General features: G+C 60.4%; 51 protein-coding genes and 1 riboswitch (2 of these 52 only partly in view). Of the genes, 24 read left to right on the top strand and 27 right to left on the bottom strand.

The window, feature by feature from the left end; translation table 11 throughout:
- Nucleotides 1-1,134 carry the 3' end of an NAD-glutamate dehydrogenase domain-containing protein gene (locus tag GMET_RS08700; protein WP_004513375.1) on the top strand. Its footprint begins 1,845 nt before the window's first position, so 1,134 of the gene's 2,979 nt are visible here — the last part of the coding sequence; its start codon lies beyond the left edge, outside the window; its stop codon occupies nucleotides 1,132-1,134.
- Between the two features lie 50 nt (nucleotides 1,135-1,184).
- On the opposite strand, the gene GMET_RS08695 is transcribed toward GMET_RS08700, so the two are convergent.
- From GMET_RS08695 to GMET_RS08680, 4 genes are all read right to left on the bottom strand, one after another.
- A complete protein-coding gene (locus GMET_RS08695; RefSeq protein ID WP_004513376.1) occupies nucleotides 1,185-2,135 on the bottom strand; it encodes an aldo/keto reductase in 951 nt (316 codons plus the stop codon).
- Between the two features lie 26 nt (nucleotides 2,136-2,161).
- Nucleotides 2,162-2,707: a YaeQ family protein gene (locus GMET_RS08690; protein WP_004513377.1), complete on the bottom strand. Its 546-nt coding sequence runs from the start codon at nucleotides 2,705-2,707 to the stop codon at nucleotides 2,162-2,164.
- 17 nt (nucleotides 2,708-2,724) lie between these two features.
- Complete coding sequence (locus GMET_RS08685) at nucleotides 2,725-3,192, bottom strand: YaiI/YqxD family protein (RefSeq protein WP_004513378.1); 468 nt, start codon at nucleotides 3,190-3,192, stop codon at nucleotides 2,725-2,727.
- A 142-nt stretch (nucleotides 3,193-3,334) separates the two neighbouring features.
- The gene (locus GMET_RS08680) at nucleotides 3,335-3,739 is read right to left on the bottom strand and encodes a MerR family transcriptional regulator (protein ID WP_004513379.1); all 405 of its coding nucleotides are present in this window, start codon (nucleotides 3,737-3,739) and stop codon (nucleotides 3,335-3,337) included.
- A gap of 339 nt (nucleotides 3,740-4,078) precedes the next feature.
- Here GMET_RS08680 and GMET_RS08675 point away from each other — a divergent pair, with 339 nt between their 5' ends.
- From GMET_RS08675 to GMET_RS08650, 5 genes are all read left to right on the top strand, one after another.
- The gene (locus GMET_RS08675; RefSeq protein WP_004513380.1) at nucleotides 4,079-4,654 is read left to right on the top strand and encodes a DUF6125 family protein; all 576 of its coding nucleotides are present in this window, start codon (nucleotides 4,079-4,081) and stop codon (nucleotides 4,652-4,654) included.
- Nucleotides 4,655-4,670: 16 nt separating this feature from the next.
- Nucleotides 4,671-7,919, top strand: a complete 3,249-nt coding sequence (icmF, locus tag GMET_RS08670) for a fused isobutyryl-CoA mutase/GTPase IcmF (RefSeq protein ID WP_004513381.1) — start codon at nucleotides 4,671-4,673, stop codon at nucleotides 7,917-7,919.
- A gap of 240 nt (nucleotides 7,920-8,159) precedes the next feature.
- Entirely contained in the window at nucleotides 8,160-9,203 is a 1,044-nt protein-coding gene (locus tag GMET_RS08660) for a hotdog domain-containing protein (protein WP_004513382.1), read from the top strand.
- A gap of 31 nt (nucleotides 9,204-9,234) precedes the next feature.
- Nucleotides 9,235-10,404, top strand: coding sequence for a M24 family metallopeptidase (locus tag GMET_RS08655; RefSeq protein WP_004513383.1), 1,170 nt, complete (start codon nucleotides 9,235-9,237; stop codon nucleotides 10,402-10,404).
- 330 nt (nucleotides 10,405-10,734) lie between these two features.
- Nucleotides 10,735-11,910 carry a thiolase family protein gene (locus GMET_RS08650; RefSeq protein ID WP_004513384.1) on the top strand — a complete coding sequence of 392 codons (1,176 nt, stop codon included), beginning with the start codon at nucleotides 10,735-10,737 and terminating at the stop codon, nucleotides 11,908-11,910.
- Nucleotides 11,911-11,954: 44 nt separating this feature from the next.
- Here the strand turns inward: GMET_RS08650 and GMET_RS08645 are convergent, their stop codons facing one another.
- Nucleotides 11,955-12,911: an IS110-like element ISGme8 family transposase gene (locus GMET_RS08645; protein ID WP_004513407.1), complete on the bottom strand. Its 957-nt coding sequence runs from the start codon at nucleotides 12,909-12,911 to the stop codon at nucleotides 11,955-11,957.
- 282 nt (nucleotides 12,912-13,193) lie between these two features.
- Here GMET_RS08645 and GMET_RS08640 point away from each other — a divergent pair, with 282 nt between their 5' ends.
- From GMET_RS08640 to GMET_RS08595, 10 genes are all read left to right on the top strand, one after another.
- Entirely contained in the window at nucleotides 13,194-14,042 is an 849-nt protein-coding gene (locus GMET_RS08640; protein WP_420794820.1) for a 3-hydroxybutyryl-CoA dehydrogenase, read from the top strand.
- Nucleotides 14,043-14,202: 160 nt separating this feature from the next.
- Nucleotides 14,203-14,985, top strand: a complete 783-nt coding sequence (locus GMET_RS08635; RefSeq protein ID WP_004514138.1) for an enoyl-CoA hydratase/isomerase family protein — start codon at nucleotides 14,203-14,205, stop codon at nucleotides 14,983-14,985.
- 28 nt (nucleotides 14,986-15,013) lie between these two features.
- Nucleotides 15,014-16,153, top strand: coding sequence for an acyl-CoA dehydrogenase (locus GMET_RS08630; RefSeq protein ID WP_004514139.1), 1,140 nt, complete (start codon nucleotides 15,014-15,016; stop codon nucleotides 16,151-16,153).
- Between the two features lie 48 nt (nucleotides 16,154-16,201).
- Nucleotides 16,202-18,217 carry a heterodisulfide reductase-related iron-sulfur binding cluster gene (locus GMET_RS08625; RefSeq protein ID WP_004514140.1) on the top strand — a complete coding sequence of 672 codons (2,016 nt, stop codon included), beginning with the start codon at nucleotides 16,202-16,204 and terminating at the stop codon, nucleotides 18,215-18,217.
- Between the two features lie 110 nt (nucleotides 18,218-18,327).
- On the top strand, nucleotides 18,328-19,104 hold the full coding sequence (locus GMET_RS08620) for an electron transfer flavoprotein subunit beta/FixA family protein (protein WP_004514141.1): 777 nt from the start codon (nucleotides 18,328-18,330) through the stop codon (nucleotides 19,102-19,104).
- Nucleotides 19,105-19,117: 13 nt separating this feature from the next.
- A complete protein-coding gene (locus tag GMET_RS08615; protein WP_004514142.1) occupies nucleotides 19,118-20,032 on the top strand; it encodes an electron transfer flavoprotein subunit alpha/FixB family protein in 915 nt (304 codons plus the stop codon).
- Nucleotides 20,033-20,055: 23 nt separating this feature from the next.
- Nucleotides 20,056-20,901, top strand: a complete 846-nt coding sequence (locus GMET_RS08610; RefSeq protein WP_004514143.1) for a CoA transferase — start codon at nucleotides 20,056-20,058, stop codon at nucleotides 20,899-20,901.
- Nucleotides 20,886-22,046 (top strand): acyl-CoA dehydrogenase family protein, encoded by a 1,161-nt coding sequence (locus tag GMET_RS08605; protein WP_004514144.1) that lies wholly within the window; start codon nucleotides 20,886-20,888, stop codon nucleotides 22,044-22,046. The genes GMET_RS08610 and GMET_RS08605 overlap by 16 nt, the downstream gene beginning before the upstream one ends.
- A 24-nt stretch (nucleotides 22,047-22,070) precedes the next feature.
- On the top strand, nucleotides 22,071-23,036 hold the full coding sequence (locus GMET_RS08600) for a CoA transferase subunit A (RefSeq protein WP_004514145.1): 966 nt from the start codon (nucleotides 22,071-22,073) through the stop codon (nucleotides 23,034-23,036).
- 1 nt (nucleotide 23,037) lies between these two features.
- The gene (locus tag GMET_RS08595; protein ID WP_004514146.1) at nucleotides 23,038-23,859 is read left to right on the top strand and encodes a CoA-transferase subunit beta; all 822 of its coding nucleotides are present in this window, start codon (nucleotides 23,038-23,040) and stop codon (nucleotides 23,857-23,859) included.
- A gap of 83 nt (nucleotides 23,860-23,942) precedes the next feature.
- On the opposite strand, the gene GMET_RS08590 is transcribed toward GMET_RS08595, so the two are convergent.
- Together GMET_RS08590 and GMET_RS08585 are read right to left on the bottom strand one after the other, a co-directional pair.
- Nucleotides 23,943-27,884 carry a PAS domain-containing hybrid sensor histidine kinase/response regulator gene (locus GMET_RS08590; RefSeq protein WP_004514147.1) on the bottom strand — a complete coding sequence of 1,314 codons (3,942 nt, stop codon included), beginning with the start codon at nucleotides 27,882-27,884 and terminating at the stop codon, nucleotides 23,943-23,945.
- Nucleotides 27,881-28,855 (bottom strand): GGDEF domain-containing response regulator, encoded by a 975-nt coding sequence (locus tag GMET_RS08585; protein WP_004514148.1) that lies wholly within the window; start codon nucleotides 28,853-28,855, stop codon nucleotides 27,881-27,883. Before GMET_RS08585 ends, GMET_RS08590 begins: the two co-directional genes overlap by 4 nt.
- A 244-nt stretch (nucleotides 28,856-29,099) precedes the next feature.
- Here GMET_RS08585 and GMET_RS08580 point away from each other — a divergent pair, with 244 nt between their 5' ends.
- Nucleotides 29,100-30,518: a B12-binding domain-containing radical SAM protein gene (locus GMET_RS08580; RefSeq protein ID WP_004514149.1), complete on the top strand. Its 1,419-nt coding sequence runs from the start codon at nucleotides 29,100-29,102 to the stop codon at nucleotides 30,516-30,518.
- 52 nt (nucleotides 30,519-30,570) lie between these two features.
- Entirely contained in the window at nucleotides 30,571-31,173 is a 603-nt protein-coding gene (locus GMET_RS08575; protein WP_004514150.1) for an acyloxyacyl hydrolase, read from the top strand.
- 130 nt (nucleotides 31,174-31,303) lie between these two features.
- On the opposite strand, the gene GMET_RS08570 is transcribed toward GMET_RS08575, so the two are convergent.
- On the bottom strand, nucleotides 31,304-32,767 hold the full coding sequence (locus GMET_RS08570) for a hypothetical protein (protein ID WP_004514151.1): 1,464 nt from the start codon (nucleotides 32,765-32,767) through the stop codon (nucleotides 31,304-31,306).
- Nucleotides 32,768-32,825: 58 nt separating this feature from the next.
- Nucleotides 32,826-32,902, bottom strand: a riboswitch (cyclic di-GMP riboswitch).
- 310 nt (nucleotides 32,903-33,212) lie between these two features.
- On the opposite strand from GMET_RS08570, the gene GMET_RS08565 reads away from it, so the two are divergent.
- The gene (locus GMET_RS08565; RefSeq protein ID WP_004514152.1) at nucleotides 33,213-33,815 is read left to right on the top strand and encodes a hypothetical protein; all 603 of its coding nucleotides are present in this window, start codon (nucleotides 33,213-33,215) and stop codon (nucleotides 33,813-33,815) included.
- 169 nt (nucleotides 33,816-33,984) lie between these two features.
- Here GMET_RS08565 and GMET_RS08560 read toward each other — a convergent pair whose 3' ends face one another.
- The 19 genes from GMET_RS08560 to GMET_RS08470 form a co-directional block, all read right to left on the bottom strand.
- Nucleotides 33,985-35,394, bottom strand: a complete 1,410-nt coding sequence (locus tag GMET_RS08560; RefSeq protein WP_004514153.1) for a B12-binding domain-containing radical SAM protein — start codon at nucleotides 35,392-35,394, stop codon at nucleotides 33,985-33,987.
- A complete protein-coding gene (locus GMET_RS08555) occupies nucleotides 35,391-36,695 on the bottom strand; it encodes a B12-binding domain-containing radical SAM protein (protein ID WP_004514154.1) in 1,305 nt (434 codons plus the stop codon). The genes GMET_RS08560 and GMET_RS08555 overlap by 4 nt, the downstream gene beginning before the upstream one ends.
- Entirely contained in the window at nucleotides 36,692-39,235 is a 2,544-nt protein-coding gene (locus tag GMET_RS08550) for an MMPL family transporter (protein WP_004514155.1), read from the bottom strand. Before GMET_RS08550 ends, GMET_RS08555 begins: the two co-directional genes overlap by 4 nt.
- A 31-nt stretch (nucleotides 39,236-39,266) precedes the next feature.
- Nucleotides 39,267-39,887 (bottom strand): LolA family protein, encoded by a 621-nt coding sequence (locus GMET_RS08545; RefSeq protein WP_004514156.1) that lies wholly within the window; start codon nucleotides 39,885-39,887, stop codon nucleotides 39,267-39,269.
- Entirely contained in the window at nucleotides 39,888-40,301 is a 414-nt protein-coding gene (locus GMET_RS08540; protein WP_004514157.1) for a 3-hydroxyacyl-ACP dehydratase FabZ family protein, read from the bottom strand.
- Complete coding sequence (locus GMET_RS08535) at nucleotides 40,267-41,307, bottom strand: beta-ketoacyl synthase N-terminal-like domain-containing protein (RefSeq protein ID WP_004514158.1); 1,041 nt, start codon at nucleotides 41,305-41,307, stop codon at nucleotides 40,267-40,269. Before GMET_RS08535 ends, GMET_RS08540 begins: the two co-directional genes overlap by 35 nt.
- Nucleotides 41,304-42,509 (bottom strand): beta-ketoacyl-[acyl-carrier-protein] synthase family protein, encoded by a 1,206-nt coding sequence (locus GMET_RS08530; RefSeq protein WP_004514159.1) that lies wholly within the window; start codon nucleotides 42,507-42,509, stop codon nucleotides 41,304-41,306. The genes GMET_RS08535 and GMET_RS08530 overlap by 4 nt, the downstream gene beginning before the upstream one ends.
- Nucleotides 42,506-43,243 carry a 3-oxoacyl-ACP reductase FabG gene (gene fabG / locus GMET_RS08525; protein WP_004514160.1) on the bottom strand — a complete coding sequence of 246 codons (738 nt, stop codon included), beginning with the start codon at nucleotides 43,241-43,243 and terminating at the stop codon, nucleotides 42,506-42,508. The genes GMET_RS08530 and fabG overlap by 4 nt, the downstream gene beginning before the upstream one ends.
- An 83-nt stretch (nucleotides 43,244-43,326) precedes the next feature.
- Entirely contained in the window at nucleotides 43,327-44,730 is a 1,404-nt protein-coding gene (locus tag GMET_RS08520) for a lipid biosynthesis B12-binding/radical SAM protein (protein WP_004514161.1), read from the bottom strand.
- A complete protein-coding gene (locus GMET_RS08515) occupies nucleotides 44,727-45,149 on the bottom strand; it encodes an acyl-CoA thioesterase (RefSeq protein WP_011365860.1) in 423 nt (140 codons plus the stop codon). Before GMET_RS08515 ends, GMET_RS08520 begins: the two co-directional genes overlap by 4 nt.
- Nucleotides 45,150-45,154: 5 nt before the next feature.
- The gene (locus GMET_RS08510) at nucleotides 45,155-45,997 is read right to left on the bottom strand and encodes an ACP S-malonyltransferase (RefSeq protein ID WP_004514163.1); all 843 of its coding nucleotides are present in this window, start codon (nucleotides 45,995-45,997) and stop codon (nucleotides 45,155-45,157) included.
- Nucleotides 45,994-47,280, bottom strand: coding sequence for a B12-binding domain-containing radical SAM protein (locus GMET_RS08505; RefSeq protein ID WP_004514164.1), 1,287 nt, complete (start codon nucleotides 47,278-47,280; stop codon nucleotides 45,994-45,996). The genes GMET_RS08510 and GMET_RS08505 overlap by 4 nt, the downstream gene beginning before the upstream one ends.
- Nucleotides 47,277-47,534 carry a phosphopantetheine-binding protein gene (locus GMET_RS08500; protein ID WP_004514165.1) on the bottom strand — a complete coding sequence of 86 codons (258 nt, stop codon included), beginning with the start codon at nucleotides 47,532-47,534 and terminating at the stop codon, nucleotides 47,277-47,279. The genes GMET_RS08505 and GMET_RS08500 overlap by 4 nt, the downstream gene beginning before the upstream one ends.
- A gap of 3 nt (nucleotides 47,535-47,537) precedes the next feature.
- A complete protein-coding gene (locus GMET_RS08495) occupies nucleotides 47,538-48,431 on the bottom strand; it encodes a lysophospholipid acyltransferase family protein (RefSeq protein ID WP_004514166.1) in 894 nt (297 codons plus the stop codon).
- Nucleotides 48,428-49,810, bottom strand: a complete 1,383-nt coding sequence (locus GMET_RS08490; protein WP_004514167.1) for a radical SAM protein — start codon at nucleotides 49,808-49,810, stop codon at nucleotides 48,428-48,430. The genes GMET_RS08495 and GMET_RS08490 overlap by 4 nt, the downstream gene beginning before the upstream one ends.
- A gap of 12 nt (nucleotides 49,811-49,822) precedes the next feature.
- A complete protein-coding gene (locus GMET_RS08485) occupies nucleotides 49,823-50,446 on the bottom strand; it encodes a glycosyltransferase family 2 protein (protein ID WP_238379004.1) in 624 nt (207 codons plus the stop codon).
- 23 nt (nucleotides 50,447-50,469) lie between these two features.
- On the bottom strand, nucleotides 50,470-51,291 hold the full coding sequence (locus GMET_RS08480; protein ID WP_004514169.1) for a polysaccharide deacetylase family protein: 822 nt from the start codon (nucleotides 51,289-51,291) through the stop codon (nucleotides 50,470-50,472).
- Between the two features lie 219 nt (nucleotides 51,292-51,510).
- Nucleotides 51,511-52,395 carry a LysR family transcriptional regulator gene (locus tag GMET_RS08475; protein ID WP_011365859.1) on the bottom strand — a complete coding sequence of 295 codons (885 nt, stop codon included), beginning with the start codon at nucleotides 52,393-52,395 and terminating at the stop codon, nucleotides 51,511-51,513.
- Between the two features lie 70 nt (nucleotides 52,396-52,465).
- Complete coding sequence (locus tag GMET_RS08470) at nucleotides 52,466-53,635, bottom strand: IS4-like element ISGme2 family transposase (protein ID WP_004514806.1); 1,170 nt, start codon at nucleotides 53,633-53,635, stop codon at nucleotides 52,466-52,468.
- A gap of 260 nt (nucleotides 53,636-53,895) precedes the next feature.
- On the opposite strand from GMET_RS08470, the gene GMET_RS08465 reads away from it, so the two are divergent.
- The 5 genes from GMET_RS08465 to GMET_RS08445 form a co-directional block, all read left to right on the top strand.
- On the top strand, nucleotides 53,896-55,140 hold the full coding sequence (locus GMET_RS08465; RefSeq protein WP_004511382.1) for a multidrug effflux MFS transporter: 1,245 nt from the start codon (nucleotides 53,896-53,898) through the stop codon (nucleotides 55,138-55,140).
- Between the two features lie 272 nt (nucleotides 55,141-55,412).
- The gene (locus GMET_RS08460; RefSeq protein WP_004511383.1) at nucleotides 55,413-56,138 is read left to right on the top strand and encodes a M23 family metallopeptidase; all 726 of its coding nucleotides are present in this window, start codon (nucleotides 55,413-55,415) and stop codon (nucleotides 56,136-56,138) included.
- A 69-nt stretch (nucleotides 56,139-56,207) separates the two neighbouring features.
- Nucleotides 56,208-56,507, top strand: a complete 300-nt coding sequence (locus GMET_RS08455) for a hypothetical protein (protein ID WP_004511384.1) — start codon at nucleotides 56,208-56,210, stop codon at nucleotides 56,505-56,507.
- 174 nt (nucleotides 56,508-56,681) lie between these two features.
- Nucleotides 56,682-57,374, top strand: coding sequence for a peptidoglycan-binding protein (locus GMET_RS08450; RefSeq protein ID WP_004511385.1), 693 nt, complete (start codon nucleotides 56,682-56,684; stop codon nucleotides 57,372-57,374).
- On the top strand, nucleotides 57,371-57,671 hold the start of the coding sequence (locus GMET_RS08445) for a hypothetical protein (RefSeq protein ID WP_004511386.1). Its footprint extends 503 nt past the window's final position; only the first 301 of its 804 coding nucleotides appear in the window; its start codon is at nucleotides 57,371-57,373; its stop codon lies off the right edge, out of view. Before GMET_RS08450 ends, GMET_RS08445 begins: the two co-directional genes overlap by 4 nt.

Genomic DNA, 57,671 nt, shown 5'->3' with positions numbered 1-57,671 from the left:
AACCACAAGGAATACGGGGTCACCTCCACGGGGGTCGTGAAGTTCGCCGAGATTACCATGAAGGAGCTGGGGATCGACATCCGCAAAGACCCGTTCACCCTCAAGCTCACCGGTGGACCCAACGGCGACGTGGCCGGCAATGCCCTGCGGATTCTTCTGAAGCGCTCGCCGAAGGTGAACATCGCCCTCATCCTTGACGGCACCGCAGCGGTCTGCGATCCGGCAGGCGCCGATCACGGGGAGTTGGGGCGCATCCTCCTGAAGCAGGATCTGGACGGCTTCGACCCGGCGGCGCTTCATTCCGGCGGGTTCATGCTTTTCCGGACCGGAAGCCGCCGCGAAGGGCTGAGGGAACTTTTTCGCCGGGTGACGAAAACCGACGGGGGGGTGGTTGAGGAGTGGATCTCCCTGGATGAGTTCTCCAAGGAGTACGGGGATCTGGTCTTCACGGTCCCGGCTGATCTTTTCATCCCTGCCGGCGGCCGTCCCGAGACCATTGACAAGGACAACTGGGAGCGCTTCTTACTCCCCGATGGAACACCTTCAGCCCGGGCCATCGTGGAGGGGGCCAACTCCTTCATCACCCCGGCGGCCCGGATCGAGCTCCAGAAGAAGGGGATCATCGTCATGCGCGACGCCTCGGCCAACAAGTGCGGCGTCATCTCCTCCTCCTACGAAATCATCGCCAACCTGCTCCTCTCGGAGAAGGAGTTTCTGGAGCACAAGGAGCGCTACGTAGCCGATGTGCTCCAGATCCTTGAAAAGCGTGCCGGCGACGAGGCGCGGCTCATCCTCAGGCGCCGCCGCGAGCAGCCGGGGCTTCTCTGCACAGAGATATCCGATTCACTCAGCACCGAGATCAATGCCAACTACGCGCGTCTCTTCAGATTCTTCCAGGGGCGCCCCGGGCTCGCGCTCCAGCCCCTCTTCCGCCGTGCGGTACTGACGCACCTGCCGAGGATCATCGCCGATGAGCCCCGGTTCCGCCGGCGCCTTGCCCGGCTTCCCCAGAAGTACCTCTCGGCCATTCTCGCCGCCGAGATCGGATCGTCAATGGTCTACAAGGGTGACCGGGAGGCGGAGTTCGAGGATATGATACGGCTCCACCTGACGCGGAATTTCCCGTCAGCATAACCGCCGCGCACCAGCAAGGACCGGACAGACATGAGCAAACGAGGCGACTGTCAGACCACCCGGATGATGAATTCGGGACAGGAAGCGGCGCAGTAACCGCAGAGAATGCAGGCGGCTTCGTCGAGGACCGCTTTGCCGTTGACCACCGTGAGTGCGCCGCTGGCACAGGCCTCGACGCACCCGCCGCACCCCTTGCAGAAGTTTTCCATGATCCGCAGCTTCCGGCGGCGGCTTTCGAGCTGCCGCCATACTTCGTCCTCGGGGGCGTTGCCGGAAAAGAGGGCGATGTTCGCCTCCACCTCCGCCTCGGAGAGCATGCCGATGGCCACCCCGTGGACCCCTTCAAGACCCCGCACGTACGCGAGGCTTGCGCGAGCCTCGGCAATCAGGTTCCCTCCCGCCAGCGCCTTCATGGCGTAGACCCCCTTCCCTGCCCTGGCGCACGCGGCAATGGCCTCCGCCATCTCCGCCGCGCTGCCGTCGAGGATTCCCATGCCGGTCCGGTTGATGAGAGGATGGACCACCTCAATCTCCGGATGGTCAGCCGCCTTTAGAATGGCACAGATGTAGTGGGAGGAAAGCCCCACATGACCGATCTTCCCCTCATCCTTCATCCGCAGCAGTTCCGCCAGCACGTCGGCCCTGTCGCTAAACGGATCGGCCACCCGGGCGCCATGGAGGTGGACGATGTCGAGCCGCTCCCGCCCCAACTCCCGCAGCCCCTTCTCCACATGGGCCCTAGCCGTGGGTCCGTCGTTGGCGTGAGTCTTGGTGACGATCGTGACGTCCCCCTGCCAGCCAGCGATTCCTTCCCGCACATGGGGATAGGTATCGTAGAGCGTCGCGGTGTCGATCATGGTAACCCCGTGCTCCAGGGCATGGCGGATGAGGCGGCCCCCTTCAGACGGGGAGAGCCCAGCCTGGAGAGGGCCCAGGGGAAGCGTGCCAAACACGAGCGGAAAGATCGAGATATTGGTGGTACCGAGCATTATGTGATTCATGGAATCCTCTTTCTCAGACGACTACCCTACAGTAAGACCCCTGTTTTGATCCGGATGCCGGTTTCGTGGGTAACGCCGTCAACTTCCAGATACACCGTTCCCTCGGTGATGGTCACTGACCAGGTGATCGAGCGTTCCAGCCGCGCTGCCAGTGTAGTGATGAACGCCTGATCCAGGCTGACAACCGTAAGGTTGGGAAGCCCCGTCAACCGGGGAAGGTGCTGCTGGTCCCAGTTGGCAAGCGCCCTGCCGCACGCAAGCAGAGCTACCTTTTCCGCGTGGCGGCTCGCCTTGATGATGCGGTCGGATTCCGGTAGCCCCACCTCGACCCAGAAGCGGACCCGCCCATCGGGCCCTTTCACCCAGAGATCCGGCTCCTCACCCACACAGAGCCCCCTCGTGAAACTCAACTCCGGTTCGTGGAAGATGGCCCACGCCAGCAATCTCGCCACTAGCCGCTCGTCGGTCTCCGACGGGTGCTTGGCAACCGTTGCCTGCAGTGATTCATAAACGCCGCGGTCAATGTCCGAAAGCTGAATGGACGTTTTGTAGATTGTCGATGGCAGTGCCATTGGGAAAAGATGCCTCTCTATGATACTGGCCGCATCTCTCTGATCAGCCGGGTAAGCAGGCGATCAAGAGATGAAGCAAACCGTTGGCGGTCAGTCAGGCTGAACTGGGAAGGCCCCCCTTGCACAAGGCCTCCCTCCCGAAGTTCCATCATCAGATCCCGCATGGAGAGCCGCTCTCCCACGTTCTCCTCGGTGTAGAGTTCCCCCCGGGGATCCAATGCTACTCCTCCGATGGCGACGATTCGGGCAGCCAGCGGTATGTCCGCGGTAATCACCAGGTCTTCGGGGGCAGCATGATCTGCTATGTAGTCGTCGGCAACATCGAACCCCTCCCCAACAACAATGGATTCGACCAGGTGTGTTGCGTGCTTGGCGAGATTCTTGTTGGCCACCAGACAGACTGGAATCCTGAGCCGTTCCGATGCCCTGAAAACGATCTCCTTGATAACCCTCGGGCATGCATCCGCATCAATCCATATCTTCATGAACACCCCGGGTCGACACGATAACCTGTAGATTCATCGCGACGAAACGTTTGGATGGAGGTGCAGAACATGGCGAGAGTGTTCATACCACCCTGGTTCGCAAGACTTTCAAGGAGTACATTAAGGACTATGCCGCAAGAGGTCATTTTTTGCTAAAATTGAACTTCTCGATCATACGATGACGATAATCAACAATATCCTTACGAAGGGAAGCAAGATTCGCCATCTTTTCATCGACCTTGTTGATATGACTGTCCAGTATTTCGACCAGGCGCGGTATCATGTTTTCCGTCTTCCTTGCCTCGCCGTACGCCGCGCCGAGTTCCTGCATCTCCTTGATCGTCAGGCCTAACTCCTTGAGCTTGATGATGAACTTCATCCGTCGGACCATGTACGGCGTATAGAGACGGTTTCCTCCCTCAGAACGGTGTGAGGCCTCGACGACCCCCATCTCCTCCCAGTACCTGAGGGTCCTGGTGGTCAAATCCAGCATTCTTGCCACTTCACCAATCGTAATCAACTGCTCGGCTTCTTGTTCGGGAGCCATAGTTTCTCCCCTTTACGTGAATTATTAACCATTCAATACGCCAATTACCCCTGCCTGTCAATTCCCGCGAATCCGACTAATATACATATTACCGTACAAACCGCGCACTCAAGCCACTTCATGTGATTATATAAAAGTGTTTTAAATAATGTTGACATGAACGTAAAGCGGATGTATGTTTCAAAAAAATTCAGAAATAAATCTGCTCGTTTCGTGGCAAGATTACCGGCCTCGGCATAGCTAAGGCTTCGGATCACTAGGCTGTCCACCCCCGCGCTCTGGCGCGGGGTTTTTCCGACCCACAATAAACATCGTACGTAAACGTAAGGAGGTGTTCAAATGAGCTCAGAGACTGACTTTAAACGATACAGCGTGGCACCCATCGGTGCCGGCGACGAGGGAATACAGCTCCTGCAGGGGCTGAGCAAGGAAGAGCTGATACGGATCATCGTCGATGACGCCAAGAACTGGCTCGCCCACGACGGCCTCTGGTTCCAGGCGGTGGAAAAGCGCTACGGGATCGACGTGGCCATCGATGCGGATACCGAAGCATGGCGCTACTTCACGGTCATCGAGGCGAAGCGGATCATGGAACGCCTCGGGATTCAGCCCGGCGGCGGCATCCCGGCCCTGGTGGAGTGCCTCAAGCACCGCCTGTACGCGCGGCTCAACTTGCAGGATGTCATCGAGCAGAGCGACGATCGGGTCGCCTTCAGGATGCTCGACTGCCGGGTCCAGTCGGCCCGCAGGCGCAAGGGGTTGCCGGATTTCCCCTGCAAGAGCGTCGGCCTCGTTGAGTACGCCGAATTCGCAAGAACCGTTGACCCGCGCATCAGGACATCCTGCATCGCCTGTCCGCCAGATGCACACCCCGACGCCTTCTGGTGCGCCTGGGAGTTTGTGGTCGAAAAATAAACTGGGAGGTCTATCCATGCATACCGCCGCCGCAGCACCCTACAAAACCACCCACAAGGTCCGCTTCGTCACCGCCACGAGCCTCTTCGACGGTCACGACGCCTCCACCAACATCATCCGTCGTATTCTGCAGGCCTCTGGGGCCGAGGTTATCCACCTGGGGCACAACCGCTCCGTGGACGAGATCGTCACCGCCGCCATCCAGGAGGATGCCCAAGGAATTGCCGTCTCCTGCTACCAGGGAGGGCACCTGGAGTTCTTCAAGTACATCAAGGACCAGCTGCGGGAGCGAGGTGCGGAGCAGGTGCGGATATTCGGCGGCGGCGGCGGGGTCATCATCCCGGACGAGATCCGGGAGCTGGAGTCCTACGGCATCTCCAAGATTTTTTCCCCCGAAGACGGCAGGCGCATGGGGCTCCAGGGGATGATCAACTTCATGCTCAAGGAGTGCGATTTTGCCCCCCAGCGGAACATCGACGAAGAGATCAACAAGCTCCAGCACCAGGATATCCGGGCCGTCAACACCCTCATCACCCTGGCGGAGCAGGATGTCCATGACCATTCCGGCGGCTACGGCCCCCTGCGGGAGAGGATCAGGACCATGGCCCGCCCCGCGCCGGTAGTGGGGGTCACCGGTACGGGCGGTGCCGGCAAGAGCTCCCTCACCGACGAGCTGGTGCGCCGGTTCCTGCGGGATTTCCCGGAGAAGAGCGTCGCCATTCTGGCGGTGGACCCGAGTCGCCAACGGACCGGTGGCGCACTCCTGGGGGACCGGATCCGGATGAACGCCATCAACACCAGCAAGGTCTACATGCGCTCCCTGGCCACCCGCGATTCCCACTCGGAGCTGTCTGCAGCCATCAACGATGCCATTGATGTGGTGAAGGCCGCCGGTTTCGATCTCGTCATCGTGGAGACGAGCGGCATCGGTCAGGGGGATGCCCGGGTTGTGGAGATCGCCGATGTCTCCCTCTACGTCATGACCTGCGAGTTCGGCGCTCCGACCCAACTGGAGAAGATCGACATGCTCGACTTCGCCGATCTCATCGCCCTCAACAAGTTCGAGCGGAAAGGGGCCGAGGATGCCCTGCGCAACGTGCGCAAACAGTACCGGCGTAACCGCAACCTCTTCGAGGCGGCCGACGAAGAGCTGCCGGTGTTCGGCACCATCGCGGCCCAGTTCAACGACCCCGGCACCAACGTCCTCTACCGGGCCCTCATGGAAACCCTGAACACCAAAACGGGCTCGGGATTCCAGTCGAACCTGGTCATCACCGAGAAGGAGAGCCTCAAGCAGTACATCATCCCGCCGGACCGGATCCACTACCTGGGAGAGATCGTGCAGACGGTGCGCGGCTACCGGAAACGGGTGCAGGAGCAGGCCGGCGTTGCCCGGCGGCTCTTCCAACTGCAGGGGGCGAAGGAAGTGGTGGGCGATTCGCCGGCCACGGGGGAACTGGAGAGGCAGATCGCCCTCCATGAGGCAAAACTCCACGAAGAGCCGAAAAAGATCCTCGCCGACTGGCCCTGCCTGAAGGAAACCTACCGCCAGGATCAGCTGGTGACGAAGGTACGGGACAAGGAGATCCGCAGCGACCTCTACACCACCACCCTCTCCGGCACCCGGATTCCCAAGGTCTGCCTCCCCGACTTCGCCGATTACGGGGAGATCGTCCGCTGGTCCATGCTGGAGAACGTGCCGGGGCTCTTCCCCTACACCGCCGGGGTCTTCCCCTTCAAGCGGGCCGAGGAGGACCCGAAGCGCCAGTTCGCCGGCGAGGGGTCGCCGGAGCGGACCAACCGCCGCTTCCACTATCTCTGCAAGGACGACGACGCCAAGCGGCTCTCCACCGCCTTCGACAGCGTCACCCTCTACGGCGAGGACCCGGACTATCCCCCCGACATCTACGGCAAGGTGGGCGAGAGCGGGGTCTCCATCTGCACCGTTGAGGACATGCAGAAGCTCTATGCCGGCTTCGACCTCTGCGCCCCCAACACCAGTGTCTCCATCACCATCAACGGCCCGGCCCCCATGATGCTCGCCTTCTTCTTCAACGCCGCCATCGAGCAGCAGGTGGCCGCGTTCCGGGAGAAGAACGGCCGTGCGCCCAGCGGCGCCGAGTACGCCGAGATCAGGAGCTGTACCCTCCAGACGGTGCGCGGCACCGTGCAGGCCGACATCCTCAAGGAGGACCAGGGGCAGAACACCTGCATCTTCTCCACCGAGTTCGCCCTCCGGATGATGGGTGACATCCAGCAGTACTTCATCGAGCAGAAGGTGCGGAACTACTACTCGGTCTCCATCAGCGGCTACCACATTGCCGAGGCGGGGGCTAACCCCATCTCCCAGCTGGCCTTCACCCTCTCCAACGGCTTCACCTACGTGGAGTACTACCTCTCCCGCGGCATGAAGATCGACGACTTCGCCCCGAACCTCTCCTACTTCTTCAGTAACGGCCTCGACCCGGAGTACACGGTCATCGGCCGGGTGGCGCGGCGCATCTGGGCCGTGGTGATGCGGGAGAAGTACGGCGCCAACGACCGGAGCCAGAAGCTCAAGTACCACATCCAGACCAGCGGCCGCTCCCTCCACGCCCAGGAGATGGATTTCAACGACATCCGCACGACGCTTCAGGCCCTCATGGCTATTTACGACAACTGCAACTCCCTCCACACCAACGCCTACGACGAGGCGGTCACTACCCCAACCGAGGAGTCGGTGCGCCGGGCCATGGCGATCCAGATGATTATCACCCGGGAGTTCGGCCTGGCGAAGAACGAGAACTCCTGCCAGGGCTCCTTCATCATCGAGGAGCTGACCGACCTGGTGGAAGAGGCGGTGATGTGTGAATTCGAGCGGATCGACCAGCGGGGGGGCGTCCTGGGGGCAATGGAGACCCAGTACCAGCGGAGCAAGATCCAGGATGAATCCATGCTCTACGAGCACAAGAAACACAGCGGCGAGCTCCCCATCATCGGGGTCAACTGCTTCCTCAATCCCCGGGCCTGCGAGGAGGGGTACCAGGTGCCAGGGGAACTGGCCCGTGCCACGAAAGAGGAGAAGGAGCAGCAGATCGCCAACCTGCGGGCCTTCCAGGAGCGGCACAGGAATGAGGCACCACAGGCGCTGAAGCGACTGCAGGAGGTTGCCGTAAACGGCGGCAACATCTTTGCCGAGCTCATGGAAACCGCCAAGGTGGCGTCCCTGGGGCAGATCAGCCATGCGCTGTATGAGGTGGGGGGAAAATACCGCCGGAACATGTGATAGGCGGGCGCGGTCTTCCGACCATTTTGCCGTCCGTCCTCGGTCCGTTCTTGTGCGGCGTAGCGCTGCTACGCCTCCGCGACGGCCCTGTGGGGGACGACAATCTGGCCGAAATCTCACGCCCGATTGGGAAAGCGCTCAAGGGCCGCCTCTCATGCATCATGCGATTCCGCTTTACGATTAAGCGATACGGGGTAAACTGGATGCAGCAATTACTTCATTAAATACTGGAGGCATTTCATGACTACCCCAACGGAAACATCGCTTTACCGGACCTTGTCGCTGGGGAGCGAACCGAAGCATCGTCGGCGTTTCATGGTGGTCGACGAGGAGATACCCGGCAATTTCCGCTTCGGCCTCCTGCTGGAAGAGTTGGATATCCTCGCCGAGCAGACGGCCATTGCCTATGTCCGGCGCTTTCATCCCGAGGGGCGGGTCGTTACGGCGGCCATCGACAACATCCTGGTGCGCCACGTGGTGGACGTCAACCGCGACATCGTCATGCATGCCCGGATCAACCACGTGGGGCGCTCCTCGCTGGAAGTGGGGATCCGGGTGGAGCATGCCGGCGACCCGGCCACCCACATCGCCTCCTGCTATTTCACCATGGTTGCCCGTGGCGGAGAAGGGGCCGGCGAGAGCATTCCCCTTCCCCCTCTTGAGTACGGCGACGAGCTGGAGCAACAGCGGGCCGCCAAGGCCATTGCCGACCGGGAGGAGTACCGCCGGCAGCAGGCGTCTCTTCTGGAGCCTCCCAGCCGGGAGGAATACGAGATGCTCGACCGGCTGCATCGGGACCAGGAAGAGCCCGGCTTCACCGGCCACCCAGCCGGCCGCCTGGTGGCCGACGCCTGGGAACGGATGTACCCGGAGCAGGAGTACGTCCCCCAGCGGATCTTCGGCGGCTACCTGATCCGCCGCGCCTACGAGCTGTCGGCCATCTGCTCCGAGCAGGTGGCGCCTGACCGCTCCATCATCGCGGCGGTAAACCGGATCAACTTCTTTCACCCGGTGAGGATCGGAGACAAGCTCCACTTCACCAGCCGGGTGGTTTACACCAACGAGAGCTTTGTCTGTGTCGAGGCGAGCATCGAACGGATCAGCCGCGACCGGACCGCCAGCGCCCTCTCCAACTCGTGCCTCTTTACCTTTGTGAACGTGGACCGGGAGCTGAACCACCGTCCGGTGCCCCCCATTTATCCGGCCACCTACCGGGAGGATGCCCGCTACCTGGAGGCATACCGGAGCTACCAGGCCATCGCCGGCCACTACCGGATGCTCTGAATACTAGCTATTCTGAAGGAGATAACTACCGATGATGACAAAAATGGAATCGGAACAGCGGATCATCCGACTGCAGACGGAACTGCGCGCCAAGGGGATCGACGGGGCGCTCATCATCTTTCCCATCGATGTCTACTACTTCACCGGCACCCGCCAGAACGCTACCCTTTGGGTGCCGGCCGACGGCAACCCGCTCCTGCTGGTGCGCAAGAGCTACAGCCGCGCCGTAAAGGAAAGCCTCATCGAGGATACCCGGCCATTCCCCTCCAGCAAAGAATTTCCCACCCTGTTTTCCGAGGATGTGAAAAAGGTCGGCCTCACCTTCGACATCATACCGGTGCAGCAGTACAACTACTACGCCAAGATGCTCCCCGGCCGGGAGCTTGTGGATATCTCGGGGATCAACCGGGAACTCCGGTCGGTCAAATCGGCCTGGGAGCTGGACCGCTTGCGGGAATGCGGCGCCCGGCTATGTGAAGTCTTCACCCAGGTTCCCACATTCCTGAAGGTGGGGATGCGGGAGATTGACCTTGCCGCGGAGTTCGAGTGCCGGCTCCGGAAGGCGGGAAGTGAAGGATACATACGAATGCGCGCCTTCAACCAAGAGCTGTTTCAGGGGCTGGCGGTATCGGGAGCGACCGCTGCCGAACCGGGCTTCTTCGACGGCGCCGTCACGGGCCGCGGCCTCTCCAATGCTTCCCCCTACGGAGCCTCCACCGAGACGATCACTCCCGGCACCCCGATCCTTCTCGACTTTGCCGGCATCTTCAAGGGTTACCTCGTCGACATGACCCGCATCTTCGTCATCGGTTCCCTGAGCAGTGAACTGGAGCACGCCTTTGCCACTTCCCTGCGGATACATCAGTACCTGGTGGAAAACCTCAAGCCGGGGACAATCTGCGAGGAACTGTTCGCGAGATCGTTGGAAATGGCCGAAGCCGCCGGCCTCGGCAGAAACTACATGGGGGCTCCTGGGGAAAACGCGAAATTCGTCGGCCACGGGGTTGGCCTGGAGTTGGACGAATTCCCGGTGCTGGCCCAGGGATTCAAGGTTCCGCTCCAGGCGGGACAGACCATCGCCATCGAACCGAAGTTCGTCATTCCTGGCCAGGGGGTCATCGGCATCGAGAATACCTTCGCCGTTACCAGCAGAGGCGGCGAGAAGCTCACTAGCATGGCCGATGACATCGTGTTTCTGTAGGGCTGTTCGGGTACTTCTTTCTCCATTGGGGGCAGCCGACGGGCTGCCCATTTTTTTGGCAAGAAACGAAATCACATCTCTATACCGCTTTTTTATAACCGCTCAACACCCCCTTAATATCTAACCTTGACGTCAAATAAACACATCAACCAACAAGTTCCCCAACAATAAGCACTCTAAATCACACACGCAACATATCGGTATAATTGGTTTTTATCAGAACCCGAACATAAAGATTCACACACATCTATAAAGCCGTTCTAAATATGGTTGACATGCACGTGAAGTAGATATATGCTTACACCAAATCTGCAACCCGGAGGGAAAGCGATGCAAGACGTGTTTGTGGTTGATGCTCTAAGAACACCGTTTGGTTCATTTTCCGGCATGCTGGCCGATGTGGAGGCCCCAAAGCTGGCCGCCACCGTCATGAAAGAGCTTCTGGCAAAGGCCGGCCTCGCCCCCGACACGGTGAATGAAGTCATTGTGGGGCAGGTCCTCTCCGGCGGCTGTGGCCAAGCCCCGGCCCGCCAAGCCATGCGCGGGGCGGGAATCCCTGACTCGGCCCATGCCCTGACCATCAACAAGGTCTGCGGCAGCGGCCTGAAGGCAATCATGCTCGGCGCCGACAGCATTCGTCTCGGTGAGTCCCAAATTGTCATCGCCGGCGGCATGGAGAACATGTCCCTGGCGCCCTTTTTCCTCAAGAAGGCCCGCGCCGGCTACCGCATGGGGCACAGTGAACTGCTGGACCTGCTGATCTACGACGGTCTCCAGGATCCCTATACGGGCCGTCACATGGGAGAGATCGGTGAGGTGAGCGCGGAGCGCGGTGGCCTCACCCGCAAGGAGCAGGACGCGTTCGCCCGGCGCTCCTACGAACTGGCCCAGGCGGCGGTGACCGGCGGCATCTTTGCCGACGAGATCGTGCCGGTGGTGAAGAAGGGGAAAAAGGGAGACGAAACCATTGGCACGGACGAAGAGCCCTTCAAGGGTGATCCGAGCAAGCTGCCATCCCTGCGGGCCGCCTTCAAGAAGGACGGCACCATCACCGCCGGCAACGCCTCCACTATCAACGACGGCGCGGCCCTGGCCCTGCTGACCGATGCCGACGGCCTAAAGAAGCACAACCTCACCCCCAAGGCCCGGATCGTTGCCTCGGCCACGGAAAGCCGTCATCCCGACAACTTCCCCGAGGCCCCCATCGGCGCCATCGAGAAGGCCTGCGCCAAGGCCGGCCTGACGGTGTCCGACATCGACCTCTTCGAGATCAACGAGGCCTTTGCCTCGGTGGCCCTCCTGGCCATCAAGGGTCTCGGCCTCCCCCTGGACAAGGTGAACGTCAACGGCGGCGCCTGCGCCATCGGCCACCCCATCGGCGCCAGCGGCGGCCGGCTTGCAGCCACGGTCATCCGGGAACTCCATCGGCGGCAGAAACGCTACGGCCTCGCCACCCTCTGCATCGGCGGCGGCGAGGCGGTGGCAGTCATCTTCGAACGGGTTTGAAAACAAATTTGAAACACGGAGCAACCGTGTTCTCAGTCAACAAATTAGTGCAGAAGTGGAGTGAATTTCGAGTGATCCCACTTCTGGTTGTTTTTCACCATGGCATTGAGGATGGTGAGTAGTTTTCGCATGCAAGCGGTGATCGCGACTTTGTGAAGTTTTCCGGCGCTTGTAAGGCGTTGATAGAAGGCTTTTATAACCGGGTTAAACCTGGCGGCACACAATGTTGCCATGTACAGGACAGAACGCACGGTTGCTCTGCCACCGGAGATTGCGCGCTTTCCACGGAATTTGCCACTGTCCCGATTATAGGGGCATACTCCGACCAGAGCGCCAAGCTGCTGTCGGGAAATGGTCCCCAACTCCGGAAGTGCTGCCAGTATGGTGGCCGCAGTCACAGGGCCGATGCCCTTGACACTGGTAAGGATTTCTTCTTTTGCCTTCCAGGATTCGCTGGACTGAATAAGAGTTGAGATGTCTTTATCAACGTCATCGATCTGCTGTGTCAGCCAGGCAATATGGGTCATGATGCCTTTGCGGACCGTAGGTGCAGCGGAAATCACGCGATTTTTTTCCGCCACAAGCATCTCGACCAACTGCCGGCGGCGGGCCAGCAGTGCTGCTAGATTTTGGCTTGTCTCGTCCTTGAGCGGCCTGATTTCAGGCTTGATGGCTTGGGCAAATCGGGCAATGATCTTGGCATCAAGAATATCGGTCTTCGCCAGCAGCCCGCATGCTTTGGCAAAGTTTCTGACCTGCCGAGGATTAACCACGACCACTGGCAGACCCGCTGCTGATAAGGTGCTGACAGCTAGCATCTCCAAGCCGCCGGTGGCTTCGAGAACAATCCGACAAGGGGCGTTCGTAATGAGCCACGTCGTCAGCTCAGCACAACCGGCATCATCGTTAGTCACCCTTTTCTGGTCACCAGTTGGCATGAGGTAGACATCAAGATGCTCTTTACTAACGTCGACTCCAACAACTGCATCATTGGGTTCCATATTCTCTCCAGTCCCTTTCTTGCGAAAATTCGGGCTCGTTTCGGCCCAAGCAACCGTTCGGGTTGAGGAAAGATGGACACGACGCATTACGCTCTGTGACGGGCTCAATTGGCCCAAGCAACGACCAAGCTGTCGTGTCCAATTCTGGAGAACATATAACCGGTTACTGAAACATACAAGCAACTGATCAACAGAGAAAGGCAAAAGACTTCCATCCCTGGCTTCCTGGTTTATCTCTGTTGCTCTGTTGCTCAGTGTTATTCGTTTCTGAAATGGAGGCATCTGATGATCAACAAAGTAGGTGTGCTCGGCGCAGGTCAGATGGGAAACGGCATTGCCCACGTGTTCGCCCAGTTCGGCTATGACGTGGTGCTCTACGACATCGCGGAGCTTCAGCTCGAAAAGGCGGTGTCAACCATCAGGAAGAACCTGGAGCGGCAGGCAAAGAAGGGGGGCATTCCCGAATCGCTGGTCGGTGAAACTGTCGGCAGGATTCTGACCACGAAGAACATGACCGATCTCGCCGGCTGTGATTTCTGCGTGGAGGCGGTCACGGAGCACGAGCCCCTCAAGCTGGACATCTTCCGCAAACTGGACGATATCGTTCAGCCGAGCGCTATTCTGGCATCAAACACCTCGTCCATCCCCATCACCAAGATCGCTTCGGTAACGAAGCGTCCCGACAAGGTCATCGGCATGCACTTCATGAATCCGGTGCCGGTCATGAAGCTGGTGGAGGTCATCCGCGGCCACGCCAGCAGCGACGTCACCTTCCGCCTCACCGCCGAACTGGTGGCCAGGCTGGAAAAGGAAATGGCGGTTTCCCAGGACTACCCCGGCTTCATCGTGAACCGCATTCTTATGCCCATGATCAACGAGGCGGTCTTCGCCCTCTACGAAGGGATCGCCACCGCCGAGGACATCGACAAAGGGATGAAGCTCGGCACCAACCAGCCCATGGGCCCCCTGACGCTCGCCGACTTCATTGGCCTCGACACCTGCCTGGCAATCATGGATGTCCTCTACGACGGCTTCAAGGACCCGAAGTACCGTCCCTGCCCGCTCCTGGTGAAGATGGTGAACGCGGGGTATTTGGGGCGCAAGTCGGGAAGAGGGTTTTATTCCTACTAATATTTGCCACAGAGGTCACAGAGAAAACCAGTAAACCTTTAAGGCCCGGCTCGCATAACACCGCAGTACGTATAGGGATTTTGGTTATTAGACTTGAAAGGATCTTACGGTTTTGTCTCTCTCTGTGATCTCTGTGCCCTCTGTGGCTAAAGGAGCCTTTATGGAATTCAAGAATCTGCTCATCGAAACCGCTGACGGCGTCGCCACCCTCACCGTCAACCGTCCCCAGGCCCTCAATGCCCTGAACAGCGAGGTGCTGACCGAGCTGGCCTCCGCCTTCTACCAACTGGAGTACGATCCGGCGGTTCGGGTGGTGGTCCTCACCGGCGCCGGCGAGAAGGCCTTCGTGGCCGGGGCCGACATCAAAGAGATGGCGGCCATGTCCTCCTTCGAAGGACACCAGTTCGCCCTGAAGGGGCAGCACTGCATGATGGCCATGGAGAAGATGAAGACCCCGGTCATCGCCGCGGTGAACGGCTTCGCCCTGGGGGGCGGGCTGGAACTGGCCCTGGGGTGCGACTTCATCTACGCCTCGGAGAAGGCGAAGCTCGGTTTCCCCGAGGTGACCCTCGGCATTATCCCCGGCTTCGGCGGCACCCAGAACCTGGCCCGCCTTATCGGGAAGAACCGGGCTAACGAACTGATCTTTACCGGCCGGATGATCGCGGCCGACAAGGCCCAGGCCTGGGGGATCGTCAACGAGGTGTTCGCTCCGGAGGAGCTTCTGGTCAAAGCAAAAGAGACAGCGGCCGCCATCGCCGGCGTCGGCCCCCTGGGGGTTACCTACGCCAAGAATGCCATTGCCAACGGCCTGAACATGGGAAAGGAAGACGGCTTCCGCTACGAGGCCTCCCTCTTCGGGGTGCTCTTCGGCACCGCCGACCAGAAGGAAGGGATGGGGGCCTTTGTGGAAAAGCGGAAAGCAGTATTTACGGGGAAATAATTTCACAATCAACCATAGGGAGGTTGTCATGAACTTCGAACTGAGCCAGGACCACAAGGTATTGCAGGACGCCGTGCGTGACTTCGTGGAGAAGGAGGTAAAACCCGTCGCCGTGCAGATCGACGAAGAGCACATGATCCCTGACAGTCTTGTCAGAAAGATGGGAGAGATGGGGTTCATGGGAAGCTATCTCCCCGAGCAGTACGGCGGGGCCGGACTCGACATGCTCTCCTACTCCATCGTGGTGGAGGAGGTTTCCAAGGCCTGCGGCTCCAGCGGCGTCCTCATCTCGGCCCACACCTCCCTTGCCTGCGGCCCCATTTACACCTTCGGCACCGAAGAGCAGAAGAAGAAGTGGCTTCCGGCCCTGAACAGCGGCGAGACCATCGGCTGCTTCCTCCTGACCGAGCCCGACGCTGGTTCCGACGCCGGTGCCATCGCCACTACCTACCGCCGCGAGGGGGACGAATTCGTCATCAACGGTTCCAAGATATTCATCACCAATGGTGGCTACCGGGGAACCGGCGTCCTCTTTGCCACTTCCGACAAGAGCCTCAAGCACAAAGGAGTTTCGGCATTCATCATCGATCTCCGCTCCCACGGTGTGGAGATCCTGAAAAACGAGAAGAAACTGGGGATACGGGGAAGCTACACCACCGCCTTCGCCCTCGACAACGTCCGGATCCCTGCGGAAAACCTCCTGGGGCAGGAAGGCCAGGGATTCAAGATCGCCATGGACACCCTGAACGGCGGCCGCATCGGCATCGCCTCCCAGGCCCTGGGAATCGCCGAAGGAGCCTTCGAGCGGGCACTGGCCTACTCCAAGGAGCGCAAGCAGTTCGGCGCCCCCATCTGCGACCTGCAGGCGATACAGTTCAAGCTGGCCGACATGTGGGCAAAGATCGAGACCAGCAAGCTCATGACCTACAAGGCCGCGTGGCTCAAGGATCACAAGAAGAACTACACCATGGAGTCGGCCATGTGCAAGATGCTCGCCTCCGAGGCCGCCACCTACGTCACCAAGGAAGCGATCCAGATCCACGGCGGTTACGGCTTCATCTGCGATTACGAGGTGGAGCGGATGTACCGCGACGCCAAGATCACCGAGATATACGAGGGGACCAACGAGGTGCAGCGGGTGGTTATCTCGAAGCTGCTGTTGAGCTGACAGGACAAGACTAAAAGCTTCAAGGCTGGAAAGGAATAAGGAGGCATCATGGAAGCCACCCGCGAAATCTATTGGAACATCGGCCACGGGGTCGTGATCCCCATGTACCTCCTCACCTTTGCCGCCTTCGGCATCCTGGCGTGGGGATTCTGGAAGCGTCTCCCCGTCTGGCGCCAAGGGAAGCCCCTCGACCGCTTCGACCGCTACGACGAGCGGGTGAAGCGCCTCGTCTTGACGGTACTGAGTCAGTGCAAGGTTGCCCGGGTCAAGGACGGCGGCATTCCCCACGCCCTCTTCTTCTGGGGATTCCTCACCCTCTTTGCCGGAACGCTGATCGTGATGCTCCAGGCCGATTTCATCACCCCCCTCATGGACGTGAACATCCTCAGGGGGGAGTTCTACAAGGCCTTCTCCCTAGTGCTGGATCTGGCGGGCCTCGGTGCTATCGTGATGCTGGCCGGCCTCTCTATCCGCCGCTTCGTGCTGAAGCCCGACGGCCTTGAGACCGTCAACGACGACCGGATCATCCACCAACTCCTCTTCGCCATCCTCATCACCGGCTTCTGCGTCGAAGGGGCGCGGATGGCCGCCACGGAGCTGCAGCAGAATCCCGAGCTGGCCCGCTTCTCCCCGGTGGGATACCTCTTTGCCCACCTCTTCAAGGCCTACACCGACGACTCCATCCGCACCATGCACACGGTCCTCTGGTGGACCCACTTCGGCCTCGTGCTCGGCTTCATCGCCGCCCTCCCCTACACGAAGCTGCGCCACATCCTGACCACCAGCATCAACTCCTTCTTCGCTCCCCTGGATGAAAAGGGAACCATCGGCACCCTCAACATGGAGGACGAAAGCCAGGAACAGTTCGGCGCCACCAAGGTGACGGACCTCACCTGGAAGGACATCTTCGACGCCGACGCCTGCACGAGCTGCAAGCGGTGCCAGGACCGCTGCCCCGCCTGGGCCACTGAGAAGCCCCTCTCCCCCATGAAAGTGGTGAAGCAGGTGTGCGAGGCTGCCTGGAGCGCCCCTGACTCATCACTGGTGGAAACCGTCACCGCCGATGTCCTCTGGAGCTGCACCACCTGCCGTGCCTGCCAGGATGTGTGTCCGGCCGAGATCGAGCACGTGAACAAGATCCTCGAGATGCGACGCAGCCTCTCCCTCATGGAGGGGGAATTCCCCGGCGACGAGGTCCGCACCGCAGTCAGCAACGTGGAGGTGAACGGCAACCCCTTCGGCCTCGCCTATGCCAGCCGGGGCGACTGGGCTGAGGGGCTCCCCGTGGCCCGGGTCTCCGAGGGGGAGGAGGCCGACATCCTCTATTTTGCCGGCTGTTACGCCTCCTTCGACAAGCGGAACCGGGAGGTGGCCCGCAGCTTCGTGAAGATCTGCGCCGCCGCCGGCATCCGGGTCGGCATCCTCGGCAAGGATGAGAAGTGCTGCGGCGAGCCGGTCAGGAAGCTCGGCAACGAGTACCTCTACCAGATGATGGCCCAGGAGAACATAGAGATGATGAAAGCCAGCGGGGCAAAGAAGGTGGTCACCACCTGCCCCCACTGCTTCAACACTCTCTCCCGCGATTACCGTGACCTGGGCTTCGAGCTGGAAACCGAGCACTACGCCACCTTCATCCACAACCTCATGGAGAGCGGGCGTCTTTCGCTTGCCCCCGAACAGAAACGCTTCCCCTTCACCTACCACGATTCCTGCTATCTGGGGCGCTACAAGGACATCTTCGCCGAGCCCCGGGCCGTCCTGGCGGCTGCCGGCGGCGACCTGCGGGAAATGGACCGCTCTGGATGCGACAGCTTCTGCTGCGGCGCCGGAGGCGGACGGATCCTGGCCGAGGAGAAGCTCGGCACCAAGATCAGCGAGGCCCGGGTCCGGATGGCCGGGGAGACCGGCGCCCAGCTCCTGGTTTCCAACTGCCCCTTCTGCCTCACCATGTTCGAGGACGGAATCAAGACTGGCGGTTTCGAGGAGAGCATCAAGGTGCGGGATCTGGCGGAAATCGTGGCTGAGAGAATAGAGAACGCGGCTTTTCCGCAATCTCTGCGTTGATCTTCGGGATTGCTTGTGCGACGTAGCGCTGCTACGCCTCCGCGCAATCCCTCGATCGCCTTGACCTTGCGAAAAATCCACGTTCTCAAAAGGACATTAAGGAGGTTCCCATGAAAATTCTCGTCTGCGTCAAACAGGTTCCCGACATGGAATCCCGCTTCAAGCCCGATGGCAGCGGCACCTGGTTCGAGGAGACCGATCTGGCCTTCCGGATGAACGAGTACGACGAATATGCCGTGGAACAGGCGGTGCAGCTCAAGGAGCAACTGGGGAACGAGCCGGAGGTGACAGTCCTCTCTATCGGCCCGGACCGGGTGAACGAGGCCATCAAGAAGGCCCTCGCCATGGGGTGTGACAAGGGAGCCCACATCCAGGACCCCGCCCCCCAGGGGAAGGATCCGTGGCAGATCGCGTCGATCATCGCCCAATACGCCCGCACCGAGGGATTCGACCTCGTCTTCACCGGCATGCAGTCCCAGGACCGCGGCTCGGCCCAGGTGGGGGTGCTGGTGGCGGAACTCTTGGGCTTTGCCTGTGCCACGACCCTCGTGGGCTTCGCCTTCGCCGACGGCGTGGTGACCGCCAAGCGCGAGCTTGAAGGGGGAATCAAGGGGGTTGCGAAGCTGCGGCTTCCGGCCGTCGTCACCTGCCAACTGGGCCTCAACATCCCCCGCTACCCCACCCTTCCCAACATCATGAAGGCCAAGAAGAAAGAGATCCTCGCCATCCCTGTGGCCGACCTGCTGAAGGAAGAGGCCGTCGCCGCCACGGCCCGGTTCTACCCTCCGGCCAGGAAGGGAGGCGGAATCGTGCTGGAAGGTGATGTGGGGAACCTGGTGGAGCAGCTCTACGGGATCCTGAAAGAAAAAACGACCGTGCTCCGGTAGGAGGAGAAACCATATGAAAGCACTGCTTGTCTGCGAATATCGCGAAGGAAAACTCCTCGATACAACCTACGAACTCCTCGCCTTTGCCGACCGCATCGGCGCCGAGAAGGCCATGGTCCTCATCGGGAGCGACAGCGCCCTGCCCGCCTGCAATAGCACAGTTTACCTGGCCGAGGCGGCGAAATACGGCGAATACAACCCGGACGTGCACAAGAAGATCGTTCTCGATGCGGTCCAGCGGGAAAACGCCGACTGCATCGTCTTCGTCCACTCTTCCTACGGCTGGGACCTGGCCCCTCGGGTGGCGGCGGCTCTCAGGGCCGGGCAGGTGTCGGAGATCGTCGGTGTTGTGGACGGCGGCTACGAGGTGGGGTGCTGCAACGCCAAGATGCGCCGCGCCGTAACCCCCACAAGCGGCAAGGCGGTCCTCACCGTCCAGGCCGGCGCCTTCAGCTTCACGGGCACTCCCCAGGGGACGCCAAAGGTGGAGCGCATCGACATACCCGATGGGGCGACGCCGGTGGAATTTGTCGGCTACGAGCCCGCCGAGAAAAAGGACGTGGACCTGACCCGGGCCGAGGTGATCGTCAGCGCCGGTCGGGGCGTGGGGAAAAAGGACAATATCCCCGTTATCCAGGCTCTGGCCAAGGCCCTTGGCGGAGAATTGGGGGCGAGCCGGCCGGTGGTGGATGCCGGCTGGGTGGATCACAGCCACCAGGTGGGGACCACCGGCCAGAGCGTGAGCCCCAAGCTCTACGTGGCCTGCGGCATTTCGGGAGCGATCCAGCATCTGGCCGGCATGAAGAAATCGGACTTCGTTGTCGCCATCAACAAGGACAAGGACGCCCCCATCGGGGAAGTTGCCGATGTCCTCGTGGTGGCCGACGTGATGCAATTCGTGCCGGCTCTCACGGCCAAACTGCAGTGAACCGGGCTGACAGAGGAGGAGCCATGAAGCCCCTTAAAGGAATGGTTGTCGTGAACCTGGCCGTGAATCTTCCCGGCCCCGCCGCCGCCCGGCGCCTCCGGCATCTGGGGGCATCCGTCGTGAAGGTGGAGCCGCCGTCAGGCGACCTCATGGAACTGTACAACGCTGATTGGTACCGGGATATGGCCGTCGGCCAGACGGTCGTCAGGATCGACCTAAAGAGCGCCGAAGGTCTGGCTCACCTCAACGGCCTGCTGGCAACCGCCGACCTCCTCATTACCGCCAGCCGCCCCGCCGGCCTCTGCCGTCTCGGTCTCGGGTGGGAGGAGCTTCACCGGAAATTCCCCCGCCTCTGCCAAGTGGCCATCGTCGGCTATCCCGCCCCCCGCGAAAACGAGGCGGGCCACGACCTCACCTACCAGGCCTCTCTCGGTCTTCTCAACCCTCCCCACATGCCCCGGACCCTCCTTGCCGACATGGCCGGCGCCGAGCAGACCGTTTCGGCCGCCATGGCACTCCTTCTCATCCGCGAACGGGGACAGGAGGCGGGCTATGCGGAGGTCGCCCTTTCCCGCGCGGCCGAAGCCATGGCCGAGCCTCTACGCTACGGCAGTACCGCTCCGGGCGCTCTTCTGGGTGGCGGCATTCCCGAATACAACCTCTATGAAGCCCGTGACGGCTGGGTGGCCCTGGCAGCTCTGGAGCCCCACTTCAAGAGCCGGCTCGAAGAGTCGCTGGGAGTGAGTACCAGAGAAGAGTACCGCGCCGCCTTTGCCGACCGGAGCGCCCGGGAGTGGCAGGAATGGGGACGGGAGCAGGATATTCCGATTATCGTCGCAGAGGAGAAGAAACCATGTATCTCGAACTGACCGAAGAACAGAAACTGATTCAGGACACCGCCCGTGACTTTGCCAAGGCCGAACTGGAGCCGGTGGCGGCGCAGCTTGACCAGGGAAGCGACCGCGGCCCCCTGCTGGCCAACCTGAAAAAGCTGGCCGAACTGGGTTTCATGGGATTGAACGTGCGGGAGGAGTACGGCGGCGCCGAGGCCGGGGCCATCTCCTTCAGCGTGGCCATGACCGAGATCGCGCGGGCCTGCGCCTCCACGGCGGTCACGGTCTCGGTCAACAACATGGCCGCCGAGGTTATCCAGGTCGTCGGTTCCGAGGAGCAGAAACGGGCTTACATCCCGAAGATCTGTTCCGGCGAGTATTCCGCCGCCAGCTTCGCCCTCACCGAAACCTGCGCCGGCTCCGATCCCGCCGGGATGGTGACCCAGGCCGTGGACGACGGCGACTCCTGGGTGCTGAACGGCTCCAAAATTTTCATTACCAGCGCCTCCTATGCCGGGGTTTTCGTGGTCTGGGCGGTCACCGACAAGGCTGCCCCCAAGGGTAAAGGTATCAGTTGCTTCCTGGTGGAGGCTGGAACGCCCGGCCTCATCATCGGCAAGGAAGAGCACAAGATGGGACAGCACGCCTCGGCCACCAACGAGGTAATCTTCACCGACTGCCGCATCCCCAAGAGCGCCATGATGGGGAAGTTGAACGACGGTTTCCGGATCGCCGTGGCGGAGCTGGCCGGCGGGCGGATCGGGATCGGTTCCCTGGGGCTCGGCGTCGGGCTGGCAGCCATGGACCATGCCACCCGCTATGCCTCCGAGCGGACCCAGTTCGGGCAAAAGATCAGCAACTTCCAGGCTATCCAGTGGATGGTGGCCGATGCCTACACCGAACTGGAAGCGGCCCGGCTCCTCCTCATGAACGCCGCCTTTCGCAAGGACCAGGGTAAATCCTTTGCCAAGGAGGCCTCCATGGCGAAGCTGTATGCCACCGAGGCGGCCAACCGGGCCTGCTACGCGGCAATCCAGATGCTCGGCGGGTACGGCTACACCCAGGATTTCCCGGTTGAGCGTTATGCCCGCGATGCCCGAATCACCTCCATCTACGAAGGGACCAGCGAGATCCAGCGGGTGGTTATCTCGCGGGAAATTCTCAAGAATTTTAACCAATAGAAATTATCACATATGGAGGTATGTATGGGGACAGGTAAACGCATTACCTTGCAGCAGGCCGCCGAGATCATCAAGGACGGCTCCAGCCTCACCTTCTCCGGGTTCACCATCTGGCGGCGCCCCATGGCCATCGTTTTCGAGCTGATCCGCCAGCAGAGACGGGGACTCCACCTCATCGAAGTGAATGGCGGCCCACACACCGAATTCCTCGTGGGAGCCGGGTGCGTCGACATCTGGGAGTCGTGCTGGGTGGGGCATGAACTCTACGGCAAGTACGGCGCCAACCTCTCCCGCAAGGTGGGGAATAAGGAGATCATCGTTGAGGATTACAGCCATGCGGAGATGATGTTCCGCTTCGCTGCCGGTGCCGCCGGCGCTCCTTACGCCGTCACTCAGACATCCCTCGGCACGGACATCCACAACCCTGAGTACGACATGCTCGGCCGGGCCGGCAAACGTGACGGGAAGCGGATCCCCAAGCACAAGTACCTCTTCACCGACGACCCCTTCTACGGCGCGGGCCCCCAGGTGCTGGTACCGGCGGCAAAGGCGGACATCGCCATCATGTGCGTCCAGCAGGTGGGTGAGGAAGGGACGGTGCGGGTCAACGGCCAGTACTACTCCGACCCCGAGGCGGCCCGCACCGCGGACATCACCATCGTTATGGCCGAAGAGATCGTCCCCGAGGAGTACCTGCGCCGGGAGGCCGACCGCAACACCATCACCAGCTTCGAGGTGGACTACATCGTGGAGTGTCCCTATGGCGCCCACCCCACAGGCATGTTCGGCCGCTACGACGTGGACGGTGCTTTCCTCAAGGACTTCTACGGACGGACCCGCACCCAGGAAGGATTCGATGACTTCGCCAAGGAGTGGATCATGGGGCTCGACCACTTGGGCTACCTGGAGAAGCTCGGCTGGCCGCGGATGCTGACCCTGAAGGCGAACACCGCGCTCAACTACTCCACCGGCGTGAAGAGGGGGCAATAATATGGGCAGAGAGTATGCGAATCCGGAAGAATACGGCCTGGCCGACCTGCTGTGCTGCGCGGCGTCCCGCGAGGTGCAGGACAACGAAATCGTCTTCGCCGGCACCGGCCTCCCCATGGTGGCGATCATGCTGGCCCAGAAGACCCACGCCCCGAACCTGAAGCTCATCTTTGAGGCTGGCACCCTCGACGGCCGCCCGCCGGCCATTCCCACCTCCGTCGGCGACGCCCGGTGCGAGATGGGAGCCTCCCGGGCCTCGGGGCTCTACGATGCCTTCAGCATCGCCCAGCGGGGCTACGTGGACCTGGGTTTCCTCGGCGGCGCCGAGGTGGACGAATACGGCAACGTGAACACCACCTGCATCGGCGACTACCTCAACCCAGAACTGCGCCTCACCGGCAGCGGCGGCAACCCCGACATCAACTCCTTCGCCAAACGGACCGTCTTCATCATGGTCCACGAGAAGCGCCGCTTCACCCCCAACGTCAGCTACATCACGAGCCCCGGCTGGCGGGTGAAAAAATGGCCGGAGGGCGACTTCGTCCATCGCCGGGAGCTCTACGGCGCCGCCTACCGCGGCGGTCCGTCCGCGGTCATCAGCACCGCCGGCGTCTTCCGGTTCGACGGGGAGACCGGCCGCATCTACCTGGACACCTGCCACCCCGGCAAAACGCCGCAAGAAATAACGGAGATGTGCCACTTCGACCTGGACATCTCCCGGGTCAGCGGCGAAACGCTTCCCCCGACCCGTGAAGAATTGCACTTCATCCACGATGTTCTTGATCCTGAGCAGATCTTCATTCCGAAGGTGACAAAAGGATAGATGCCGGATTGGGCAAAAAAAAACGCGGCCCCCGAATCAGCCGGGAGCCGCGTTTTTTTGCGGCGGAACATGACGTGTTCCGATTATTCGTAGCGGACTTCAATTGCCTGCAGGTACGCCTCGAGGGTATCGAGCTGTTTCAACACCTCGACGAGATTGCCGTCATTCGCCGCCAGTTCCATATCCCGCCCGATTTCCGTTATCCTCGAAAAACCGTAACAGCCGCCGGAACCCTTCAAGCCGTGGGCGATGGTCCGCACTTCGTCGAACTGACCATTGACCGCAAGTTCACGGATGACAGAGCCTTCTGTCTTTCTCCCCTCCAGATAGGCCGGGATGATGTCTTCAAGGTCCGGATCGCAGACGACCACTATTTTATCCGGCACATTGTCGCGATCCATGTTCGTTCCCTGCTTCCCGTTGGTCCGTGGTCGTTGCTGGTATTCTCCGACGATTTCCAGCAGCTTGTCCTTTTTGATCGGTTTGGTCAGGTGCGCGGTACAGCCGGCATCAAGGCTCCTTAACTGATCTTCCTTGAGCGCATTGGCAGTGAGCGCGATCACCGGCAGCGGCGCCCGGCCCGTCTCCCGCTCCCATTCACGCACCAGGCGCACTGCCGTATAGCCATCCATGACCGGCATCTCCATATCCATGAAAACCACGTCATATCCACCCCCCTTGATCTTTGCAAGGGCTTCTTCGCCATTTACCGCACACTCTACCGTATGCTCGGTACGCCGGAAATAGGCCGTCAGCACGGTGCGGTTCGCCAGATTGTCGTCCACCACCAGAATGGAGAGCGGTCTGCCGAGCTTGTCTCCGGGAAGTTGTTCTTTCGGAAGCGGCTCTTCTGTTCTGCGCGAGATGGCGAAAGGTACTGTGAAGCGGAAGCAGCTCCCCTTCCCAACGGTGCTCTCCACACCGATTTCACCTCCCATCATCCCCGCAAGGTGACGGGAGATGGCTAGCCCCAGCCCTGTCCCGCCGTAGCGCCGGGTGGTTGATGAATCCGCCTGGCTGAAACTCTCGAAGATGGTGTCCAGCTTTTCCGGCGCTATGCCGATGCCGGTGTCGGCCACGGAAAACCTGATCAGTACTTCGGCATCGGACTGTTGGACCGGCTCAACCTCCAGAAGTACACTCCCGCCGCTGTCGGTGAATTTCACGGCATTCCCCACCAGGTTGATCAGCACCTGCCGCAACCGCAGCGAATCTCCCATGAGCCAGTCCGGGACAGCGGATTTCACGGAGAAGGAATACGTTACCCCCTTTGAGGACGCTTTCACCGACGTGATGTCCGTCAGTTGCCGGATGCAGTCCCGAAGACTGAAGGGTACAGAATCCAGCTGCAGCATGCCGGCTTCGATCTTCGACAGGTCAAGGATGTCGTTAATCAGTCCCTGCAAGGTTTCGCCCGCTGAATGGACAACCGACAGATACCCTGATTGTTCGCCGTCAAGACGGGTTTCCGCCAGAAGGTCACTCATGCCGATGATTGCATTGAGGGGCGTTCTGATCTCATGGCTCATGCCGGCCAGAAACTCGCTCTTTGCCCTGTTCGCCTGTTCGGCCCGGTCCCGCGCGACTTTCTCCAGTTGTGCGATATTGGCAAGCTCTTCCTGGAGTTTTTTCTGCTTTTCGATTTCCTCACGAACCCCCACAAAATGGGTGATTTCCCCCTTTTCGTCGTAGATGGGCGAAATGGATGCCATAACCCACACAAGACTGCCGTCCTTGCGGCGATTATGGAATTCTCCGTACCACTCCCGTCCTGAAAGTATGGTCTCCCACAGGTTTTTATAGAACTCTGGCGGGTGGGTCGGACCTTTCATGATGCGCGGGTTCTGGCCCCGCAGTTCTTCAAAGGCGTAGCCGGTCATCTGGCAGGACTTGGGGTTGACATACTCTATGCGTCCGTCCCGGTCGGTAATGATGATGGACACCGGGCTGTGCTCCACGGCGGCGGAAAGCATCCGCAGGGATGCATTGATCCGTTTCTGTTCGGTGATGTCCCGGAGCAACCCCACGGCATTCCATGCCCCATTGAGGAAAACCGCGGACAGCGACAGGGCAACCTCGATTTCCTGACCATCCTTGCGCCGGGCGAAGAGCTCAAGGGTTTTGCCCACGGCATTGCCGGAGCCGGTCTGTTGGAACTCGGAGAATGCCGTAAGGTGGTCGGCCAGATAGCGCTCAGGGGTCAGAAGGTCGTGGAGGTTCTTGCCGAGAGCCTCTGCCGCGCTGTACCCCAGAATCTGCTCGGCGGCGGGATTCCAGTAGGAAATGGAACCCTGGTGGTCCATCATCAGAATCGCATCGTGGGCAGAATTGGTTATGCTGCGGAGCTGTAATTCGCTGTTTTCAGCCGCCTCCTTGGCAATCCGCAGTTCGGCGGTCCGTTCCGTGACCCGGTGCTCAAGTTCCTCATTGATTGCAGTCAGTTCGGAGAAGCTATTCTGCAGGGCATTTTCCATCAGCCGGAAGTTATCCTGAAGCTCCTGCTCCTCCCTGACCTCCGCGGGGCGCCAGGATATCTGCTCCCCCTGTGCAATCCTGACCGGAAGCTGACTGGTAACCTTTCCCAGCATGGCAAAGGGCGCCAGCAATCGCCTGCTGAAATACCGGGACAGGCCAACCACCACCAGTGTCAGTATTGCCAGAACCCCCAGCAGGATAGATGCGCGGTTGTTGATCTCCTTGAGTGACGGTGCCAGCGAGGATTGCACCACCAGTCGGAAGCCTGATTTCGGCTCCAGCGCAATCTCGGTCATGTAGAACGAACGATTCCAGCGTTTCATGGGGCCGCCCCCCGGTTGCGGATCGGGAACCCATTGGCTCACATTACTACCGACCGAATGCAGCTGCCCCCCCTTAGGCAGCGCAAACTGCTCCAGAAACTTCTTGCCGCTGTCGGTAGAGGCAACAACCCGGCGATGTCTGTCCAGCAGCGTCAGGTTGACATCCCGTTTGCCGACAATCCCCTTCAGCAGTGCAGCAGGATGACCGAGAGATACCACGCTGAAAACAGCCCCCCTGTATTCCCCTCCCACCATGCAAGGGGCCAGCATAATGAGACGGGGGCCGGGTACGCCAATCTTGCCCATGAAGGCATCGAAAACTATCGGGTGCGACGGGTCATTCAGCTCTGCTATGTAAGGGCGGTCACCCAGCCATACCCCGATGGTGGAAACGCCCTTTTCGTCAACGCGGGGCGAGAAGGCGCGAGTGACATGGTTGCGATCCATGACCCCCAGCCGGTAGGTGTCGCTGCCATGGGCGGCATGGTATCTTTCAAGGAGCCGCTGCATCTCCTGGGACGGGTTGTGATCAGGGTCACCGACCAGTTTGACAAGCATGCCCAGCTTGTGCTGCTCTTCGTCCAGCCAGCTTGAAATCGTAAGGTTGCCCACTTCAGCGGTACGGGCGGTACTCTCCTGCAGGCGCGTCATCTGCTGGCGGAAATACCAGCTTGTATCGAGAAAGGCGAAAACGAACGCCGGCACCAACACCACTCCCTCCAGGATGACTCCCAGCCATTTACGCAGTGAAGGAAGTTCGGTGCCGCCCCGCAACCGCCAACTCAGCAGAAAGAGAGCCTCGGCAATCAGGGTGTTGATGATGCCGTTCATCCCCTGCTTCAGGGCGACCAACAGAGTGGCGCCGGCATTGAACCCCATGACCTGGTGATAGAACAGCCAGACCAGCACGAGGCCGCCGCTGAACCAGTAGATGATGTCGCCGAGCATCAGGTCCATGCGTTTGCGGTTTCTCAGCCAACCGGCACAGAGGGCCTCGCAGCCGAAAATGACGATGGCCCAGGGGTGGTGCCACTGCAGCCAGGTGCACCCTGCGGCAATCACCGCTGCCAGCAGACCGGTGGCCGGTCCGAACCGCAGCAGGGCGAACATGCTGAACACGGAGCCGAACAGAAAGTCCACGTTGAAGAACAGTGACAGTTTGAACCAGTTGACGAGAAAGCCGGCGCTCCCCAGGAGGACGCCGGCCATCAGTTCGCGCCTATTCATAGAAGAACACCTTCATCAGTATCGGGAGAATCCGGCTTCCATCGCCGCCAGGAGTTCTTGCCCCCCCTCTTCGCTTCGTACATGGCGTTGTCGGCATGGGTCATGAGAAGTTCCACGGAATCTCCGTCATGGGGATAGACGCTGATCCCCACCGAAGCCCCGATCCGGCAGGTGATGCCGGAAATATCGAAGGGGCGTGACAGGGCTGAAATGATCTTCTCGGCCACGGTCACCGGACCGTCAAAAGACTTCACCCCGCGTACGATAATGCAAAATTCGTCACCCCCCATGCGGGCCACGGTGTCGGATGCCCTGACACAGCCGTCCATGCGCTGCCCCGCCATGACCAAAAGTTCGTCCCCGGTCTTGTGGCCATGGTTGTCATTTACCGCCTTGAACGCGTCAAGGTCCACAAACAGGAGCCCGAAATTGCTCTCGCTTCGTTTGGATTCCACAACGGCACGCTCCAGGCGCTCAAAAAACAGCAGGCGGTTCGGCAGCCCAGTCAGTTTGTCAAAATGGGCCATCTGCCGGAGCTGTTCTTCCGACTCCTCCAGCCGGCGGTTCTTTTCCTGAAGCCCCAGGTTGGTGAGCGCCAGTTCCCGCTCCAGGGTCACGATCCTCTCGGCCGCCTTGATGCGCACCTTGAGCTCTTCCTTATTGAAAGGCTTCCCGATGAAATCGTCGGCCCCGGCCTCCATGCCGACCACCACATCATCTCTCCTGGCGGTCAGCATGATGATGTAGGTGTATTCCGGAAACCCGGCTCCCCTGATGCGCCGGCAGAGGGCCGGGCCCTCCAGGTCGGGCATGATCCAGTCGGTGATCACAATGCTGGGGCGATGCTCCTGGATAAGATTCCACCCGGACTCGCCATTGGGCGCACCGAGGGCGTCATACCCCCATGACTTAAGGTAGCGTCCCAATAGCGTGCGGATTTCCGCTTTGTCGTCAATATAGAGGATTTTCATAGGGTTCTTTCGATGATGCTATTACTGTGCCCAACCGTTCCACTCCGGATAAATGATGCCGGTTGCCGTTAAACACCAACAACGGACAGAAATCTTGTAGGTTTGCTATAAGTATCTGGAGTCAAACTGTTGGCTTCGATAGAGTCGAGGTGATGACCGTTCGGCGACAGCGATAGCATTTGCTTTCTTCCATCAAACCGACTAGCATAGCGCCGCAATTCATTACGGCAACGAGGCGATTCACGTGAAGGTCCTCTTCATCCATCCCTTCGGCAGCAACTGGCTGGGGACCGGAACCGATATAACCACCATCTTCAATCTCATGCCCCCCCTGGGGTTGCTCAGCATAGCCGCCTTTCTTGAGGCCCGGGGAATCGGCACCGAAGTCATCGACTGCTATGCCACGCCGATGCCGGCTGAAACCCTGGTGGCCGAGGTAATCCGCCGCCGCCCGGATGTGGTGGGCTTTTCCTGCACCACGTCGTCATTCCTTGAAGGCTACTCCATTGCCGAAAGGATCAAGGAAAAGGCCCCCGGCATCACGACGGTCTTCGGCGGCGCCCATGCCTGCTCCGTAGGCGTTGGGCTGCTGGACACCTTCCCGGCCATCGACTACCTGGTGATCGGCGAAGGGGAACAGACTTTTTTCGAACTGGTGACCAACCTGGACCACGGTGGAAGCGGCATACCCGGCGTCGGCTACCGGGAGAACGGCAAGGGAGTCATCAGTGCCCTCCGCGAGCATATCGCCAACCTTGACGACCTCCCCTTCCCGGCCTACCACCGTCTTCCCCAGTTCCCCAAACGCTACATCCTTCCCCTCTTCAGCTATCCGAAGGCGCCGAACACCAGCATCATCTCCAGCCGGGGCTGCCCCTACCAGTGCTCCTACTGCGACCGCTCGGTCTTCTCCCGGGGATTCCGCTTCAACTCGCCGGAGTACATCGTCGAGCACCTGAAAATGTTGAACCGCGACTACGGGATCCGCCACGTCTTTTTCTATGACGACCTCTTCACCACCGACCGCGCCCGGGTAGCCCGTTTCTGCGAACTGAAGGAACGGGAACGGCTACCGGTGACCTACAACTGCATCGCCCGCCTGGAGCATGTGGACGCGGAACTGCTGCGGCTCCTCAAACGCTCCGGCTGCTGGCAGGTCAATTTCGGCATCGAGTCGGGGGATCCGGAGGTAATCAAGAAGCACCGCAAGTTCTACGGCCTGGACGAGGTACAGCGGAAACTGCAGTTGGTGAGGGACACGGGGATGCGGGTCAAGGGGCTCTTCATGGTGGGGCTGCCGGGAGAGACCGAAGAATCCATCCGCCGGACCATCGACTACGCCTTGGCACTCCCCCTGGACGAAATCAACGTCACCAAGTTCACCCCCTTCCCCGGTGCGCCGCTCTACGCCACCATCCGCGAACAGGGGGAATTCGACGAGAACTGGCCGCTGATGAACTGCCTCAACTTCGTCTTTGTCCCCCACGGCATGACCCGTGAACAACTGGAAGGGCTCTACAACGAATTCATCAGCCGCTTCTACCGCCGGAGCCGCATCCATTGGGGCTACACGAAGATGCTCTGGAAGTCGCCCCACAGCGTGGCTACCTTCCTGCGGCACCTTCCGGAGATCCTGGCCTTTGAACTGAAGCAGAAGTGGTGACTGCTGTGATCCTTACGGATACTCAAGCGCGAATCGTCAAAGGAGTCAGGGCATGAAGCCTTATCCCTGTCTGGTAGCATTCCTGGTCTCGGGCTCTCTTCTTGCCACCTCCCCCTGCAGCGCCGCCGAATCGCCATCTGTCGCCACCGCCGGCCACGAATGGGCCTTCCTTGCCGGCTACGGCATAACCCACCGGGGCTTCGGCGCAACCCGCACCCAGGTGCAGACCGCAGATGCCATCGGACGCTTCGGCTGGTTCCTGTCGGACGAGGTGGGAAAAGGGTCATGGTACCAAGGACGTCACGAACTGTTGGTGGAACTCCCCATCCATCTGGCGGTCGATCAGCGGGACCGGATCATGACCGGCGGCTACCTTCTCGGGAGCTGGAAATTCACCGGACTGGCGGACGAGAAACTGTACCCCTACGTCTTTGCCGGCGGCGGGGTACTCTTCGTGGACCTGGGTCTCCCCACCATGGGGACACGGCTCGACTTCTCCTACCAGGGGGGAACCGGCATCCAGTATCTCATCGGGAAGGATACGGCCATCATGGGGGAATACCGCTACCACCACGTCTCCAACGCCGGCACCGCCGAGCCCAACGAACCGCTCAACTCCAGCAAGTTTCTGGTGGGTGTGTCGTGGTTTTTCTGAAATAGGTGCAGGAAAATGTGAACAGTGATCGAGCAATCGGTTGGGTTCTAAACTGAAAAAGCATGAATTCCTGATGGAACTCATGCTTTTTCAGTTTTAGTACTTAGTCTTGCGTCACGAGTTAGAACTATTAAGGAGCAAGGTTATCGGACATGCCATGGGGAGGTCTGCCCCATCCGCTGTAACCAGCGTCGGTGTGACAACCGTAGCACTTCCCGAGAGGTGCTGCTTTGCCGCCATTGAAGGTCGAATAAAATATGTTTTCCCAGGAAATCTTGGAAGGAATCTCAGCATGGGGTGACCCGTGACACGAAGTACACAGGATCTTGTTGTCCGCGTGCCCGCGGCTATTCAGGTACGCGCCGCCGAACTGGATCTTTCCGTACTTCTCGATCTGCGCGTTGGTCCACTCCCCAATGTTGCTCTTGTGGCAGTTGGAACACCTCGGCAATGTCCGGTACGACCAAGGGTCCAGGAGTTGCCCGGTTGCAAACCGCATATTGAGATCTCCGTGACAATCCGAGCAGTTGAAATCAAGCTTCTTGCCACTTGCGGTTGTCATATTCACGTGGAGGCCACGCATGCACCCCACTGTTTCCTTGCCGGGATGACAGGCTTCGCAGGATTCCTTGAACCCTAGCGCTGCATAGCGGGTGTGGAATTCGTTTTTCAGATTGTGTCCCTGGTGGAGCGCCATACTCAGGGTCATCGTCTTGGCGGGGATCGGAAGTCTGAGCCCCGCTGCCGCCGGGTAAAGGCTCAGCGGATATCCGGGAGTTTTTCCACCGACAGCGGGATCCATGTGACAACGGCTGCACCGCACCGGAATCCCGGCTTGGGTAAGTTTCAGTAGGTCTGTGTTGTGCTTGAGATCATGGGGCGCGAGCATGGTCTGACGGAAACTGTCGAGCGGATTCGCCGGATACTGTCCAAACTTATCCTTGTAAATCTCCCTGTGGCAGGTGCAGCAGTTGGCAAAGGCCACAGGAGTTGTTGTGTTGGTATTCTGGGCGAGCACTGCGCCGGTCACCGCGTCCTTTACCGTAACGGTTACTTTGGGGAATGCCTGGCGGATATCGCCAAAGGCATCCTTGAACGTTCCTTCACCTCCTGCTGGCTGTTTCGGAGGGAAAACCGGAATAAGTTCAGCCACCCACATATTGTGTTCGGGCTTGGAGACAAATTTGCCCGATTTCAGGGGAGTGCCGACTATGGAAACCGGATTTGTCCGGCTCACCTTGGCCCAGCCTTCCTGGGTCGGATACATCTTGTTGGCGTTGTCGAGGTAGGTCAGATACTGGGGGTCCGTCATCAACTGGTCAGCAAATGGCACCGAATACTCGACCCTGATCTTGGCAGGATCAGTAACTATTTCTGAACCGTTGAAAACCTGTGCCCGAAGTGTGTTGGCTGGTGGAAGTATTGAGATGAGAGATGAATCCGGACAGGTGCAATGAATACCGAGATCATTGCTGACCATTACTTTCCAGCCGGTGTTTGTGGCGGTCACACCTTTTTTAGGTAGCGACAAGAATACAAGAGTTACAACTGCGCAGACCACGAGACTTACAACCAAAATCTTTTTCTTTTGCATACTTCTACCTCCCTGATGGTAATAAAACAGCCGGGTTGCCATATATATCAATTGATATTTCGGCAACCCGGCTGTCTCAGGGAGACCCTGTGGGTTTTCCGCCCCATCCTCGCGGATGGTTTAGTATTGTCGTCTATCACAAATGCATCGTGAGTTTTTTTTCGGTGGGCGGAAGGTAGCAAACATCGGTAACGGAATCAAGTTGTTTATGGATATAATGATATAATTAAATATAACAAATCAAGAAGAAGAGAACCTCAACTAACCGCTCAACTCCAGCAAGTTTTTAGTGGGGCTGTCGTGTTCTTTGAAATTAACCCCAACTAACCACTTGACACATAGGTGCTACAAATCATATTAATTAAACGACACTTTTCGGTATAGATCATTGTTTGGTTTGTTCCAGCAGCTTGTCATCTAACAACGTAACGAACAGGAGGATGTCATGACTAGTACTCACTCAATTTTGTTGGGCCGTAACTTAAAAAGATTGTTATTGCTTCTTCCACTGATGATGATGTTAGCTGCTTGTGGACCATCTCATATGGTTAAGAAGGAAGAACCGCTGGACATCATGACTGTAAAACCAAAGACTGGCAAGGCCGCACTTGTGATAGCCAGAACGACTAGTTTTGGTGGTGCTGTCAACTTTTTCACTCACCTTGATAAAAAATTTATTGGGGTAACGAAAGGGAAAGGTTGCTTTATTAAGACCGACATTGAACCGGGTTTACAATATCTCATTACAAGGACGGAAAGTCTTGAAACCGGTAAGATACAATTCGAACCGGACACCGTATACTATGTACAGCAAACACCTCGCATGGGATGGTGGGTTGCGCGTGTCACTCTGACTCCTGTTACTGCAGAGCATTTGGCTTCTGAAATCGGCAATGATGGCTGTACGTTCTATGAACTTGATCCAACAGACCCGTATGAAGACTTGTCTGATCACGAATACAAAGAAGCGGTCACAGACTATGAGCGAGAAATTACCGAGGGGTACCATAAGGAATTTACAGAATACAAAGGCAGGAAGGTTCAATAATGGGAGCAGGCTTCAACAGCCTTCCCCGCTCAGGCCATGAGCATCGGTGAAAACCTGGCGAACTTCGTTGAAAAGCTGTATTGACAACCACCTGCACTGAACACAAAAAGGGGGAGATGCCTTGAGCACCTCCTCCTTTTTCATGTCATCCCGCCCTTACCGTTCCCTTCTACCTTGGCCGCGTCGCCTCATACTCCTTCAAATAGGCCGCAGGCTTCATCATCCGCTGGGTGCGCCAGAGCACCCGGGCAATGTACGGAATCTGGCTCGGTCGGACCTGACGCATCCAGTCGACGATACTCTTCTCGCCGGAGGTATTGAGGATCGAGCGGCGCCAGGTTTCGGCGTAAAGCTCGAAGAACCGCTTCGCGCCGATGCGCGGCTCCCAGAGGAGATGGTGCATGTCGAAGTTGGACCAGGGCTGGTCGGGGATCCGCGGTTTCATCTCGCGGTAGTGGTCGGTCCCCGGCAGCGGGGTATGGATGGTGAAGCCGGCCCGCTGCAGGCCGTACTGGGCCACGAAGTCCCAGAGTTCGCGGAATTCTTCCTCGCCCCAGTCGTGGCCCACGAGGAAGTTGCCGTTGATGCCGTACTTGAGTTCCCGGGCGATCCTGACCCCTTCGATGCTCTCCGCAAGCCCCGCGTCCTTGTCGAGACCGGAAAGGCCCTTGTCACTGGCCGCCTCAAGCCCCAGGAAGATGTCGAAGTCCTTGGCCAGGGGACGCCAGGCCGCCATGATGTCGGCGCTCCGGCATATGAGGTCGGTGCGGGTCTGAACGAGGATCCAGCGCTTGTGGACTCCCCGCTTTTTCAGCGCCTCGGCAAGCTCGATGCTCCGTTCCCGGTTGTACCAGAAGAGGTCGTCGGCCACGAAGATGGAATCACCGGCAGTGGCGAAGTCCTCCACCACCGTGGCGATGCTCCGCTCGCGCACCGACCGGCCATAGAGCTGCCAGACGGAGCAGAAGGAGCAGCGGTGGGGGCACCCCCGGGCGGTCTCGATGAGCCAGACCGGCTTAAAGAGGAGACAGTGGTAGTTGTTGCGGTGCCGGTCCACGAGGTGCCGCGCCGGGAGCGGGACCAGGTCGAGGCAGGTCTGATCGGATAGAGGGGGAGTTTCCACCCAGCCGTCCCCTGTCCTGAACAGCAGGGCCGGGATGTCGGTCAGAGGCCGTCCCGTTTCCAGAGCCTCCGCGAGGGCGGTGATGATCTCCTCGCCGTCGTCCAGGCAGATGGCATCGATGACATTGTCTTTGAGCGGATCGGGGAACGCCGCCGCGGCATGGCCGCCGACAAGGATGAAGGCGTCCGGCGAAACCCGCCGCACCTCGCGGGCCGTGGCAATGATCCGGTCATATTCCAGGGCATGGAGACAGGTGATCCCCACTAACCGCGGCTGGCTGCGGCGGACCCAGGTGGAGGCGCCGGGGCGAAAACGGAGGTCGGCGATGGTGACAGCGTGCCCCCGAGCAAGCAGGGCGGCCCCCAGGTATTCAAGACCCAGCGGCTCGACCCGGAAGAAGGGGCCGAGGCCAAAGGCATCACTCCCTGGATGGGGGCGAAGAAGCAGGATATTCATGGTTCAGCAACCTCGCGTATGTGGACGATTCGGTCCGGCCGTTCGATCCCTCCGCGCCGGAGGAAATTGTAGGCCAGGTTGACCAGCTTCCCCTTCCCTTTCATCACCCGCGAGGCGATGGCGGGGAGGCGGTAGGCCTCCCACCGGGCCTCCTGCCAGCCGCGGTAGAGCCGCTCCGGAGTCATCTGCTTGGGCCGGAAGACCACCTGTCCATGGTCGTAGCGGCTCCAGTCCTTGTGGAGCAACCGCCCCTCCCGGTCGAACTGTTTGAAAAGCGACGTGCCGGGGTAAGGGGTCAAGACGTTGAAGGTGGGGATGCTGGGGGCGCACTCCTCCAGGAAACGGACCGTCCGCTCGAAGATTCCCTCGTCGTGGTCGTCGAACCCGAAGATCATGGAGGCCTCCAGCACGATTCCGGCATCCCTGACCCGCTTTACCAGGTCGATCTGCGACGAGCCGTTTCCGGTCTTGGCGTGATTCGCATGGGGACCGGTCACCGACTCGATGCCGACAAAGATCCCGATACAGCCGGAACGGGCCACCAGCTTGACCAGTTCCGGGTCTTCGGCAAAGCGGAGGTTCGCCTGCCCTCCCCAGCGGAGATTCATCCCCGCCATCCCCTCCAGGATCGGCTTGGCCCGGACCGGGTCCCCCAGAATGTTGTCGTCCACGAACACCATCAGCTTACCCTCGAAGGAGCGGAGCTCGGCCAGGACGTCGTCGGGATTTCGGTAGCGGAAGGTGCGGCCGAAGTACGGGGTAACGGTGCAGAAGGGACAGTCATAGGGACATCCCCGGCTAGCCTGTACCGTCTGGGTGGTCAGGTACTGCCGGCCGGCCAGGATGTCGCGCCGGGACCAGGGGATCACGAGGCGATCGTCGGTAGGTATCGGTGCCCGGTAGAGGGGAGCCAGACGTCCCGCCAGAAAATCGTCCAGAAGCTTTGCCCAGACCGGTTCGGCCTCCCCGATAAGGACCGCATCGGCATGGGCCTGGGCCTCCTCAGGAAGCACGGTGGGATGGATTCCCCCCAGCACCACCGGCACCCCCTGCGCCCGGAACCGGTCGGCAATCTCGTAGGCCCGGACCGCCTGGTGGGTCATGGCAGTGATCCCCACCAGGTCGAACTTTTCACCGAAGGGAACATCCTCATGGACCTCGTCGGCCATGACAACCTCCCACTCCGGCGGGGTTACCGCAGCCACCTGTTTCAGGGAGAGGGAGGGAAGCTGGAACCGCCGCACCCACCCGAGTTTGTGGGTGGCGGGATATACCAAGAGGAGGCGGGGACGGGACTTCATGGGCGTATCTCCCTGCCAGGGGCCGGAGATCGCCGCCGTCCCGCCACGAGAAACGCGGGAAGCGACACGAGCGCAAAAATCATGGTGGCCCCGACACCGTAGTTGGTGGCCCAGCCGATGGAGGCAAGGGCTCCGTAGTCGGCAAAGGCCAGGGAGCCGAAGCCGGCGATGGTGGTGAGGGCCGACAGGAGCACCGCCCGGCCGGCCTGCACGAACTCCCGCTCCGGCTCGTCCTTCCCCTCCACTCGGTGGGCTATGTGCATTCCGTAGTCGTTCCCCATGCCAAGAATCGTCACCAGGACCATGGCGTTCATGAAATTGATTCCCATGCCACTGACGGCCATGATGCCGAGCATGGCGGCAATGCCTGCGAAAACTGGATAGAAAGAGGCAAATAGTCCCAGCATCGAGGAGAAATGGGAGAGGAGGAGAAAGATCACCAGTGCCCCGCCAATGACAAATCCCCAGAGAAAACTCTGCTTCACGTCGGCAGCCAGCTGACGACTCACCAGATCGACGCTGGTGGCACGGGCCGACGGGTCGATGGCCGACAGTTCTTTCAGGAAGGCATCCTGGGGAAATTCAGCCCCTTTGTAGAAAAGGTGGACCAGCAGGTGGTAACCGGCAGCATCTCTGATCAGGTGCCGGTCCACGGCCCCCTTGAGCGGCGATGCGGCAAGCCGGGTAATTGCTTCGGTTGACAATGAGGACCCATTTCCCCGGAGGGAGACAAGGCCGGCGATGGTCCCTTCAAACGGTTCCACCGCAAACCCTTGCCGCTCCAAAGCATCCTTGAGCGCCCTGCCCGGATCCCTCCCCGCAAGGCCCTGGTCGATCTGACGTGAAACCTCGGCACGCGCCGTGTCGTCGTTAACCAGCTGGCCCAGACTGGAGAAAGCCGCCAGCTCTCCCCGTTGACGGTAACGCTCCACAAGGAGATCAACCCGCGCCCCCCGTGCCAGCACATCGCCAAGGTCTTTACCCTCCACCGCCACCAGCATCTGTTTCGGACTCAGGCTCAGGTGCCGCTCGATCTTCTCCTGGGTGAGGAACGCCTCGGAATGACGCGGCTGGAGGTTCTTCAGCTCCCCCTCGAAGGTGGTATAGCAGGCCATGATGCAGAAAGCCGCCACGGCGAGAATCGACACCACTTTCACCAGCCGGCCCCGGCGACGGCTACCCCGCCAGAGTGCGGCCAGGCCGAAGCCGGGAAGCGGCCGGTAGACAAAACGGGGCGACAGGCGCTCCATGAAGAGAAGCAGAGGCGGCAGGAGGAACAAGGTCGTATAGAGGGAAAAGAGCACCCCGAGTCCCACCAGGATACCCAGTTCAGAGAGTGCCCGCACGTCGGTGATGGCCAGGGTGAGAAACGGCATGGCAGTAGTTGTGGCGGCGGTGAAGATGCCGTGTCCCGTGTCGGTGACGGCGAGCCGCAGGGCCTCTTCCGGCGTCAGCCCGGCGCAGCGCTCCATGTGATAACGGTCATAGAGGTGGACCGAATAGTCGGTGCCGAGGCCGATGATGAGCGCCATGAAAGCGAAGGAGATGATATGGATCGACGGAAGGAAGGCGCCGGCCACCCCCAAGGCCAACACCACGCCCCCCCCGATGATGACTGGCAGAAGGAGCGTCGGCAGCACCCGCCGATAGGTGGCGAAGAAAAGCAGCAGGACCACCACAAGGGACGAGAGGATGCAGGAGAGGATGTCCCCCTTCATGGCCGCCTCGTCGATGACCGCCGACAGGTGGGCCCCGGCGCAGGATATCCGGACCCGCGCCCCTTCCCTGGCCTGGTTGATCCCCTTGGCCAGCTTCCGGGCAAAGACCATGTCCTGCACCGGACGGGCAGGCTCGGCAATGATGATCAGCACTCGGCCGTCCCGGGAGAGGAAATAGGGGGAGTTCGGGTCCAGATCGAGAGCCTGGCTTCCCCGTTTCAGCCGAGGAGTTACGAGATCCCGCAGGGCCAGGGGGTCGGCCACGACCAGGTCCCGCAGACCGGCTCCGGCCTGGCTGGCCAGCTCCGTTCCCGTCCGGAGGAGGGCCTCGTCCATGGCCTTCGGCGCCAGGCGCCCCAGGTAAGCCGGCACATCCGCCGGTTCGAGGAAAGAACCGGGGTGCACCACGGCATATCCGATGAAGTCCGCAAAGGCCCTGGCCTCCGACGGGTCGTAGATCCGGTAGATGACCCGGCGGAAGGCCGGTGCCCCGTCGACCCGAAGCTCCTTCAGTCGGCCGGCAAACGCCTCGGCCTCCGGGACGAGGCGCTCCTTCTCCCCTTCGAGCAGGAAATAGGCCTCGTTGGCACTACCGGTCCACTGGAGGGAATCGAGGAAGAGACGGAGTGCCCCTTGGCGCGCCGGAAAGAGTTTGAAGACATCGGCCTCGAAACGAGTGGTAAGAATCGAGACGACTGAAAGAGCGACAAAAAAAACAAACGCGGCAAAAACCATCACGGGCCGCGTGCTGGTTACCCTGAAAATCCAGGACAGGTGGCGTTTGATGGCGGACTGGGTCGCGCCGGTTACTCTGTTCAGCATGGGTGGGGAGACTCCTGGAAGGAAGGGGGGGTTAATTTATACGAAAATCTTTATCCGTCAGCCCGGAGTTTTTGCGCACCCGGCTGAAAGTGATGAGAGTCCGGTCGCCGTTCTTTTCGCTGATGACCAGCTTCCTGATGGTTCCGTCAGTCAGCAGCGTCACGGCAAACTCACGCACCTGCCCGCCGCTACGGGGGATCACGGTTATGGTAAGGGCGTCACCCTGCTGATCGGCCCTGACATCGACTCCGTCCGGAAGGCTGGTCACCGGCCGCGCCAGGAACGTGAACCAATGCTGCAGGCTCTGTTCGGGAGGAAGCGCCATCTGGCTGGTGCTCTTCTCCCGTGGGAAATAAAGGGTGATTTGCGTGTCGTTCAGGAGGAGTCTGCTTGCCCGGGGCGGGTTGAGCTCCATGAAGAAGAGGGACGGTTTCCGGAAACGGACCGTACCGGTGCTGACCATTTTGCGCTTGAGGAGAGAGATCTGTTTTTCCTGCACGATGTCGGCGGAAAAGTCGGTGATGCCGGCAAAACTCCGGCGGAGCGTCTCAAGCCCTTCCACCGGCGCGATCTGCCGGGCCGCGGCACTCCCCCCCCATGCCAGAACGAGGAGCAGCGTCAGCGTCATTACCGTGGATATCACTTTTCGCATCTAAATCCTCCCCATGCCGAGGGTAAAGCCGGCCGTGGCCAGCACCCGCCCCTCAACGGAAACCTCCCCTTCCAGCAGGTGGAGACGACCGAAGGACTTGATCACCCTGACTGTCACCTCCAGCAGATCGCCGGCTGAGGCGGAACCGATGAACGTGGCCCGATCGATAGCCGCCAGGAATCCCCCCTCCCCCTCCTCATGTCCGGCGGCGATCCCCCCCAGCTGGGCCATCGCCTCGATAAGGAGCACGTCCGGGAAGTGCCTCGTGCCGCCGGTCACGGAGATGGCGGCCGTGGCCGTCTCGCCCGGTTGGAGCGCCACGATGCGGTCGAGAAGGAGAAAAGGACGGCGGTGGGGGAGATATGCTTCGGGGTTGGGATTAAACAGGAGCGCCTCCGCTGATCTCGATGGCAACGAAGGGGCCTTCCGGCGAAGCAGCCAGATGCAGGCCCTGTTCCCCCTCCCGAAGCGTAAGGAGCAGGGCCGCAAGGGCAAGCCCACCCATAGCCAGCGACCGGCCGGTCAGACGATGCAGTTGGAGCTGAGGCGCACCGGGTAACCGTTCCATCAACCGGGGAGAAAGGTCAGCGGTGCCGGAGACGGAAATGCGGTACTGGGAGAGGTTCTCGGGAAGAAGTCGGGCGACCCCCTCGTCCTCGGCACCGGGAAGGATGAGCCCCACCGACCGGATACCGGCAATCCTCCCCCGTACCGGCGCCCTGCGTCGCTCGGCATGGTCCCGACGTTCCAGAACCAGCAGGCCGCACCCTTCGCCGAATCCCCCTGCGTAGCTCCCAAGCTGCTTCATCGCGTCGAATCCCCTGATCATCATGGCATTCAACTCGTCGACACCACCGGCAATGATCACGTCCGCCCGCCCCTCTTCCAGGAAACGGCACCCCATCGTCAGGGCTGTCTCCGCCGAACAGAAACGCTGGACAAAGGTGACATTGGGCCCCTGGATGCCATGCTCGATGGAGGCATTACTGGCAGCGGCATTCGCCACCGTGTTGGGAAAGAGCATCGGTGAAAGGCCATCTACCCCCCCGGTGAAGTAGCCGCTGAGGAACTCGACCGAGTTGGCAATGCCGCCGAACCCGCACCCCAAAACGATGCCGACCCGCGTCGGATCGACTCCCTTCAGGTCGAGGACGGCGTCCCGCAGCGCCATGCCGGCGGCAGCCACGGCCATCAGGCTGCAGCGGTCAAACTTCCGTGCCTTGAGGGGGGGCATGAAGTCGGCGGCGCGAAATCCGTCCGCGGGCCCCCACAGGTGCCCTCCACCGGCAAGGTCTTCCGGAACGGGACGGAGGCGGCTCTGTCCGTCGCTGATCGCAGCGGCAAGGGTTTCGAGGCCAACCCCGGCCGCAGAGATGGCAGCGAGGCCGGTGACGACTATGTCATGGGTCACAGGTTTCATCGGGATAACACCAGGGTGGTGATGTTGCCGCCAAAGGCAAACGAGTTGGAGAGCGCGACGGTTGCCCCGCTGGCGCGTGGGCCGTCGTGGCAGTAATCCAGGTCGCATTCGGGGTCGCGTCCCCGGAAGTGCAACGTCTGAGGGATGATCCCCTCGTTCAGGGCGATGACAGTCGCCACCCCTTCGACGGCCCCGGCGGCACCCAGGCAGTGACCGGTAAGCGCTTTGGTGGAGACGAGTGGGACGTTGGCGACCCCCTCGCCGAAGACCAGCTTCATCGCCTTCGATTCGACCGCATCGTTCAACGGCGTTCCGGTGCCGTGGGCATTGACCCACCCCACCGCGCCAGCATCGATCCCCGCGATCCGCATGGCCTCGGTCATCACCCGGGCCGCCGCCGTTCCCGACGGCTCCGGGGCGGTCATATGGTAGGCTTCCCCGGCTGCCGCGTACCCTCGCACGTGGCCATAGACCGTTGCGCCGCGCTGCCGGGCGGCATCCGCGTCCTCCAGTACCATGAAGGCCGCACCTTCACCGAGGGAAATCCCCTGGCGACCAAGGCTGAAGGGGGAGCAGGGCTCGGGATCCACGACCCGCAGGGAGTTGAAGCCCGCAAAGGTGAGGAGGGAGAGAGTGTCCGTCCCCCCGCAGACCACGGCCTTGAGGCGACCGGAGGATACCAGGTCGGCCCCCCAGCCGATGGCGGTGGCCGACGACGAGCAAGCGGTGGTTATGGTCCCCTGGTAGCCGGCAAGCCCGAAGGTTTCGGCGATGACCGTGGAGGCCTTGTCGGGAAGGAGACCCCGGAGCAGACTCGGCCGCCCCTTGCGGCCAGCAATGCGCTCCTTGAGCCACTGCTCCGACTGGAACATCCCGGCTGCGCCTCCCCCCACCACGACCCCCATGTCATAGGGGGAGCAGTGCTTGCCGATGCCGCTGGCCCGGAGGGCCTCGCCGGCGGCGATCACGCCGAACTGATCCGCCCGGGAGAGCCGGGAGACAGCTTTCCGGTCGAAGTGGTCAAGGGGATCGTATTCCTTCACCTGGACGCCAATTTTGGAGGGGAAATCAGAGACATCGAAGAGGTCCAGAGGGGCGACCCCGCTCTTCCCGTTCATAAGGGCATCGGTGAAGGAAGGGATATCCTTCCCTGCGCCACAGAAGATGCCGAGTCCGGTTATGGCGACAACGCCGGCGCTCACAGGATCCCTCCATCAACCACCAGGCTCTGGCCAGTGATATAGGTGGCCCGATCCGATGCCAGAAACGCCACCGCATCGGCCACCTCGCAGGTGGTGCCGAGACGCCCCAGCGCCGCCCCCGCGACGATTCTGTCGACCATGTCGCGCTTCATTCCCGCGATCATTTCCGTTTCGATCAGGCCGGGGACGACAGCATTCACCCGGATTCCCATGGGACCGGTCTCCCGGGCGAGGGCCTTGGTGAAGCTGATGATCCCTCCCTTGCTGGCGGCGTAGTTGGTCTGGCCGGCGGTGCCGGCAATGCCCGAGATGGAGGAGACGTTCACGATGGCACCGCGACGGTTGGCCATCATCTTCCGTATCCCCCACTTGCAGCAATGGAAAAGGGGGTAGAGGTTGCCGCGAATGACGGCGTCCCAGTCGTCGTCCGCCATCATCGCCAGGTAACCGTCGCGGATAATGCCGGCATTATTGATCAGTATATCGATCGTTCCCGAGGCGGCAGCCGTTTCGATGAGCCCCTGGGCACCTTCCTGGGTACTGACGTCGGCCTGCAGGGTCACTATCTCGCCGGAGAGGCCGGCCGCTTCAGCCGCGACTTCCCGGGCCGCGTTCTCGTTCCGGAGATAGGCCGCGAACACCCTGGCCCCTTCCCGGGCGAAACGGAGGGCAATGGCCCGACCGATACCCCGGGTACCACCGGTCACGACAATGGTATTACCTGCGAATTCCATGCTGGCTCCATGCATAAAGACTTTGTGAAAGGATGTATTTTACTGGTCACAGGCTGAAAAGTCCAGAATGAAGGGGTACAGCATCAGGAGGGCGAGTGGCTCCAAGGGGAAGGAACAGATCCCCTGCGGCGGCCAAGAAGCTTGAGCATTTTCCAGAGGGGACCGGGACCGGCAAAGTGCCGGAGCGCCTCCAGCATCGCATCGTTGGCGGTGATTTCCAACCCCGGGACGACCCAGTTGGTCCGTTTGAGCGCCTCCTCCCGCACCAGTTCGCAAAGAGTGTCGGCAATGGTCGGGGCAATGTAGAACGCGGGTCGTAGGAGATCGGTTTCCGGAGTGATGAGACCATCGGCCAGCGCCTGTCGGTAGATTGCCGTCCCCGGGAATATCCTGATGCCGGTCATGGCGATTACCGCCGTGGGAGCCACTTCGTCCATAAGGGCGAAACTCTCGGCAATGGTTGCCGGCGTCTCCCCAGGCCCGCCGAACAGGATGTAGTGGGCGAAATCGACGCCGGCCTCCCGGCAGAGTCGGGACGCCTCCCGAACCTTCTCGATGCCGAAGGACTTGCGCAGGTTCCTGAGCATGACCGGGGAACCGGAATCGGTACCGAATTCGAGAGCGTCGCATCCGGCGGCCAGCATGGCGTCCAGAAGCTGCGGCGGGAGAAAATCGGGATTGATGAAGGCCGACCAGGCCACCGGCAGCCGGGCCGCCGACATGGCGCGGCAGAGCTCCAGGGCGAACTCCAGTGGATAGTTGAAGATGTCGTCGACGAAATAGAGGTAGCTGACCCCGTGGACGTCCACCAGATCCCCAATCTCGGCGATGATGTCGGCAACCGGGCGAAGCCGCATCCGCTCCCCCTCCAGGAGGGGATACGTGCAGTAGATGCACGAGAAGGGGCATCCCCGTTTGGTCTGGATGTTGGCCATCCCCCCCTCCCGGTGGTATCGCTCCACCTGGAACAACCCGCGCAACGGTGTGCCGATGGCCTGCACCGGGTGGGGAGGGAGAAAACCAGCGTTCTCCCGTGCGACAACTCCGGGAAGCCCGTCACCCCCTTCGCCTGCGGCGATACGCGCCAGGAGACGGGGGAGGACATCCTCTCCCTCACCGACCACCCCGTAATCGGCTCCCAGATAAGCAAGGACCTCCCGCGGCATCAGGGAAAAGCCGGAGCCGCCAACGACGACCGCCGCCCTCTCCCGGCAGATGGCCACCACATCCCGGACCCCAGAGAGGTACGAACGGGAGCCCGGATAGGTGACGTTGTCGATATTGCGCAGCGACAGCACCACCACGTCGGGGCTGAACTCCGCCAGGGCTTGGCGGGTGGCCTCTTCCGGATCGGCGGCGAAACAGAGGTCGAGGACCGACAGCCGGTGGCCGGCGGCCCGGAGCGGCCCGGCCAGGCAGGCGAGCCCCAGGGGGAATACCGGGTACGGGGCATGTTCCCGGTTGACGGAAACCAGCAGGACGTTCATGGCCCCCCCTGCCAGGCGAGCATCCGCTCCACCCGCTCGCCGATGACCTGCGGGAGTTGGTACTGAAGCACCCCGTCAAGGTCGGTGAGGACATGGACGGTCTTTCCCCGGGCGCGAACCTTGCCGTCACTGCCGATGATGGTGCAGCGGAATTCCAGGGTCGCCGCCTCACCCCGCGCCAGGGAAGTCCTGACGGTAAGCATTTCGCCGAGCAGGGCCGGCTGCAGGTACTTGAGCTCCAGATTCACCACCGGCCCAAGAAAGCCGGCGGCGGCAAGGCTCTCCACGTCGAGGCCGAACTGCTCAGCCAGCACGCTGCGCCCCACCTCCATCCAGGCAACATAGTGTCCGTGCCAGGCGACCCGGTAGGCGTCAATCTCGTTGAAGCGCACCTTTATCTGAGTCTCATGGTGTCTCACGCCCCTCACCTGCCCCCTTCGCTGGCAATCCAGCGGTTGTACTTTTTCAGGGAATCGCCGACGCCAACCTCCACGAAACGGCTCACACCGGCATCGGAGAGCGCCTGGAAAGTCCGCTCCCAGTAAACGGGGAGCGAGAGTTCCCGCACCAGAAACTCCGGCAGGTCGGCAGCAGAAAGATAATCCTGGTCAATGTGGCTCATGAGCGGAAGCACCGGTTCCCGGAAACGGTAGTCACCGATAACCTCCCGCAGCTCGCCGGCCACCTCCTCCATAAGAGGCGAATGAAGCGGCGCATCGCAGGGGAAGCTTCGAGCCGTAAACGCGCCGTTGTTCAACGCTTCGGCCACGGCATCCTCCACATTCCGCCGTTCGCCGGAGAGGAGGAAATGGCGCGATGTGTTGTAGTTTGCCAGAAAGACGCCGTTGTTTTCGGCCACGGCCATGAGCGGGGCAGCGGTGAGTCCCGTGACGCAGCCGAGGGCGTAGGACCTCCGTGTCCCCATGGCAGCGATGCAGGCCCCGATGCGGCACGTCAATTCCAGGGCATCCCCGTCGTCAAGGGCTCCGCATGCGGCCATGGCCGGATAGATCCCCATGCTGTGCTCGGCGATGATTGCGGGAACCGTCCCTTCACGACGCAACCGCCGGCAGCGGTAAAGGCTCATCGCTACGCCGTAGACCTGAAGCCGTACATGCTCCGTCAGTCCCTCACCGAGCAAGGCAGAGTCAGCCAGGTCAAGGCCAGTCCGGTCCAGGGTCAGTGCCGTTGCCTGCCGGAAATCGGGATCGTCGGGAACCGTTGTTTCAAAGGTCAGGGGTTGGCCGGGAAACATGAAGCAGATCACGCGACCCTCCCCTTCCGGCGGATAGCGCTGCGGAATCCGAAATTCATGGGGGCGAATACCTGGACCGAGCGGTGGGCCTTGAAGATTCTCCGGTACATGGATGGTAAGGAGTAAAAGGAACGGTTCAGCCAGTCATACCCCTGCTGAAGCTCGTCAACGGACATCCCACGCGGGAGGAAAGTGACGTGCTCCATGTCGTAGTCCTGCCAGTCGCTGGAGATGATCCGGCCTTCCGCCTCAAGCCGCCGTCGGACCTCGGTGCCGGGATAGGGGGTAAGAATCGGGAAAATCGCCGCCTCTAGCCGCGCCTCCTCGCAGAAGCGGAGGAGCCCCTCGAAGACGGCGGGAGTGTCGTTGTCGCAGCCGAGGACGAACGAGCCGAGAATGCCGATGCCGTTGTCACGGAAGGCTTGGGCATCCTCCAGGTAGGAACGGGCCGTGTTGGTCACCTTCCCCATGGCGGCAAGGGCGTCCTGGTTCAGGGACTCGAAGCCGACGAACATCCCGACGCAGCCGGCCTCGCCGGCGGCCCGCAGGAACTCCCGGTCGTGGGCGAAATCGATGGGGGCGTGGGAAAGCCACTTGAACCCCATCCCCTTCATGCCGGCAAAGAGGGAGAGGGCGTAGGTGCGGTCGGCCACCAGGTTGTCATCCACGAAAAAGGCGAAGGAGTTCCGGCGGCGGAGGAGTTCCAGCTCGGCCAGAACGTTATCCACCGGCCGCTTGCGGTACCTACGGCCGTAAAAGGCGGTAACGGAGCAGAATTCACAATCAAAGGGACAGCCCCGGGTGGTCTGGAGGGTATTGGTGAAGAGGTACCGCTTCCCCTGGAATAGCTCACGACGGGCCACGGGAATCGCTTCCATGGCGAGTGCGGTTGCGGCCCGGTAGATGCGCTGCAGCTCGCCCCGCTCAAGGTCGGCCAGGAGTTGGGGCCAGACCACCTCACCCTCTCCCACCACCACGGCATCCACGTGCTGGAGCGCCTCTTCCGGCAGGTTGCTGGCGTGGAAGCCCCCCATGACCACCCGCTTCCCCCGGGCGCGGAACGCGGCAGCGATCCGGTAGGCCTGGGGTGCCTGGGGAGTCATGGCGGTAATTGCCACGAGATCGGCGTCGGAATTCAGATCGAGCGGCTCGATATTCTCGTCGCAAAGGGCCACGTCCCACGATTCGGGGGTGACGGCCGCCAGCGCGGCAAGGGAAAGGGAAGGAAACTTGAAGCCCAGCTCCCCCCAGAGCCTCCCCCGCGGCCATCCGGGAGAGACGAAGAGGAGCTTCATTTACGGTTTTCCGCGACAAAGTCGGCCACGGTACGGACCGACTGAAAGACCTTGGTCCCGGTGGCAGCATCGGGAACAACGACGCCGTACTGCTTCTCCATGGCCACCACCAGTTGGAGGGCATCAATGGAGTCAAGTCCCAACCCCTCGCCAAAGAGCGGCGCATCGGTATCGATCTCGGCGGGAGTCATACCCTCAATCCGGAGGGCGTCTATGATGAGTTGTTTAACTTCTTCAATCAGTTGGTCTGCCATGCCTTATCCTTTTGTGTGCGATGATTGGTCCCAGTAAGGGAAAAAATTATACCACTGGTCGGGATAGACCCGGATGTATTTTTCGAAGAGCCGAATGAGCCGTTCGACCCCCTCCCGGATCACGATACCGTGGTCCCTGTGCCCGCTCCGGAAATGGATCGGCTCCTCCATGATGGTGGCGTACCTCCCCCCTTCAAGGGGGACGAAGACCGGGATGACCGGTGCCCCGCTGGCCAGGGAGAGATAGGCGGCCCCCAGGGGAATATTGGCGGGGCGGCCAAAAAATTCGACGGACATCGTGTGGGAGGAGCCGTCCCGGTCCCCCAGCAGCGCCACGACCTCGTTGCGGCGCAGGGCGTTGACCGCCTCGATGATGGCCAGCGGCGAGGTGTCGTGGCGGTCCACGTAGATGAACCCTATCCCCCGCTCCCCCCGAACCCGCTCCCGCAGTTCATTCACCTTCTCGTCCGGTTCCCGGAAGGTGAGGACGTTGATCTTGTACCCCAGATCGGCCAGCCCCAGCCCACCGAGCTCCCAGTTCCCGAAGTGGGGCGAGACGAGAATGGCGCCGGTGCCCGCCGCCAGGGCCTCATCCAGGGGGGTACTCATGCTGCGTCGGCCGATCAGGGAAAAGAGGCGCTCCCCCGTGAGGCGCATCATCAGCATCACGTCGGCCCAATTGCGGGCATACTTGTAGAAGGTGCTGATCAGCAGCCCCTCCACATGGCGGCGGCCGGTCACCACCCGAAGGTTTTCCCGGGTGCCACGCCGCTGGGTGCCCGCAAGGAAGTAGACAATCCCGGCGGTGACAAAGGCAAAGGGGGGGAAAAGCCACCGCGGCACGAGGCGGGTGAACAGGTTGATCAGGAACAGGTTGATACTGTTGTAATAGGTCACCGCTTACGGTTCTTCACTTTCTTTTCAGCGCGGCCGGTATCGACGAATTCCCGCTCCCATGCGGGATCGGCGATCCCGGCATACTCCGTAGCGTAGGCATCCACCTGCCCGGCAAGGCCGGTAAATATCTCGGCAGCGCCCTCATGGGTCGGATAGACCCCTTCGGAGTTGAAGAGTTCCCGTCCCACCTCGGGGTGGTCGATCAGCATGCAGGGACGGAGGAGATTCTCATGCTCCCCCTGCTGCTGGCGGATCTTCTGGAAGAGCGGCGACCGGAGCGCATCCTTGAGAGAGGTACGGCGGATGTTGTCCACGGCAAAGTGACAGAAAACGCACGGCTCGATGTCGCCGTTGGCGTTGATGTGGAAGTATTTCCGTCCTCCGGCGATGCAGCCGCTGATGATGGGGCCGTCGTTCCAGAAATCGATGAAGAGCATCGGCTTGGTGGCGCGGAACTCGGCGACCCTCGTCCGAAGAAGGTCCCGCTGCTCGGGCGTGGCCATCAGTTCCAGGTTCGGATCTCGCCCCACCGGCACGTAGGTGAAGAGCCAGAGGGCGAATACCCCCTTCTCCAGGAGCATGTCGATGAAGCTTCCGTCGGTGATGACCGGGGTGTTCCTGCTGGTCTGGGTGAAGGAGCCGCAGAAGGAGAGCCCCGCGTTCCGCAAAAGATCCATGGCCCCCATGACCTTGCGGAAGTGACCGGGACCGCGCCGCTCGTCGGTTTCCGGCTCATACCCCTCCAGGGAAAAGGCGGGCATGACGTTCCCCACCTCGATCAGCCGCTCAACCATGGCCTCGTCGATGAGCCCGCCGTGGGTAAAGACCAGGAACGCCATGTCGGAATGCTTGCGGAAGATCTCGAAGATATTCGGCATGAAAAACGGCTCACCGCCGGAGATGACCGCGAAGTAGACCCCCATCTCCTTCATCTGGGTCAGGACCGAGTCCACCTCCTCCAGTGAGAGTTCCAGCCCCTTGCCGTAATCGCCGGCATAACAGCCGTAGCAGGAGAGGTTGCATTTCATGGTGGGGCTGATGACTACCGTGGAAGGGGGATAGTACCCTTCCCGGTCGGCCCAGGCCTTCCGCTTGTTGGTCCCTATCAGGAGGTGGTTCACCGCCAGGTTGGTGATCCACTTGTCGCGCTGGTTGGGGTGGAGGTCGCGGAGGATCCGGCGGGGAAACTCGATGCTCGGATGGTTTTCCCGGATGAGCTGCCTGATCCACCGGATCCGCTCCCGGTAGTAGTCTTTTTTCGGGATCAGCTCCATCAGGTGGGTCATCCGAGCCAGGGTCTCGTTGGACGAGTTGGTGGCCAGAGACAGGAGGAGCGAAACGATCTTTTCCGTTGAATAGTTTTTAAGGCTTTGCAGCATGGCTAGAGTTCCCTACATATACCGAAGAAATGTCATGCAAATGTTCCAGGTGTCGCGCACCGGCCGGAAATGGCTGGTGGCCCGGCCGTCCGCCACCCGGGCCGGCACTGGCACCGAGCCGATGGTGCAACCGGCCTGCCAGGCCTTCATCAGGATTTCCATCTCCAGATCGTAGCCGTCTTTCCCGAGAGACACCATCCGCAGGAGACGGGCCGAGTAATAGCGAAAGCCCGACTGACTGTCGTCGATCTGAAAGCCGGTCCGCTTCTTCATGCACCAGGCGCCGAACCGGTTCCAGTGGCGCCGCAGCCCTGCCATCTGGTTGAACTGGGCGAAGCGGGAGGCCACGAGGATATCCCAACCGTCGTTCTTGGCCGTTTCCGCCAGAAGTGTGATGGCCGTAGGGTCGTGCTGTCCATCCGAATCCAGGGTGATCACGCCGGAAAAACCGTATTCCAACGCCCATGCGAAGCCTGTCTTCAGGGCTGCCCCTTTGCCGCGATTTCTCCCGTGGCTGACCAGGTTCACCGGCAGTCCCCTGACGCAGTCTGCCGTGCCGTCCTCGGAGCCGTCATCGACGACCACGAGGGGCAATCCCTGTTCCAGAGTCTCCCGAACAACTGCTTCAATTGTCAAAGCGGCATTGAATGCCGGTATAACTACGCAGATTCCCACTGATCCACCAGATTGCCCAGAGAAGTAAAACGAAACCGCTTCATAAGCGGGACCAGCCGCTGCAATGCGTCAGTCCGTGGGCCATAGGCCACAAACTGTCGAAAGAGCGACAATGGAAGACGCGGACCACTGGGGTCAATCTCCCGGGGATGAAGATAGAAAACAGCCGATTGTCCCTCTTCATTGAGGCGCTGTACAGTCCGCTCGATCATCCGCGGCGGAAAGAACCTGAATCCCCATCCCCCGCCGGTCGGGAGGTTTCCCAGCATCGACGGCGTTACCATCGGGGGAATCTCCCAGAGACTTTTCCCAGCCATCCCGATTTTGTAGGGAACGCGGGAACCGGACCGATCCCCCACAAAAGGGAGCGGGTTGCAACTGGAATCGTAGCGGAATCCCTCATCATGCAGGATCTCGAATGCCCACGGTGTCACCGTACGCGAAAGAGACCACTGGGGGGCACGAAACCCGATGGGCCGCTTGCCCGACTGAATCGAGAGAATATCATTGGTTCGGCGCAATTCGTCGCGAAATGCGGCCGGCGACAACGCTGTAATCAGCGTATGGGAGAAACCGTGCGATGCAACCTCGTGGCCGGCCGCTGCTATTGCCGGGACCAGCGACGGCAATGCTTCGGCTACCGAACCGAGTACGAAGAAGGTGGCCGTAACGTCCACCGCCGCGAAACACTCGAGCAGCCTGTCAACATTCCGCAGGACGTGCGACGGGTGAGTTCCGTAACCGTATCCTGCAACACCACAGACGTGAAACCATTCCTCCACGTCAATGGTTAGAGCATTATTCATTCTCTGGTTTGTTCCCCTCACCTAAATCATCAAGTTTCCGAAAATATCAATTTTACAGTGGTGAAGTCAAGAGCCGGGGCCTTGGCGCGGCCTACCCTAATGAGACAGCGTGAAGGAATCAATGCTCCCCCTGTAGCTGCCAGGACGGTAGTAGGTAACCACCCGGGCATAAGGATCACCGACCCGCCGGCGCAGGAGGCGGTCACGTCGTCCAGGTTGCTACAGTGCTGCGCTTGATCCCTTCTCAAGGAGGTAATCGGCAAACGCGCGGTTTGCCCGGGAGAGATATCCATGCTTTTTCCAGGCGATCAGAAGATCGAGGAACAGCGGTGGATCCAGGGATATTGCCGTAAGATCGTCATCTTCAGCAACCACCATCCTCAAAAAGACCGAAATACCCATACCCTTCTGGACCAGCGACTTGACCAGAGTGTAGAGATTTGTTTCAAATCTGATGGTTGGACTGAGGCCTGCCCCCCTCAGAACGTCAAGGATGAGTTCCCTCAAATAGTACCCTTCCCGGTAGAAGATCAACGGATGCCTGGCGAACTCGTGCAGCGTCAGGCTCCCCCTTGACGCCAGGGGGTGGCTCCTGGGGACGCAAACGATCACCTCTTCCCGCAGGAACCTTCTCACCTCAAGCGTTTCGGGGAAGCTCGCGCCGGCAACGACCCCCATGTCCAGTTCCCCGTCAATGATCATCTTCTGGATTTTTGAAGCTCCCTCACCCGACACCGTAAGGTGCAAATCGGGGTAGCTGTTGGAGAAGTCACGGATGATCTCCGGGAAGAAATATGCACTCATCATCGGAGGGATTCCCACCCGCACCTCGCCTTTGGCAAGCCCCCGCAGTTCCTCCATTTCCGTCTCCGCCGACTTCACCTCATCCAGTATCTTCTCCGCATGCCGCAGAAAGATCTCTCCCTCGGCGGTCAGGGAAATTCTCCTCTCCTGACGGTTGAAGAGTATGAGGTCAAGTTCCTCTTCCAACTTCTTCATAGCCATGCTCACTGCCGGCTGGGCTACGTGCAACCGTTCCGCAGCCTTGGTGAAGCTGCCGTATCTGACGATCTCGGCAAAAAATTGCAACTGGCGGATATCCACATGAACCCTTTCCATAAAAACTAATTATGGCGAACATAAATATTATATATTTTATTTCACTACTGTCCGGTTAATAGTTGAATAAGTTCAGTTGGTTGCGCTCAGGATAATCAGCATTTCGCTTGAGAGCCTCCGCAACCAGCGATGAAATGGGCTTTTTCTCGAACAAGTTGACCTCCAGAATCTGTAGAAAAGTGTAGAGCGAACACGGAACCCCCAACTTCTTTTTCGTGATCGCCACCAGCAGATAGATGCACAAGGCAACCCATATCTGGCTCTTCACGGCATTGACTGACGTTCCGATGAACGACTTGATCCGCAGGTGCTGTTTGATCCATTTGAAAAACAGCTCCACCTGCCAGCGCTGCTTGTAAATCGCAGCCACCGTCGCTGCCGGAATCTCGAAGTTGTTCGTGAGAAATACGAGTCGCTTGTTCCGTTCTTTGTCAACATAGCTGACCCGGCGCAGTTTCTCCGGATACCCCTTTTTCGACTTCTGCGTCACCAGGGTGATAATCTGGTCTGCCCGTACACCTGATTCCTTGTCCTTCGGATGGGAATATAACCGCTGGCATTTCAGGTTGTCCTTTGCCCGAACTACGAAGAATGCTCCCTGCTTGTGGATGGAGTGGAGCCGGGCAAAATCGACATACCCTCTGTCCATCGTGTAAATGGCATCCTTTGCAACCGGCAGATGGTCCAGCATCCTGACATCGTGGACCTTGCCAGTGGTAATAGTGACCCAGGTTGGAATGGGACCACGCAGATCAATGAGCGTATGCATCTTGACCGCCGCCTTGGTTTTGCGGAACTCGGCCCATGGGAACAGCGTAAGGCACAGGTCGATAGTGGTCGAGTCAAAGGCGTAGAGCGGTTGCGTAAGCTCAACGGCGATGGCATCAGCCTGGTACAGCTGCTGAGCTATGCCGATCAGTACATGACCGAAGTCTTGGAAGATACGCCAGTCCCTGCGCTCGTTCGCGTCGGCAAGGGTCGTGCGGGAGACATCACCACGAAAGCCGATGTGGTACAGCTTCTCCTGGTGGGAGTTCAGGCAGGTCTCGATATCCCGCAAGCTCTCACGGCCAGCCATCTGGGCATAAGCCAGGCAGAGGAACTGGTCATAGGTCGAGAACTTCTTCTCCCGATACTCGCCACGGTGTCGGCGAACGCAGAGATTGAATTCGTACCGGGGCAGAAACTGCAGAAGTTGTTTGAAAACGGTCGGACCGGTGTGCATTGCTCCCCTCCTGTAAAGGGAGGAAGGCTACACCCAGAACGAATTCATGTCGAAAAAAGAACAATTGTGCCAAAGAGCAATAAAGTTCAACAAGTTACAGCTGTACAATCAAAGTTTACCGGACAGTAGTAATTTTATTTATATTTAATCCATTGGTATCTTCATCTAATGAATAAAGCTACCAACGCATCGAAACACCCCTTCATACTCACGCCATGATCAACTAGGAAACTGTTTTGAGCTTGGAGAAAGGATTTATAATGGAAATGACCGCTGCGCCGGCTATCCAACCAGCAGACATGACCCGACGCCAACTGGCACGGCTGGTCCTGATCCTCGGGGCGCTGACTGCCTTCAGTTCCATGTCCATCGACATGTACCTCCCCGCCTTCCCGCAGATCGCCCGGGATCTCGCCGCGCCGCTCGGTATGGTGCAGCTCTCCATCTCCGCCTTCCTCTTCGGTTCGGCCGCCGGGCAGCTGTTTTACGGCCCGATGGCCGACCGGTGGGGAAGGCGAACGCCCCTCCTCCTGGGACTGACGCTCTACGTCGCGGCAGCGTTCGGATGTGCCTTCGTCCACACGGGTGAGGGTCTCCTCTTCTGGCGCGTGGTAATGGCGGTCGGAGGGGGAGCCGGCATGGTGATCTCGCGCGCTGTGGTACGCGACCTCTACGATACCGCCGAAGCGGCGAGGATGTTTTCGCTCCTCATGCTGGTCATGGGCGCGGCGCCAATACTGGCTCCTATCGTGGGAGGACAGCTCCTGCTGATCACCGGATGGCGCGGCATTTTCGGCTTTCTGGCAATCTTCGGTCTCCTTTCCCTCGCCGCGGCGGCAATGTTCCTTCCCGAATCCCTGCCGGCGGAGCGTCGCAGCCGGCGCGGCGTTGTCGAGATGGGTACCATTTATGCTCACCTTCTCCGCAACAACCGTTATCTCCGCTACGCCATCGCCCTTGGCTGCGTCGCCGGGGTCAATTTTTCCTACATCTCGGGTGCACCATTCGTCTTCATCGAATTGCACGGCGTCACCCCCCAGCACTTCGGCCTTTTCTTCGGCGCCAACGCCTGCGGACTGATCGGCGCCTCCCAGGTCAACCGCCGCCTTCTTCGCCGCTTCAGCGCCCAACGTATCCTGGGCACCGCAGCCACCGTCAATGCGGTGGGAGCCCTTCTTCTCGCGGTTGCAGGGTTCACGGGGATCGGTGGTTTTCCTGTCCAGGTCGCACTCCTGTTCGTTTGCCTCTGTACGTCCGGGTTCCTCTATCCCAACGTGACCGCCCTCGCCATGGCCCCCTTCGACAAGGCGGCAGGGAGCGCGTCGGCGCTTCTGGGGACGATCCAGTACACCCTCGGGGCAACCGCGGGTGCGCTCGTGGGGATGTTCCACAACGGGACGGCGGTACCGATGACCGCTACCATGGCTCTCTGCGGGGTGCTGGGCTGGTGTGCCATTGTCGGGGTTGCCCGAGCATCGTCGGCCCGGCGTGCGCCGGCGCCATAAAGCATCGAGTGCCTTCAGTTGCCACCCGAATCGTATCGTGCCTCACTGCATGCGGGAAAAGAGGTGCGAAAACCATTCCCTGGCTCTGGAGGAACTGCGGGTCTGCCACTCCGACCTCCATACGGTGAGTGTCGAGTGGAGCATCCGGTCAGAACGGTAAAGGAGCCGAAAAGTCCGCTGGATTTCTGATTTGGGGCAAATGCATACGCTGGCAAAGTCCAGTCTTGGCACATTCCATTATCAATATCTATATCTGATCGGGAGATGAAACGATGAAACAGATTATCCTCCTGGCGGTCGCGGCGTTTCTGGCTCTTAACGGGGTTGCCGCGGCAAGCCCCTGTGACGACTGGAACATCCTGGAGAAGGAAATCCGCGACGGCCGGATCGACCGGATTTCCGCCAAAACCCGCATCGCTCAACTCCACCGGCTCCTCCTCGATACCTACGGCACCACTGCAGCCAATTCGGCAAAGGTCTTCCCGGTGGCGGACTATGATTACCGCGCCATCGGAGGGCGGCACGGCAACGACTACCGACCCGGCGGGTACTCCTTTTATCAGGGAGTCCGGCACGGCGGCCATCCGGCCCACGACATCTTCGTGCATGACCGGAACCAGGATTCCCTCGATGACGCCACCGGCAAGCCGGTCACCATCGTGGCGTCCGCTAACGGGGTCGTCATCGCCACGAATCCCTCCTGGGATTATCCCAGTCCCGTACGGGGCGGGAAGTACGTCTGGATCTTCAACACCGCCGAGGAACGCTATTACTACTATGCCCACCTTTCGTCCGTGACGGTAATGCCGGGGCAGACCGTTACCGCGGGCGAGCCCATCGGTTTTTTGGGGAGGACCGGGAAAAACGCCTACCCGCGCCGGTCTCCCACCCACCTCCATTTCATGGTCCTCTCGTACGCCGATGGGAGGATGCTTCCCATCAACCCCTACCGGGAACTCGTCGGAGCCGGGCGCGGCATAGTGAAAACTTCCCATTGACAACAGCGTTCTATTGAGTATTGTTACAAACCATAAATTTATATTCCCACATCACCAAGGAGGAACCCCATGAAACGTACCGCACTGCTCACCGCCGCCCTGATGCTCTCCTCGTCTCTTGCCTTTGGCGCCACCAAGACCTACCAGGCAACCGGTCCCGTCCTCGAAGTGAAGGACGACATGATCGTTGTCCAGAAGGGGAAAGAGAAGTGGGAAATCGCCAAGGACAAGGACACCAAGGTGACCGGCGACCTGAAGGTCGGCTCCAAGGTTACGGTCCAGTACACCATGAAGGCCGCCAGCATCGAGGCAAAGGGCGAGAAGAAAGCAGAGAAGAAGGCAGAAAAGAAGGTTGAAAAGAAAAAGTAGTGCCTCACCTCCTCAGCACCATGAAGGCCAGCCCGCAAGGACTGGCCTTTTTTTGCGCCGCTACGCCGCCGGAAGGAGGAACGCAGTCGATTGACGGGAATCGTTCTGGTGATTTAATTGAATGGCGGGCCCCACCCGTGATTCCCGACCACCACAACCAGAGGAGATATGTTAATGAGTGTACTCCAGGCTTCAGTCGGATATTTGGGGAAAAATATCGAAAATGATGTGGAAACAGTCCAAAGCCTCCTGAAGTCCAAGGGCTTTGACCCAAAGGGGATTGATGGCGTTTGCGGCAAGGACACCATCGCGGCGATACGCAGCTTCCAGGCCACGTTCATGACGAACCCCGACGGGCTCATAGAACCGGGGCGCAAGACCTGGCTCAAACTTGCGGGCACGGGTGGCGCAGCCACTGCCGATCTTTCCCCGTGGTGCGGCGACAGCGCCCGATGGTCCCAAGAGAAGAAACTCCAGAGCATGCATCCGGAACTGCGCCAGAAGGTTGCAGCGGTTCTGCAGGCGCTCGCCGGACGCGGCTTCCAGCCGAAGGTTTTTTATGGCTGGCGCTCGGTGGCGGTCCAGATGCAGCTCTACTATCAGGGGAACAGCAAGGTGAAGTTCAGCTTCCACAACGCCCAGCATCCCGACGGAATCCCCAACGCCTATGCGGCAGATATTGTGGACAGCCGCTTCGGCTGGGCTCCGGAGGCGGAACAGACGGGATTCTGGAAAGCCCTTGGCGAGGAGGCCAAGGAACTGGGCCTCGTCTGGGGAGGGGACTGGGTGAATTTCCGCGACTGGGCCCACGTACAGCTGGTGCCTAATGATGAACTTGGCCGGGTCAAACGGGAGAGCGGCCTGTGATCAAGGCAGCCCTTGTTGCAGCCATGATCGTTGGCTCAACACTGCCGGCTTGGGGAGAGCGGCTCTGGCTCGTGGTCGGCGCCAGCGACCGCACCGCCACGGGGATAGCGCGAAAGGCCAAGTCATTGGTCCCCACTGCCCCCAACGCCCTCGTTGTCCGGACCGGTGATTGTGGCGACAAGAGGAGCATCTTTGCCTGGGTGCCCGAGATTGCGGCCTCTCCCGGAGCAGCGCGTGCCGCTCTTTCCCGCGTGCGGGCCACCGCAAAGGATGCGTACGTAAAGCGCTGCGACGCAC

Origin of the sequence: Geobacter metallireducens GS-15, from assembly GCF_000012925.1 — a bacterium.
Taxonomy (GTDB): Bacteria; Desulfobacterota; Desulfuromonadia; order Geobacterales; family Geobacteraceae; genus Geobacter; species Geobacter metallireducens.
The sequence above is the reverse complement of the archived record's forward strand: the minus strand, read 5'-3'. Positions and strand labels throughout refer to the sequence as shown.

Coding starts and splice junctions, on each gene's coding strand:
- GMET_RS08615 (WP_004514142.1), top strand. CDS start 19,118: ATGAAAGCACTGCTTGTCTGCGAATATCGCGAAGGAAAACTCCTCGAT.
- fabG (WP_004514160.1), bottom strand. CDS start 43,243: ATGGAATTCGCAGGTAATACCATTGTCGTGACCGGTGGTACCCGGGGT.
- GMET_RS08675 (WP_004513380.1), top strand. CDS start 4,079: ATGAGCTCAGAGACTGACTTTAAACGATACAGCGTGGCACCCATCGGT.
- GMET_RS08480 (WP_004514169.1), bottom strand. CDS start 51,291: ATGAATAATGCTCTAACCATTGACGTGGAGGAATGGTTTCACGTCTGT.
- GMET_RS08585 (WP_004514148.1), bottom strand. CDS start 28,855: ATGAAAATCCTCTATATTGACGACAAAGCGGAAATCCGCACGCTATTG.
- GMET_RS08455 (WP_004511384.1), top strand. CDS start 56,208: ATGAAACGTACCGCACTGCTCACCGCCGCCCTGATGCTCTCCTCGTCT.
- GMET_RS08565 (WP_004514152.1), top strand. CDS start 33,213: ATGACTAGTACTCACTCAATTTTGTTGGGCCGTAACTTAAAAAGATTG.
- GMET_RS08590 (WP_004514147.1), bottom strand. CDS start 27,884: ATGAATAGGCGCGAACTGATGGCCGGCGTCCTCCTGGGGAGCGCCGGC.
- GMET_RS08660 (WP_004513382.1), top strand. CDS start 8,160: ATGACTACCCCAACGGAAACATCGCTTTACCGGACCTTGTCGCTGGGG.
- GMET_RS08505 (WP_004514164.1), bottom strand. CDS start 47,280: ATGAAGCTCCTCTTCGTCTCTCCCGGATGGCCGCGGGGGAGGCTCTGG.
- GMET_RS08460 (WP_004511383.1), top strand. CDS start 55,413: ATGAAACAGATTATCCTCCTGGCGGTCGCGGCGTTTCTGGCTCTTAAC.
- GMET_RS08560 (WP_004514153.1), bottom strand. CDS start 35,394: ATGAATATCCTGCTTCTTCGCCCCCATCCAGGGAGTGATGCCTTTGGC.
- GMET_RS08630 (WP_004514139.1), top strand. CDS start 15,014: ATGAACTTCGAACTGAGCCAGGACCACAAGGTATTGCAGGACGCCGTG.
- GMET_RS08470 (WP_004514806.1), bottom strand. CDS start 53,635: ATGCACACCGGTCCGACCGTTTTCAAACAACTTCTGCAGTTTCTGCCC.
- GMET_RS08645 (WP_004513407.1), bottom strand. CDS start 12,911: ATGGAACCCAATGATGCAGTTGTTGGAGTCGACGTTAGTAAAGAGCAT.
- GMET_RS08685 (WP_004513378.1), bottom strand. CDS start 3,192: ATGAAGATATGGATTGATGCGGATGCATGCCCGAGGGTTATCAAGGAG.
- GMET_RS08650 (WP_004513384.1), top strand. CDS start 10,735: ATGCAAGACGTGTTTGTGGTTGATGCTCTAAGAACACCGTTTGGTTCA.
- GMET_RS08555 (WP_004514154.1), bottom strand. CDS start 36,695: ATGAAGTCCCGTCCCCGCCTCCTCTTGGTATATCCCGCCACCCACAAA.
- GMET_RS08545 (WP_004514156.1), bottom strand. CDS start 39,887: ATGCGAAAAGTGATATCCACGGTAATGACGCTGACGCTGCTCCTCGTT.
- icmF (WP_004513381.1), top strand. CDS start 4,671: ATGCATACCGCCGCCGCAGCACCCTACAAAACCACCCACAAGGTCCGC.
- GMET_RS08620 (WP_004514141.1), top strand. CDS start 18,328: ATGAAAATTCTCGTCTGCGTCAAACAGGTTCCCGACATGGAATCCCGC.
- GMET_RS08550 (WP_004514155.1), bottom strand. CDS start 39,235: ATGCTGAACAGAGTAACCGGCGCGACCCAGTCCGCCATCAAACGCCAC.
- GMET_RS08625 (WP_004514140.1), top strand. CDS start 16,202: ATGGAAGCCACCCGCGAAATCTATTGGAACATCGGCCACGGGGTCGTG.
- GMET_RS08490 (WP_004514167.1), bottom strand. CDS start 49,810: ATGCTGCAAAGCCTTAAAAACTATTCAACGGAAAAGATCGTTTCGCTC.
- GMET_RS08695 (WP_004513376.1), bottom strand. CDS start 2,135: ATGAATCACATAATGCTCGGTACCACCAATATCTCGATCTTTCCGCTC.
- GMET_RS08610 (WP_004514143.1), top strand. CDS start 20,056: ATGAAGCCCCTTAAAGGAATGGTTGTCGTGAACCTGGCCGTGAATCTT.
- GMET_RS08635 (WP_004514138.1), top strand. CDS start 14,203: ATGGAATTCAAGAATCTGCTCATCGAAACCGCTGACGGCGTCGCCACC.
- GMET_RS08535 (WP_004514158.1), bottom strand. CDS start 41,307: ATGAAACCTGTGACCCATGACATAGTCGTCACCGGCCTCGCTGCCATC.
- GMET_RS08655 (WP_004513383.1), top strand. CDS start 9,235: ATGATGACAAAAATGGAATCGGAACAGCGGATCATCCGACTGCAGACG.
- GMET_RS08605 (WP_004514144.1), top strand. CDS start 20,886: ATGTATCTCGAACTGACCGAAGAACAGAAACTGATTCAGGACACCGCC.
- GMET_RS08690 (WP_004513377.1), bottom strand. CDS start 2,707: ATGGCACTGCCATCGACAATCTACAAAACGTCCATTCAGCTTTCGGAC.
- GMET_RS08500 (WP_004514165.1), bottom strand. CDS start 47,534: ATGGCAGACCAACTGATTGAAGAAGTTAAACAACTCATCATAGACGCC.
- GMET_RS08570 (WP_004514151.1), bottom strand. CDS start 32,767: ATGCAAAAGAAAAAGATTTTGGTTGTAAGTCTCGTGGTCTGCGCAGTT.
- GMET_RS08465 (WP_004511382.1), top strand. CDS start 53,896: ATGGAAATGACCGCTGCGCCGGCTATCCAACCAGCAGACATGACCCGA.
- GMET_RS08520 (WP_004514161.1), bottom strand. CDS start 44,730: ATGAACGTCCTGCTGGTTTCCGTCAACCGGGAACATGCCCCGTACCCG.
- GMET_RS08680 (WP_004513379.1), bottom strand. CDS start 3,739: ATGGCTCCCGAACAAGAAGCCGAGCAGTTGATTACGATTGGTGAAGTG.
- GMET_RS08575 (WP_004514150.1), top strand. CDS start 30,571: ATGAAGCCTTATCCCTGTCTGGTAGCATTCCTGGTCTCGGGCTCTCTT.
- GMET_RS08600 (WP_004514145.1), top strand. CDS start 22,071: ATGGGGACAGGTAAACGCATTACCTTGCAGCAGGCCGCCGAGATCATC.
- GMET_RS08450 (WP_004511385.1), top strand. CDS start 56,682: ATGAGTGTACTCCAGGCTTCAGTCGGATATTTGGGGAAAAATATCGAA.
- GMET_RS08595 (WP_004514146.1), top strand. CDS start 23,038: ATGGGCAGAGAGTATGCGAATCCGGAAGAATACGGCCTGGCCGACCTG.